General features: G+C 73.4%; 51 protein-coding genes, 1 tRNA gene and 4 pseudogenes (1 of these 56 only partly in view). 29 read left to right on the forward strand and 27 right to left on the reverse strand.

From position 1 onward, the window contains the following. Window positions 1–275 precede the first annotated feature (275 nt). The 4 genes from QK442_RS09290 to QK442_RS09305 all read left to right on the forward strand — a co-directional run bounded on the left by QK442_RS09290 (window position 276) and on the right by QK442_RS09305 (window position 4,458). Window positions 276–770, forward strand: coding sequence for a (4Fe-4S)-binding protein (locus QK442_RS09290; RefSeq protein ID WP_282693401.1), 495 nt, complete (start codon window positions 276–278; stop codon window positions 768–770). Window positions 771–921: 151 nt separating this feature from the next. Further along, complete coding sequence (locus QK442_RS09295) at window positions 922–1,338, forward strand: SsgA family sporulation/cell division regulator (protein WP_282693402.1); 417 nt, start codon at window positions 922–924, stop codon at window positions 1,336–1,338. Between the two features lie 267 nt (window positions 1,339–1,605). Further along, window positions 1,606–3,276 (forward strand): ATP-binding cassette domain-containing protein, encoded by a 1,671-nt coding sequence (locus QK442_RS09300; RefSeq protein WP_282693403.1) that lies wholly within the window; start codon window positions 1,606–1,608, stop codon window positions 3,274–3,276. 207 nt (window positions 3,277–3,483) lie between these two features. Beyond that, window positions 3,484–4,458 (forward strand): acyl-ACP desaturase, encoded by a 975-nt coding sequence (locus QK442_RS09305; RefSeq protein ID WP_282693404.1) that lies wholly within the window; start codon window positions 3,484–3,486, stop codon window positions 4,456–4,458. A 73-nt stretch (window positions 4,459–4,531) separates the two neighbouring features. Here QK442_RS09305 and QK442_RS09310 read toward each other — a convergent pair whose 3' ends face one another. Continuing rightward, complete coding sequence (locus QK442_RS09310; RefSeq protein ID WP_282693405.1) at window positions 4,532–4,807, reverse strand: WhiB family transcriptional regulator; 276 nt, start codon at window positions 4,805–4,807, stop codon at window positions 4,532–4,534. A gap of 45 nt (window positions 4,808–4,852) precedes the next feature. Then, window positions 4,853–5,617 (reverse strand): annotated as a pseudogene (locus QK442_RS09315) (DNA primase small subunit domain-containing protein); the annotation flags it as partial. Here QK442_RS09315 and QK442_RS09320 point away from each other — a divergent pair. From QK442_RS09320 to QK442_RS09335, 4 genes and pseudogenes are all read left to right on the forward strand, one after another. Beyond that, a pseudogene (locus tag QK442_RS09320) lies at window positions 5,604–5,840 on the forward strand (ATP-dependent DNA ligase); the annotation flags it as partial. The pseudogenes QK442_RS09315 and QK442_RS09320 overlap by 14 nt on opposite strands. A gap of 343 nt (window positions 5,841–6,183) precedes the next feature. Then, a complete protein-coding gene (locus QK442_RS09325) occupies window positions 6,184–6,435 on the forward strand; it encodes a hypothetical protein (protein ID WP_150235043.1) in 252 nt (83 codons plus the stop codon). A 204-nt stretch (window positions 6,436–6,639) separates the two neighbouring features. After that, window positions 6,640–8,742 carry an MDR family MFS transporter gene (locus tag QK442_RS09330; protein ID WP_282693406.1) on the forward strand — a complete coding sequence of 701 codons (2,103 nt, stop codon included), beginning with the start codon at window positions 6,640–6,642 and terminating at the stop codon, window positions 8,740–8,742. Window positions 8,743–8,808: 66 nt separating this feature from the next. Beyond that, on the forward strand, window positions 8,809–9,168 hold the full coding sequence (locus QK442_RS09335; RefSeq protein WP_282693407.1) for a hypothetical protein: 360 nt from the start codon (window positions 8,809–8,811) through the stop codon (window positions 9,166–9,168). A 6-nt stretch (window positions 9,169–9,174) separates the two neighbouring features. Here the strand turns inward: QK442_RS09335 and QK442_RS09340 are convergent, their stop codons facing one another. Next, window positions 9,175–9,615 carry a YchJ family metal-binding protein gene (locus QK442_RS09340; RefSeq protein WP_282693408.1) on the reverse strand — a complete coding sequence of 147 codons (441 nt, stop codon included), beginning with the start codon at window positions 9,613–9,615 and terminating at the stop codon, window positions 9,175–9,177. 102 nt (window positions 9,616–9,717) lie between these two features. On the opposite strand from QK442_RS09340, the gene QK442_RS09345 reads away from it, so the two are divergent. Then, window positions 9,718–11,061 (forward strand): 6-phospho-beta-glucosidase, encoded by a 1,344-nt coding sequence (locus QK442_RS09345; protein WP_282693409.1) that lies wholly within the window; start codon window positions 9,718–9,720, stop codon window positions 11,059–11,061. 58 nt (window positions 11,062–11,119) lie between these two features. On the opposite strand, the gene QK442_RS09350 is transcribed toward QK442_RS09345, so the two are convergent. The 3 genes from QK442_RS09350 to QK442_RS09360 form a co-directional block, all read right to left on the reverse strand. Then, window positions 11,120–11,938, reverse strand: coding sequence for an SAM-dependent methyltransferase (locus tag QK442_RS09350; RefSeq protein ID WP_282693410.1), 819 nt, complete (start codon window positions 11,936–11,938; stop codon window positions 11,120–11,122). A 76-nt stretch (window positions 11,939–12,014) separates the two neighbouring features. Beyond that, on the reverse strand, window positions 12,015–12,251 hold the full coding sequence (locus tag QK442_RS09355; RefSeq protein ID WP_030495614.1) for a DUF397 domain-containing protein: 237 nt from the start codon (window positions 12,249–12,251) through the stop codon (window positions 12,015–12,017). Beyond that, complete coding sequence (locus QK442_RS09360; RefSeq protein ID WP_282693411.1) at window positions 12,252–13,127, reverse strand: helix-turn-helix transcriptional regulator; 876 nt, start codon at window positions 13,125–13,127, stop codon at window positions 12,252–12,254. 215 nt (window positions 13,128–13,342) lie between these two features. On the opposite strand from QK442_RS09360, the gene QK442_RS09365 reads away from it, so the two are divergent. The 8 genes and pseudogenes from QK442_RS09365 (at window position 13,343) to QK442_RS09400 (ending at window position 25,015) form a co-directional block, all read left to right on the forward strand. Continuing rightward, window positions 13,343–13,858: an ATP-binding protein gene (locus QK442_RS09365; RefSeq protein WP_282693412.1), complete on the forward strand. Its 516-nt coding sequence runs from the start codon at window positions 13,343–13,345 to the stop codon at window positions 13,856–13,858. Then, complete coding sequence (locus tag QK442_RS09370; protein ID WP_282693413.1) at window positions 13,852–14,286, forward strand: hypothetical protein; 435 nt, start codon at window positions 13,852–13,854, stop codon at window positions 14,284–14,286. Before QK442_RS09365 ends, QK442_RS09370 begins: the two co-directional genes overlap by 7 nt. Before the next feature lie 49 nt (window positions 14,287–14,335). Continuing rightward, window positions 14,336–15,090, forward strand: a pseudogene (locus QK442_RS09375) (class I SAM-dependent methyltransferase). Between the two features lie 159 nt (window positions 15,091–15,249). Next, entirely contained in the window at window positions 15,250–16,746 is a 1,497-nt protein-coding gene (locus tag QK442_RS09380) for a hypothetical protein (RefSeq protein WP_282693414.1), read from the forward strand. Further along, window positions 16,743–17,573 (forward strand): hypothetical protein, encoded by an 831-nt coding sequence (locus tag QK442_RS09385; RefSeq protein ID WP_282693415.1) that lies wholly within the window; start codon window positions 16,743–16,745, stop codon window positions 17,571–17,573. The genes QK442_RS09380 and QK442_RS09385 overlap by 4 nt, the downstream gene beginning before the upstream one ends. Beyond that, window positions 17,566–22,032: a hypothetical protein gene (locus tag QK442_RS09390; RefSeq protein ID WP_282693416.1), complete on the forward strand. Its 4,467-nt coding sequence runs from the start codon at window positions 17,566–17,568 to the stop codon at window positions 22,030–22,032. Before QK442_RS09385 ends, QK442_RS09390 begins: the two co-directional genes overlap by 8 nt. Further along, window positions 22,025–23,167 carry a hypothetical protein gene (locus tag QK442_RS09395; RefSeq protein ID WP_282693417.1) on the forward strand — a complete coding sequence of 381 codons (1,143 nt, stop codon included), beginning with the start codon at window positions 22,025–22,027 and terminating at the stop codon, window positions 23,165–23,167. The genes QK442_RS09390 and QK442_RS09395 overlap by 8 nt, the downstream gene beginning before the upstream one ends. Before the next feature lie 87 nt (window positions 23,168–23,254). Beyond that, the gene (locus tag QK442_RS09400; RefSeq protein ID WP_282693418.1) at window positions 23,255–25,015 is read left to right on the forward strand and encodes a tetratricopeptide repeat protein; all 1,761 of its coding nucleotides are present in this window, start codon (window positions 23,255–23,257) and stop codon (window positions 25,013–25,015) included. 76 nt (window positions 25,016–25,091) lie between these two features. Here QK442_RS09400 and QK442_RS09405 read toward each other — a convergent pair. The 4 genes from QK442_RS09405 to QK442_RS09420 form a co-directional block, all read right to left on the reverse strand. Continuing rightward, window positions 25,092–25,179: transfer RNA gene (locus QK442_RS09405), tRNA-Leu, on the reverse strand. 278 nt (window positions 25,180–25,457) lie between these two features. Further along, complete coding sequence (locus QK442_RS09410) at window positions 25,458–26,090, reverse strand: class F sortase (RefSeq protein WP_282693419.1); 633 nt, start codon at window positions 26,088–26,090, stop codon at window positions 25,458–25,460. Between the two features lie 81 nt (window positions 26,091–26,171). After that, window positions 26,172–26,732, reverse strand: a complete 561-nt coding sequence (locus QK442_RS09415; protein ID WP_282693420.1) for a hypothetical protein — start codon at window positions 26,730–26,732, stop codon at window positions 26,172–26,174. Window positions 26,733–26,944: 212 nt separating this feature from the next. Continuing rightward, a complete protein-coding gene (locus tag QK442_RS09420; RefSeq protein ID WP_282693421.1) occupies window positions 26,945–27,889 on the reverse strand; it encodes a beta-ketoacyl-ACP synthase III in 945 nt (314 codons plus the stop codon). A gap of 219 nt (window positions 27,890–28,108) precedes the next feature. On the opposite strand from QK442_RS09420, the gene fdhD reads away from it, so the two are divergent. After that, on the forward strand, window positions 28,109–28,972 hold the full coding sequence (gene fdhD, locus QK442_RS09425) for a formate dehydrogenase accessory sulfurtransferase FdhD (RefSeq protein WP_282693422.1): 864 nt from the start codon (window positions 28,109–28,111) through the stop codon (window positions 28,970–28,972). A gap of 21 nt (window positions 28,973–28,993) precedes the next feature. Here the strand turns inward: fdhD and QK442_RS09430 are convergent, their stop codons facing one another. Next, window positions 28,994–29,407, reverse strand: coding sequence for a (2Fe-2S) ferredoxin domain-containing protein (locus tag QK442_RS09430; protein WP_282693423.1), 414 nt, complete (start codon window positions 29,405–29,407; stop codon window positions 28,994–28,996). A gap of 25 nt (window positions 29,408–29,432) precedes the next feature. Beyond that, window positions 29,433–30,494 carry a bile acid:sodium symporter family protein gene (locus QK442_RS09435; protein ID WP_282693424.1) on the reverse strand — a complete coding sequence of 354 codons (1,062 nt, stop codon included), beginning with the start codon at window positions 30,492–30,494 and terminating at the stop codon, window positions 29,433–29,435. A gap of 493 nt (window positions 30,495–30,987) precedes the next feature. Here QK442_RS09435 and QK442_RS09440 point away from each other — a divergent pair, with 493 nt between their 5' ends. The 3 genes from QK442_RS09440 (at window position 30,988) to QK442_RS09450 (ending at window position 35,219) form a co-directional block, all read left to right on the forward strand. Then, entirely contained in the window at window positions 30,988–31,860 is an 873-nt protein-coding gene (locus QK442_RS09440; protein WP_282693425.1) for a LysR substrate-binding domain-containing protein, read from the forward strand. Window positions 31,861–32,320: 460 nt separating this feature from the next. Continuing rightward, a complete protein-coding gene (locus QK442_RS09445) occupies window positions 32,321–34,162 on the forward strand; it encodes an AMP-dependent synthetase/ligase (protein WP_282693426.1) in 1,842 nt (613 codons plus the stop codon). 265 nt (window positions 34,163–34,427) lie between these two features. Continuing rightward, window positions 34,428–35,219, forward strand: coding sequence for an aldo/keto reductase (locus QK442_RS09450; protein WP_282693569.1), 792 nt, complete (start codon window positions 34,428–34,430; stop codon window positions 35,217–35,219). Between the two features lie 19 nt (window positions 35,220–35,238). Here the strand turns inward: QK442_RS09450 and QK442_RS09455 are convergent, their stop codons facing one another. Both QK442_RS09455 and QK442_RS09460 read right to left on the reverse strand, forming a co-directional pair. Beyond that, window positions 35,239–36,141 carry a class I SAM-dependent methyltransferase gene (locus QK442_RS09455; protein WP_282693427.1) on the reverse strand — a complete coding sequence of 301 codons (903 nt, stop codon included), beginning with the start codon at window positions 36,139–36,141 and terminating at the stop codon, window positions 35,239–35,241. Between the two features lie 65 nt (window positions 36,142–36,206). Then, entirely contained in the window at window positions 36,207–37,139 is a 933-nt protein-coding gene (locus tag QK442_RS09460; protein WP_282693428.1) for an AraC family transcriptional regulator, read from the reverse strand. Window positions 37,140–37,250: 111 nt separating this feature from the next. Between QK442_RS09460 and QK442_RS09465 the strand changes: the two genes are divergently transcribed. Then, window positions 37,251–38,102, forward strand: coding sequence for an NmrA family NAD(P)-binding protein (locus tag QK442_RS09465; protein WP_282693570.1), 852 nt, complete (start codon window positions 37,251–37,253; stop codon window positions 38,100–38,102). Here the strand turns inward: QK442_RS09465 and QK442_RS09470 are convergent. Further along, window positions 38,093–38,818 (reverse strand): annotated as a pseudogene (locus QK442_RS09470) (class I SAM-dependent methyltransferase); the annotation flags it as partial. The gene QK442_RS09465 and the pseudogene QK442_RS09470 overlap by 10 nt on opposite strands. A gap of 50 nt (window positions 38,819–38,868) precedes the next feature. Further along, the gene (locus tag QK442_RS09475) at window positions 38,869–39,174 is read right to left on the reverse strand and encodes a 4a-hydroxytetrahydrobiopterin dehydratase (protein WP_282693429.1); all 306 of its coding nucleotides are present in this window, start codon (window positions 39,172–39,174) and stop codon (window positions 38,869–38,871) included. Between the two features lie 102 nt (window positions 39,175–39,276). Here QK442_RS09475 and QK442_RS09480 point away from each other — a divergent pair, with 102 nt between their 5' ends. Continuing rightward, window positions 39,277–40,092 (forward strand): helix-turn-helix transcriptional regulator, encoded by an 816-nt coding sequence (locus QK442_RS09480; protein WP_282693430.1) that lies wholly within the window; start codon window positions 39,277–39,279, stop codon window positions 40,090–40,092. On the opposite strand, the gene QK442_RS09485 is transcribed toward QK442_RS09480, so the two are convergent. From QK442_RS09485 to QK442_RS09515, 7 genes are all read right to left on the reverse strand, one after another. Further along, complete coding sequence (locus QK442_RS09485; RefSeq protein WP_282693431.1) at window positions 40,082–40,498, reverse strand: hypothetical protein; 417 nt, start codon at window positions 40,496–40,498, stop codon at window positions 40,082–40,084. The two genes, QK442_RS09480 and QK442_RS09485, sit on opposite strands and share 11 nt — an antisense overlap. 151 nt (window positions 40,499–40,649) lie before the next feature. Beyond that, window positions 40,650–42,500 (reverse strand): alpha/beta hydrolase, encoded by a 1,851-nt coding sequence (locus QK442_RS09490; protein ID WP_282693432.1) that lies wholly within the window; start codon window positions 42,498–42,500, stop codon window positions 40,650–40,652. Window positions 42,501–42,607: 107 nt separating this feature from the next. Beyond that, the gene (locus QK442_RS09495; protein ID WP_282693433.1) at window positions 42,608–42,790 is read right to left on the reverse strand and encodes a hypothetical protein; all 183 of its coding nucleotides are present in this window, start codon (window positions 42,788–42,790) and stop codon (window positions 42,608–42,610) included. A 60-nt stretch (window positions 42,791–42,850) separates the two neighbouring features. Then, complete coding sequence (locus QK442_RS09500; RefSeq protein WP_282693434.1) at window positions 42,851–43,243, reverse strand: hypothetical protein; 393 nt, start codon at window positions 43,241–43,243, stop codon at window positions 42,851–42,853. A 66-nt stretch (window positions 43,244–43,309) separates the two neighbouring features. Next, on the reverse strand, window positions 43,310–44,740 hold the full coding sequence (locus QK442_RS09505; RefSeq protein WP_282693435.1) for an amino acid permease: 1,431 nt from the start codon (window positions 44,738–44,740) through the stop codon (window positions 43,310–43,312). Window positions 44,741–44,850: 110 nt separating this feature from the next. Beyond that, a complete protein-coding gene (locus QK442_RS09510) occupies window positions 44,851–46,893 on the reverse strand; it encodes a phage holin family protein (RefSeq protein ID WP_282693571.1) in 2,043 nt (680 codons plus the stop codon). Between the two features lie 253 nt (window positions 46,894–47,146). Continuing rightward, a complete protein-coding gene (locus QK442_RS09515; protein WP_282693436.1) occupies window positions 47,147–47,551 on the reverse strand; it encodes a hypothetical protein in 405 nt (134 codons plus the stop codon). Window positions 47,552–47,648: 97 nt separating this feature from the next. Between QK442_RS09515 and QK442_RS09520 the strand changes: the two genes are divergently transcribed. Both QK442_RS09520 and QK442_RS09525 read left to right on the forward strand, forming a co-directional pair. Next, window positions 47,649–48,422, forward strand: coding sequence for an MBL fold metallo-hydrolase (locus tag QK442_RS09520; protein WP_282693437.1), 774 nt, complete (start codon window positions 47,649–47,651; stop codon window positions 48,420–48,422). Beyond that, entirely contained in the window at window positions 48,419–49,072 is a 654-nt protein-coding gene (locus tag QK442_RS09525; protein ID WP_282693438.1) for a VTT domain-containing protein, read from the forward strand. Before QK442_RS09520 ends, QK442_RS09525 begins: the two co-directional genes overlap by 4 nt. Here the strand turns inward: QK442_RS09525 and QK442_RS09530 are convergent. Both QK442_RS09530 and QK442_RS09535 read right to left on the reverse strand, forming a co-directional pair. Further along, window positions 49,052–50,092 carry an MBL fold metallo-hydrolase gene (locus QK442_RS09530; RefSeq protein ID WP_282693439.1) on the reverse strand — a complete coding sequence of 347 codons (1,041 nt, stop codon included), beginning with the start codon at window positions 50,090–50,092 and terminating at the stop codon, window positions 49,052–49,054. The genes QK442_RS09525 and QK442_RS09530 overlap by 21 nt on opposite strands. After that, window positions 50,089–51,366 carry an aminotransferase class I/II-fold pyridoxal phosphate-dependent enzyme gene (locus QK442_RS09535; protein ID WP_282693440.1) on the reverse strand — a complete coding sequence of 426 codons (1,278 nt, stop codon included), beginning with the start codon at window positions 51,364–51,366 and terminating at the stop codon, window positions 50,089–50,091. Before QK442_RS09535 ends, QK442_RS09530 begins: the two co-directional genes overlap by 4 nt. 391 nt (window positions 51,367–51,757) lie before the next feature. On the opposite strand from QK442_RS09535, the gene QK442_RS09540 reads away from it, so the two are divergent. Both QK442_RS09540 and QK442_RS09545 read left to right on the forward strand, forming a co-directional pair. Then, window positions 51,758–52,567, forward strand: a complete 810-nt coding sequence (locus QK442_RS09540) for a class I SAM-dependent methyltransferase (protein ID WP_282693441.1) — start codon at window positions 51,758–51,760, stop codon at window positions 52,565–52,567. Window positions 52,568–52,672: 105 nt separating this feature from the next. Next, complete coding sequence (locus QK442_RS09545) at window positions 52,673–53,008, forward strand: DUF6204 family protein (protein ID WP_282693442.1); 336 nt, start codon at window positions 52,673–52,675, stop codon at window positions 53,006–53,008. 234 nt (window positions 53,009–53,242) lie between these two features. On the opposite strand, the gene QK442_RS09550 is transcribed toward QK442_RS09545, so the two are convergent. Together QK442_RS09550 and QK442_RS09555 are read right to left on the reverse strand one after the other, a co-directional pair. Continuing rightward, on the reverse strand, window positions 53,243–53,617 hold the full coding sequence (locus QK442_RS09550) for a hypothetical protein (RefSeq protein WP_282693443.1): 375 nt from the start codon (window positions 53,615–53,617) through the stop codon (window positions 53,243–53,245). Further along, complete coding sequence (locus QK442_RS09555; protein WP_282693444.1) at window positions 53,614–53,862, reverse strand: lipopolysaccharide assembly protein LapA domain-containing protein; 249 nt, start codon at window positions 53,860–53,862, stop codon at window positions 53,614–53,616. Before QK442_RS09555 ends, QK442_RS09550 begins: the two co-directional genes overlap by 4 nt. 158 nt (window positions 53,863–54,020) lie before the next feature. On the opposite strand from QK442_RS09555, the gene QK442_RS09560 reads away from it, so the two are divergent. Both QK442_RS09560 and QK442_RS09565 read left to right on the forward strand, forming a co-directional pair. Then, entirely contained in the window at window positions 54,021–54,776 is a 756-nt protein-coding gene (locus QK442_RS09560; RefSeq protein WP_282693445.1) for a GntR family transcriptional regulator, read from the forward strand. A 131-nt stretch (window positions 54,777–54,907) separates the two neighbouring features. Then, a protein-coding gene (locus tag QK442_RS09565; protein ID WP_282693446.1) for an adenosine deaminase crosses the window boundary here: on the forward strand, window positions 54,908–55,983 show its 5' portion. It continues 13 nt past the right edge of the window; the window shows 1,076 of its 1,089 coding nt (coding positions 1–1,076); the start codon lies at window positions 54,908–54,910; its stop codon lies beyond the right edge, outside the window.

Genomic DNA, 55,983 nt, shown 5'->3' on the forward strand with positions numbered 1-55,983 from the left:
GGGCCGTTCCGGAATTCGGGGAGCAGAGGCACGGCCTGGGCCGTACTGCCGCGCGATCCGTACCGGCGAGCCGGTGACGAACACGATGCGGTTGACTCCCACGGGCGCTCTTCTACGCCCACCCCGAAGGGCGCAACGACTCTAGCAGAAATCGCGGAACGTCCCTCAGCGGCGGCCTGGCCCGTCCAGAGGGCGTCCGGCGGAGGCGTTCGAAGCGACGCCGTCCGGTGCGGCGCCGGGGTGCGGGTCGGACGGAGCGTTCCTAGGCTGGGCGCATGGCCGAGGGAGCAGCGGAGACGGAGACCGGGGCGGTGGCGGAGTCCCCGATCGCCGAGAAGCCGCGGATCAAGGAGTACGAGGGTGAGGGCATCACCGTCACCTTCGAGCCGCGCCGCTGTCTGCACGCGGCCGAGTGCCTCCACGGCCTGCCCGAGGTCTTCGAGCTGTCCCGGCGTCCGTGGGTGGTGCCGGACGCCGCCTCGCCGGAGCGGGTCGCCGAGGTGATCCGGCGCTGCCCCTCGGGCGCGCTCCGGTACCACCCGCCGGAGGGCGGCACGCAGGAGCCGCCGGACGCCCCCACCACCGTGCGCCGCTCCCCCTCCGGGCAGTTGGTGGTACGCGGGGACCTGCTGGTCACCGGAGAGGAGGGGGTCCGGCACGAGACGCGGGCGGTGCTCTGCGGCTGCGGGGCCTCGGCGAACCAGCCGTACTGCGACCACTCGGGGCCCTGCGCGGAACCGGACGACGACGTGGCCGAGGAGCGTGAGTAGGACTTTCCGGCGAAGACTTTCCGGCAGGCGGTGACGCACCTCACGTGGGGGGTGAGTGCACGTTCCGGGGTTTCCTCTCGTCCTCCTTGGTGTCAGGTGCCCTGGTGTCGGGGAGACGCACAGGATCCGCAACCACACGAGAGGAGCCGCCGTGTCCGCCGTGATCGAGCAACCCGTCCAGGCCCGTCTGGTCGCTTCCGCTCCCCGGATGGAGACCGTCCCCGCCACCCTGCGCTACGACCGCGAGGACCCCTACGCCGTCAGCATGGCCTTCCCGCCGCCGGCGACCCTGGAGGGCGTCGAGGTCTCCTGGGCCTTCGCCCGCGACCTGCTCGCCCAGGGGGTCGAACGGCCCGCGGGCGACGGGGACGTGCGGCTGCGTCCGTACGGCTACGACCGTACGGTGGTCGAGTTCCACGCCCCGGAGGGCGTGGCGATGGTCCACGTCCGCACCTCGGAGCTGCGCCGTTTCCTGGAGCGCTCGCAGCACCTGGTGCCGGCCGGGCGCGAGCACCAGTACCTGGACTGGGACCGGGACCTGGCCGCGCTGCTCGGCGATCTTCCCTGAGGATCCCGTTGCCGCGAGCCGCGGTAAACCGTTTGCCTCCCCCGTCGGCGGGGTCCTACGGTCGGTGAGGTCAGATCGCCTCCCGATCGGAGAAGGAACGTTGTTCAACTGAGGTCCCGAGACACCGTGCCGTGCGTGCCCCGTGCCGTGCGTGCCGTTCTCGACCTCGGTGGACGAGCCGTTTCCCCACGCTGCCCGCGCCCCGGTGTCTCACGCGTCGCATCACGCCCACGCTCATGCCCGCGCTCGCGGCTCCCGGGAGGCTCCGTGTCACATCAGCCTGTCTTTCTCTCCGCTTCTTCCCTCTCCTTCGCCTGGCCGGACGGCACCGAGGTCTTCGACGGCCTCGACGTGACGGTCGGCCCCGGCCGTACCGGCCTTGTCGGCTCGAACGGCTCGGGGAAATCCACCCTGTTGAAGCTCCTCGCCGGGGAGCTCACGCCCACGGCCGGGGCCGTGCGGACGGCCGGCGAGGTCGGCCGTCTCCCGCAGAACCTGACCCTGGACACCGGCCGGAGGGTCGACGGGATCCTCGGGATCGCCCGGAAGCGGGCGGCGCTGCACGCCATCGAGGCCGGTGATCCGGCCGAGGAGCACTTCGCCATGGTCGGCGACGACTGGGACGTGGAGGAGCGGGCGCTCGCCGTCCTCGACCGGCTCGGTCTCGGCGCGATCGGCCTGGACCGCACGGTCGGCGAGGTGTCCGGCGGCGAGTCGGTGCTGCTGCGGCTCGCGGCGCTGCTGCTGGCCCGGCCCGAGGTGCTGCTGCTCGACGAGCCCACCAACAACCTGGACCTGCAGGCCCGTTCGCGTCTGTACGAGGCCGTGGAGAGCTGGTCGGGGGTGCTGGTGGTGGTCAGTCACGACCGGGAGCTCCTGGAGCGGGTCGACCGGATCGCCGATCTCCACGAGGGCGGGGTGAGCTGGTACGGCGGCCCCTGGTCGGCGTACGAGGAGGCGCTGGCCGCGGAACAGGAGGCGGCGGAGCGGATGGTGCGGGCCGCCGAGGCGGACGTCCAGCGGCAGAAGCGCGAACTGGCGGACGCCCACATGAAGTTGGCGCGCCGACGGCGGTACGCGCAGAAGAGCTTCGAGAACAAGGTGGTGCCGAGGATCGTGGCGAACAACCGTCGGAGCCAGGCGCAGGTGTCGGCGGGCAAGCACCGCGGCCTGCACGCCGGGCGGCTCGCGGAGGCCCGGGAGCGGCTGGACGTGGCGGTGGAGGCGGTGCGGGACGAGGACGAGATCCGGGTCGAGCTGCCGTCCACCTCGGTGCCGCCGGGGCGCGGGGTGCTGCTGCTCCGGGACGTGGAGCTGCGGTACGGGGCCCGGGTCGGCGGCTTCGAGGTGCGGGGCCCGGAGCGGATCGCGCTGGTGGGCCGGAACGGGGCGGGCAAGACGACGCTGCTCAGGACGGTCGCCGGGGAGCTGGAGCCCGTGGCGGGCACGGTGGAGGCGCAGGTGCCGCTCCGTTTCCTGCCGCAGCGCCTCGACGTCCTCGACGACTCCCTGAGCATCGTGGAGAACGTGGCCCGGTTCGCGCCCGCGGCGACGGGGAACGCGATCAGGGCCCGGCTCGCGCGGTTCCTCTTCCGGGGCGCCCGGGCGGATCAGCCGGTGGGCACCCTGTCGGGCGGGGAGCGGTTCCGGGCGACGCTGGCGGCGCTGCTGCTCGCGGAGCCGGCCCCGCAGCTGCTGTTGCTGGACGAGCCGACGAACAGCCTCGACATGGCGTCGGTGCGGAAGCTGACGGCGGCCCTCGACGCGTACGAGGGGGCGCTGGTGGTGGCCGGCCACGACCTGGCGTTCCTGGAGTCGCTGGGGATCACCCGTTGGCTGCTGCTCGACGGGGAGCCGCGGCCGACGACGCCGGAGGAGCTCCGGGGGCTGCTGTCGGCGGCCGGGGAGGGCTCCGGTACCGCCGGTCATCAGCGCTGAGTAGCCGCTCAGTCGCGGTCGGCTGGGGGCGACTGGCGTGACCTGCGTCTCTTTCGCCGGAGCCGAACTGCGTACATAACGGAACGTAACCGGACATCGCGAAGGAGGGGGTTGGTCGGCGTCTTACAGGGGCTTAACCTACGGTCTCGTAACCTACGAGGCCGTAGGTAGTTCCGTTTTCGCCCTTCTCCGCCCCCAGGAGTCCCCGTGACGCTCACCTCTCCCCCCCTCGGCAGCTCGGCAGGGTGGACCGACGCGCGTTTGCTGTACGCGCTGGAAGAGGTGGTGGAGAAGGAGCTCGACCGGCACCTCAAGGTCTACAAGGACTGGATGCCGCACGAGTACGTGCCGTGGTCGGACGGCCGGAACTTCCCGGGCTTCTTCGAGGACGGCGAGGCCTGGGACCCGGCCCAGTCCAAGGTCACGGACATAGGGAAGATCGCGCTCGTGGTGAACCTCCTGACCGAGGACAACCTGCCGAGCTACCACCACGAGATCGCCACCCTCTTCGGCCGCGACGGCGCCTGGGGCACCTGGGTGCACCGCTGGACCGCCGAGGAGGGCCGGCACAGCATCGTCATGCGCGACTACCTGCTCGCCTCCCGCGCCGTCGACCCGGACAAGCTGGAGCAGTTCCGGATGTCGCACATGAGCGAGGGCTTCGAGTCGGACAACCGCCACTCGATGCTGCACTCCGTCGCGTACGTGGCCTTCCAGGAGCTGGCCACCCGCATCTCGCACCGCAACGCCGGCCACCAGTCCGGCGATCCCGTCTGCGACCGGATGCTCGCCCGCATCGCGCTCGACGAGAACCTGCACATGATCTTCTACCGCAACCTGCTGAAGGCGGCCCTGGAGATCGCCCCCGACCTGGCGATGCGGGCCGTGCGGGACGTGGTCGTGAACTTCCGGATGCCCGGCCACGGCATCCCCGGCTTCGAGCGCGCCGCCGCCCAGATGGCGATCGGCGAGGTCTACAACATGCGCATCCACCACGACGACGTGCTCGCGCCGGTGATCCGGCACCTGAAGATCCTGGGTCTCGACGGCCTCGGCCCCGACGGGCTGCGCGCCCAGGAGGAGCTGGGCCTCTTCATGGACGGACTGGACGCGGAGGCCTCGAAGTTCGACGAGAAGCTCGCCGCCCGCAAGGCCCGGATGGCGGCGCGCGCCGCGGGCTGAGCCGTACGACGCCGATCCGTACGGCGCGTCGAGCCGTACGACCGCGGGAGACCGGGGCTGTCGGCCCCGGCCGTCAGCCCCGGGCGTCGCGCCGCCGGAGCCGGAGCCGCTCCTTCTCCGAGAGCCCGCCCCACACGCCGAACCGCTCGTCGTGCGTGAGCGCGTACTCCAGGCAGGCGAGGCGGCCCTCGCAGGCGCCGCAGAGCTGCTTGGCCTCGCGGGTCGAGGAGCCGGGGGCCGGGAAGAAGAACTCGGGACCGGCCTGGGCGCACAGCGCGGTCTCGCGCCAGGCGAGGTCGGCGGCGGGGCGGCGGGCCGGGAGGGTCAGGACGTCGGTCTCGGTCTGCATGGCTCCACCCTGGCGCGGGGCGCTAAACACACCGTCAACGTCCGATCAATGCGGCGCGGCGGGCGTCCCGGAACCGTCCTCGGGCGGCTTCCTCGCCCGGCTCGGCCGGACCCGGCTCGGCTCGCCGGGCATCTTCGGGTGGTCCGGCGGATAGGGCAGGTCCCCGAGGCCGCGCTCGGCCTCGTCGCGCCGGGCCGGTTCGAGGAGCGGTTCCAGGTCGAAGCGCTCCTCGTCCATGTCCGCGTGGACGTCGCCGGCCTCGGCGTACCGGACCGGCATGGTGCGGATGTCGAAGTCCTCCGGGACCGCGTCGTCGATCTCCTCCCAGCGCAGCGGGGCCGAGACGGGGGCGTGCGGCCGGGGTCTGACCGAGTAGGCGGAGGCGATGGTGCGGTCGCGGGCCGCCTGGTTGTAGTCGACGAAGATCCGCTCGCCGCGTTCCTCCTTCCACCACTCCACGGTGACCCGGTCCGGCATCCGCCGTTCCAGCTCCCGCCCGCAGGCGATGGCGGCCCGCCGGACCTCGACGAAGGTCCAGTCGGGGCGGATGGGGACGAGGACGTGCAGGCCGCGCCCGCCGGAGGTCTTGGGCCAGCCGCGCAGGCCGTGCTCGTCGAGGACGGCCCGCAGTTCGCGGGCGGCCCGGACCGCGTCCGCGTAGTCGGTGCCGGGCTGGGGGTCGAGGTCGAGGCGGAGCTCGTCGGGGTGGTCGGTGTCCCCGCGCCGCACCGGCCACGGGTGGAAGGCGACGGCGCCGAGGTTGGCGGCCCAGAGCACGGCGGCCGGTTCGGTGGGGCACGAGGACGCCCGGCTGCCGGGCGCGCCCAGCCGCTGGACCGGCAAGAAGGACCGGTCGTGGGTGGCGCTGCGGCCCGAGCGGGTCTGCGAGGTCGGCCACGACCACATGGAGGGCGACCGCTTCCGGCACACCGCGCGGTTCAAGCGCTGGCGCCCGGACCGCACCCCCGCCTCCTGCGGGTACGCGCAGCTCGACGAGCTCGTCGCGTACGACCTGTCGGACGTGCTGAGCTGACGATCTTCTCGGCCCTGACGCCTCCGCGCCACGTGATTTCCTTCACACCGGGGCCGCCGTCCGGGGGCTTGCGTGCCGTCCGCGCGTGCCGCCTGACGGCCGTCCGCGCGCCCGACACGCGGGGCCTCCGCACCCGGCGGGGCCGGCGCCGTGCCCCGTACCTGCGAGAACGCCGGGGCGGGTGATCACCCTCGCCGGACGGGGGTGTCCGGACCGGCTCCGGTGCCGGTCGCCTCCGGTACGGCGCCGGCGCCGGGGCCGTACCGGAACCGCTCCCGCCATCCGGTACGTATGAGAGCGAGAGCCCTTCCCGTCCGCCCCCACGAACCGCTAGGACTGACCCGTGATCGCCTCGCCCTCCCCCCTCGTCCCCGTCCCGATCCCCGACCGCGTGGCCGCCCTCATCGGCTCCTGTCTGCCCGCGCACGTCCTCCAGGCGGAGATCGAGGCGGACTGCGCTGCGCGCGAGGTCTACCGCTTCCGCGGGCCGCTGTGCGCGGAGGACCGGGCCGACCGCGAGCACGCGCTGGCCGTCCTCGCCCGGGCCAACAAGATCCTGGCCAAGCACCACCCGAGCCTGCCCGTACGCCCCTGAGCCCACAGGTCCCGGACACCCCTGAGCTCCCGGCTCGTACAGCCCTGAACCCGCGTCCCGTACGACCCTGAACCCGTATCCCGTACGGCCCTGCGCTCCGGGCTCGTACGCCCCTGAACCCCCGTCCCAGGCAGGGGCCCTCGGGGCCACCCGTCCGGCGGTGTCCCACGGGCAGCGGGACCGGGCCGGTGTGACGCTGCGAAGGTGACCACGACCAGCGACGCAGCACCCGCGCCCCCGGCCGCGCCCGCACCGCCCGTGCTCGACGGCCGCCGCCGCAACATCGTGTTCGGCACGATCATGCTCGGCGTCCTCCTGGCCGCGCTCGACCAGACCATCGTGGGCACCGCCCTGCCCACGATCGTCTCGGACCTCGGCGGCGCCGCCCACATGTCGTGGGTCGTCACCTCCTACCTCCTCGCCGAGACCGTGGCGACGGTCCTGGTCGGCAAGTTCGGCGACCTCTTCGGCCGCAAGGTGGTCTTCCAGATCTCGGCGGTCGTCTTCATCACCGGCTCGTTCCTCTGCGGCCTCGCCACCAACATGACGCTGCTGATCGTCTGGCGCGGCCTCCAGGGCGTCGGCGCCGGCGGTCTCATGGTCACCTCGATGGCGCTGATCGCCGATGTCATCCCGCTGCGCGAACGCGGCAAGTACCAGGGCGCGATCGGGGCCGTGTTCGGCGTCTCGACGGTCATCGGGCCGCTGCTCGGCGGCCTGTTCACCGACCACGCGAGCTGGCGCTGGGCGTTCTACGTCAACGTGCCGATCGCGATCCTGGTCGTCATCGCCGCCGCCCGCACGATCCCCTCGGTCCGCTCGGCGGCCCGGCCGGTCATCGACTACCTCGGCATCGCGCTCGTCGCGGTCGGCTCCAGCGCACTGATCCTGGCGACCAGTTGGGGCGGCAACGAGTACGCGTGGGGCTCCGGCGTCATCATCGGACTCTTCGTCGGCGGTCTCCTCGCCCTCGGTCTCTTCTGCTGGGCGGAGACCCGGGCCGCCGAACCGATGCTGCCCATGCGGCTCTTCCGCAATCCGGTCTTCACCGTCTGCTCGGTGCTCAGCTTCGTCGTCGGCTTCGCGATGCTCGGCGCGATGACCTTCCTGCCGACCTATCTCCAGTACGTGGACGGGGATTCGGCGACGGTCTCCGGCATCCGGACGCTGCCGATGGTGGTCGGCCTGCTCATCGCCTCCGTCTACAGCGGCACCATGGTCAGCAGGACCGGGCAGTACCGGATCTTCCCCATCCTCGGCTGTGCCGTCATGGGGCTCGGGCTCTATCTGCTCTCGCGGATGGACCCGGCCACCAGCACCTGGCTGGAGTCGCTGTACATGTTCGTGCTCGGCGTCGGCATCGGCCTGTGCATGCAGGTCCTGACGATCGTCGTGCAGAACACCGTCGACTACGCCGACCTCGGCACCGCCACCTCCGGCGTCACCTTCTTCCGCACGCTGGGCAGCTCCTTCGGCACCGCCGTCTTCGGCACGATCTACGCCAACTCCCTGAAGCCCAACCTCACCGCCGGGGTCGCCGAGGCGTCCGCCCTCGGCGCTCCGGCCGGCCTCTCCCCGGCGGAGGTCGCGGGGGCCTCGCAGAGCCCGGCCGGGGTCCACTCGCTGCCGGACGGCGTCGCCGGGCCGATCGTGCGGGCCTACGCCGACACCCTGCACACCGTCTTCCTGTGGACCGTGCCCGTCGCCGTCGTCGGCTTCGTCGTCGCCCTCTTCCTCAAGCAGGTGAAGCTGCGCGACTCGGCCCGGGAGGCCGCCCCCGACATGGGCGAGGGCTTCGCCTCACCCACGAGCAGCGGCGACTCCGCGAAGCTGCTCGAACTCGCCGTGGGACGGCTGCTGCGCCGGGTCGACCGGGACACCGCCCGCCGGATCGTCGCCGACTCCGACACCCGGCTCGACACGGCCGGCGCCTGGGCGGTGATGCAGGTGGAGCTGTACACGCGGACGGTCGGCCACGCGAGCCTCGGTCTCATCGCGGCGGGCCGGCGGGTGCCGCCGGAGGTCCTCCTCCCCGTCTTCGACCGGATGGTCGACGAGGGCTACCTCACCCGGGACGGCAACCTCCTCTCGCACACTCCGGCCGGCGCCCGCGAGGCCGAGGTCATCACCCGCGCCTGGGGCGACTGGCTCGCCGACCGCCTGGAGCGGGAACGCGGCCGCCCCAGCGGTCCCGAACTCCGCGCCGCGGCCGACGCGATCGCCAAGAAGGCGGTGGCGGAGGACCTGTCCACGGGCCTCCCGGCAGGCCGCCCGGAGGAGCGGCGGACGGTCACCGCCGGGCGCTGAGCCGACGGGCGGCCGTGCCCCGGAAACCCGCTCGCGCGAGGGGGCGCGGGACAGGAGGATCGGCCCATGAGTCTCCTCGTCCACACCTTCGTCCTCGACGCCGACGGCACCTGGGAACTCCTGGAGGACCCTCCGGGCGGCCTCACCCTGGCCGGCTTCGAGAGCACCCGCGGCAAGCTGTGGGGCTCCACGGGGATGCGCGCCCTCGGCGCCCGGTTCTTCCCCCGCCTCGACGGCGACGACCTCCACGTGCAGCCGGAGGAGGTCGAGGACTTCCTCGCCGAGTGCGAGGCGGTCCCGCCGCACCTGGCCGCCCTCGCCGAGCACAGCGGCTGCACCGAGGAGTACGTCACCGCGCGCTTCGGCAACATCGTCGCCGCGGCCCGGCGCGCCGAGGAGGTCGGCGGAGGGGTCCTCGTCCGGTGAGACCGGTCAGTCGTCGAGGAAGTCGCCGTCCACGTACACCCAGGCGCCGTCGTGGCGGGTGAAGCGGCTGCGCTCGTACAGGGAGCCGGGCTCGCCGCCGTGGACGTACCGGGCCAGGAAGGTCACCGTGCCCCGCTGGTGGAAGGCGGTGCCCTCGGTCGTCTCCCGGATCTCCAGGCCCGTCCACCGCATGGCGGGGTCGAGGTCGAGGGTCCCGGGGCGGGTCCCGGGGGCCCAGGTGCGCAGCAGGTAGGCCGTGTCGCGGACGACGAAGGCGCTGTAGCGGGAGCGCATCAGGAGTTCGGCGGTGGGCGCGGTGCCGCCCGTACCGCTGTGGAAGCGGCCGCAGCAGGCGCCGTACGCGGCGTCGAGCCCGCAGGGGCAGGGCGAGCCGGCGGTGACCGGGGCGGGCGCGGGCGTGCGGGGGCGGGTCTTGCGTCGGGACATGCGGTCATTCTCCCTCAGCGTCTGCCCGGGATGCGGACGGCCGCGTGGACGCCGGGGTCGGTCCGGGCCGTCCGGCGGGGGCGGCCGAGTAGCGTACGGGCCATGCGACTGACGATTCTCGGAGGCGGCGGGTTCCGGGTGCCGCTGGTGTACGGCGCGCTGCTCGGCGACCACGCCGAGGGGCGGATCACCCACGTCACCCTGCACGATCTCGACGGGGACCGGCTGGCGGCCGTGGGACGGGTCCTCGCCGAACAGGCCGAGGGGGTGCCGGACGCGCCGGTCGTCACGGCCACCACCGACCTCGACGAGGCGCTGCGCGGGGCGGACTTCGTCTTCTCGGCGATCCGGGTCGGCGGTCTGGAGGGCCGGGCGGCCGACGAGCGGGTGGCGCTGGCCGAGGGGGTGCTCGGTCAGGAGACGGTGGGCGCGGGCGGGATCGCGTACGGCCTGCGGACCGTGCCGGTCGCCGTCTCCCTCGCCCGCCGGATCGCCGCGCTCGCCCCGGACGCCTGGGTCATCAACTTCACCAATCCGGCGGGGCTGGTCACCGAGGCGATGTCCCGGGTGCTCGGCGACCGGGTCATCGGCATCTGCGACTCCCCCGTCGGTCTCGGCCGCCGGGTCGCGCGGGTGCTCGGCGCGGACCCGGACCGGGTGTGGATCGACTACGCGGGCCTCAACCACCTGGGGTGGCTGCGCGGGCTGCGGGTGGACGGCCGTGACGAGCTGCCCCGGCTCCTCGCGGACGAGGCGCTGCTCGGCTCCTTCGAGGAGGGGAGGCTCTTCGGCACCGAGTGGCTGCGGGCCCTTGGCGCGGTCCCCAACGAGTACCTGCACTACTACTACTTCAACCGGGAGGCGGTCGCCTCCTACCGGGGCGCGGAGCGGACCCGGGGCGCGTACCTCCTGGACCAGCAGGCCGGTTTCTACGCGGAGGCCGGCAAGCCGGGGGCGCGGGCCCTGGACGCCTGGCGTCGCACGCTGGCCGACCGGGAGGCGACGTACATGGCGCACAACCGGGAGGCGGCCGGCGCCGGGGAGCGGGCCGAGGAGGACCTGGAGCCGGGCGGCTACGAGCAGGTGGCGCTGGCGCTGATGCGGGCGATCGCGCGCGGCGAGCGGGCCACGCTGATCCTGAACGTGCGCAACGGCACGACGCTGCCGGGCCTCGACGCGGACGCGGTGGTCGAGGTGCCGTGCCTGGTGGACGCGAACGGCGCCCGGCCGGTGGCGGTGGACCCGCTGCCGTACCACGCGATGGGGCTGGTGTCGGCGGTGAAGGCGGTGGAGCGGGAGGTGCTCGCGGCGGCGGAGAGCGGTGCGCGGGCGGACGCGGTGCGGGCCTTCGCGCTGCACCCGCTGGTGGACTCGGTGACGGTGGCCCGCCGGCTGCTCGACGGCTACACGGCCGTGCACCCGGGGCTCGCGTACCTGCGCGGATAGGAGAAGGGGGAAGGCCCGCGGGCCTTCCCCCTGATACGTGGACGGGTACGGGTACGGGTCAGGGCTTGCGGGCCACGGCGGCCCAGCCCGGGATCGGGTCGTCGCCCTGGACCGGCACCGGCTCGCCCAGCTCGGGGTGCCACTCGGCGGTGAGCGACACCCCGGGCTCGACGAGCTCCAGGCCGTCGAAGAAGGCGGCGAGTTCGTCGCGGGAGCGGGGTCGCAGGGTCAGGCCGCGGGCCTTGTACATGCCGACGGCCTTCGCCGCGCCCTCGGGGTCGAAGTCCCCGGTCACCTGCGAGAGGACGAGGTAGCTGCCGGGGGCGAGCTGGTCGACGAGCTTGGCGACGATGTCGTGGGCGCCGTCCTCGTCCCCCAGGAAGTGGAGCAGGGCCAGCATCGAGAGCGCGACGGGCTGGTCGAAGTCAAGGACCTTTCCGGCCCTTTCGAGGATGCTCTCGGGGTCGCGGGCGTCCGCCTGGATGTAGTCGGTGGCCCCCTCGGGGGTGGAGCGCAGCAGGGCGGCCGCGTGCGCGAGCACGATCGGGTCGTTGTCGCAGTAGACGATCCGGGACTCCGGCGCGGCCTCCTGCGCGATCTGGTGCAGGTTGGGCTCGGTCGGGATCCCGGTGCCGACGTCCAGGTACTGGCGCACGCCCTGGGCGCTGAGCCAGCGGATGGCGCGGTGCATGAAGGCGCGGTTGACCCGGGCCATGTCACGGCCTCGGGCGTCGACGGTGAGGAGCTGGCGGGCCATCTCCTCGTCGACGGGGTAGTTGTCCTTGCCGCCCAGGAACCAGTCGTACATCCGCGCGGGATGCGGCTTGCTGGTGTCGATCCGGATCTCGCTGCGGGCGGATGCGGGGTCCTGGGTCATCGTCGGCTCTCCTGGTCGGGACGAACGGGTGGCGCTGCTACAAGAGTTACGCGACCGCGGACGCGGTGCGGAAGGGTCAGGTGAGCAGGAAGTCAGCCTGACCGGATTTGGCCCCCGCGATGAACGCGGCGATCTCCCCGTGGGTGTAGATGAGGGCGGGTCCTTCAGGGTCTGCGGACTGTCGCACGGCGACCCTGCCGTCGGCCAGTTTCATGGCCTCCACGCAGTTGCCCCCGTTCCCGCCGCTCCAGGGCTTGTGCCATCCCTCGGCACCGAGCTCCGCGGCGGGCATGCCGTTGTATATGCGATCCATTCACAGCTCCTTGCGGAGAACCCGGAGGATCTCCTTCGTGCGTTGTGCAGTCGCGGCCTGCGCCGCCATCCGGTCCATGACCTCCAGGTGGGACGCCACCTCGGGGCGCGCGTCGAGGTAGACGGCGCCGGTCAGGTACTCGCTGTAGACCATGTCCGGGAGTTCGGGCATGGCGAAGCGGAAGAGGACGAACGGACCGTACGTGCCGGGGTGGTGGCCGGACGCGAACTCCGCGATCTGCAGGGTGACGTTCGGCAGCTCGGACACTTCGAGCAGCCGGTCGAGCTGGTCGCGCATCACCTCGGGCCCGTCGCCGACCGGCCGGCGGAACACCGTCTCGTCCATGATCACCCAGAACTTGGGGGCGTCCTCCCTGGTCAGCAGGGACTGGCGCTCCATCCGCAGGGCCACATGCCGATCGATGTCCTCTTCCCGCGCGGCGTCACCGCCGCCGCCGACCGCCCCGCTGCGCAGAATGGCGCGGGCGTACTCCTCGGTCTGGAGCAGACCGGGGACGAACTGGGGTTCGTAGGCCCGGATGAGGCTCGCGGCCCCCTCCAGGCTGACGTACATGGAGAACCAGCCGGGCAGCACGTCGTGGAACCGCTGCCACCAGCCGGGCAGGTTGGCCTCCTCGGCGAGGGCGAGGAACGCCTCCGCCTCGGGCCCCGTGACGCCGTACGCCTTCAGCAGCAGCTGGACGTACGGGATCTTCAGCGCGACCTCCGCGGTCTCCATGCGGCGGACCGTGGCCGGGGCGACGTGGAGGACCTTGGCGGCCTCCTCCCGCTTGAGGCCGGCCCGCTCGCGCAGATCCTGCAGACGCTTGCCGAGGACGACCTGTCCCACTGTGGGGGCGGACCGCGGCTCGCTCACTCTCAGACCTCCCCGACGCGCTGTTTCGACGAGTGTGCCACGAAGCTCGGCCAGAGAGAACACGGCACTCTGCAATTTTCAGAGTGCCACTTGCCAAGTGTCCGAGTCAGGAGGACAGTGTTCCGGTGAACCAGTACGGACTGTTGCCGGTGCGCCCATGGAGCCCTGCGACGGCGACGTACGGCAGTCCTGCCCACTGTTGTGAGGAACCGGTCGTGGCTTCTGGTAACGCGCAGCCCTCAGGTCTCGTGAGCCCCCGCGTCATGGCCCAGCGCCCCCAGCCCCGCCACGATCCCGCCCGCCGCGAGCCCGCCCGGCACCCTCACGATCCGGTCCACCGCTTCGCCTTCGAGCTGCCCGCCCGCACCGAGTCGGTGAGCCGCGCCCGCCGCCTGACCGAGGAGCGGCTGATCCTCTGGGGCTGCGGCCCCGAGATACGCGACACGGCCGCCCTGGTCGTCTCGGAACTGGTCACCAACGCGGTGCTGCACACCGCGAGCAGCCGGATCGTCTGCGAGCTCCGCGAGGGCCTCGCCGCCCTCCGCATCGCCGTCCGCGACGAGGGCGGCGCCGCGGGCCCCCGGATACGCGACTGCGGCGCGGACGAACGGGGCCGCGGACTCCTCATCGTCGACGCGCTGTGCGCGGCCTGGGGCGCCGAGCGCACCGGCCACGGCACGGCCCAGACCGTCTGGGCGGAGCTCGCCCACGGTCTGGGGGAGCCATGCTGAGGTCCGTGGCGCACCTGCTCGCCCCCCGCGCCCGCAGGTCCCCTTCGAGCGGCCGCGCCCCCGCCGTCGCCTCCACCCGCCTCACGGTCCCCGCCGGTCTGCACACCGGCCTCGGCTGCGACGCCGTCGGCGTCCCCGCCCGCTTCGGCTTCAAGATCCTCTCCCGGCTCCCCGCCAAGGGCTGCGTGTACGCCGACACCGACTGGTGGTGGTGGCTCGTCCCCGCCGGCTCCGACCTCGACCTGGCCTGGCCGCTGCCCGCCTGCTACGCCCCCGGCGCCGAGATTCCCGACCGCGGCCCGCGCCTGATCCACCACCCGGACGGCACCTCGCCCTACACCCCGCCGATCCCCCTCTACCTGCTCGCCTGCCAGCTCACCGGCGTGGCCCCGGCATGGCCGGCCCCCCAGGTGCGCACCGCCCTGTGACCGTCCGATCTATGACCATCCGGCCCCCCGGCTGCGTAGAGTCGGCCCCATGTTCACCCCGCAGGGCCCGACCCTCCGCGAACTGACAAGGCAAGCGCTCTCCTCGGTCGAGCACGGCTACGACCTCCTCGCGCCCAAGTTCGACGCGACCCCGTTCCGCACCCCGGACCGGATCCTCACGGCGGTGGCCCGCGCGCTGGAGCAGCTGGGCCCCTTCGACACGGGCCTGGACGTCTGCTGCGGCACCGGCGCCGGCCTCCCCGTCCTCCGCTCGGTCTGCGCGGGCGGCGTCGTCGGCGTCGACTTCAGCACGAACATGCTGGCCGAGGCCCGCCGCCGCCACCCCACCACGCCCCTGGTCCGTGCCGACGCCCTGGCCCTCCCCTTCGCCCCCGCCTTCGACCTGGCCGTCAGCTTCGGCGCCTTCGGCCACTTCCTCCCGGCCGCCCAGCGCACCCTCTTCGCCCAGATCCACACCGCCCTCCGCCCCGGCGGCACCCTGGCCTTCCCCCTCCCGGCCCCACCCCCCGTCGGCTCCCGCCCCTACTGGACCCTCTGGGCCTTCGACACGGCCATGCACCTCCGCAACCTCCTCTGGCGCCCCCGTTCGTCATGTACTACCGCACCTTCCGCCTCGCGGACGTCCGCGCCCGTCTGGAGGAAACCGGCTTCACCGTCACCCACCACCCCCTCCCCGGCTTCGGCACCCGCCCGGACGGCAGCCCGAACTGCCGGCTGGTGGTGGCGCGGAAGGCTGGTCGAGATCCTTCCCTCATCGCTCCTCGCGACGGCTACCCCCTGTAGTACCGTCCTCCCTCCGGCCACCCTTCAATGGGAATGGACGTTTGATTTGCTGTTCGCGTGGAGCGAATTCTCCCGCCTTCTGGCCAAAGAGGGGGCAGGGTGACGGCTATGCCAAGCGGACACGAAACGGGGGCGCCGAGGACGCCGGACGAAAGCCTGGTGCGTCGCATCAAAGCTCTCGCCTGCACCGCCCCGCTCCAGTCCCTTGACGTGGTCAAACGACAGCTTGAGTGGGATGCGGCCGAATATCACATGGCGGAGCTGGGTCTCCACATCATCGACCTGGTGACCATCGCCATGGATTTCGACTCGGGGGCCGACCCCGACAAGGTGATTCTCCAGGCAGCGCGGTTCGCGGCAGCGCAACGTCCAGGTCGGGGCGAGGAGGAGTACCGTCGCGTCGCTGAATGGGTGTTGCACAAGCTCATCAACGTCGGCACCGTGGACCGGGGATTCAGCTGGCAATACGGCCGCTTCGACGAAGAGGGGGAAACGTACAGCCGGTTCGACTTCGACTTCAAACTGATCATCGAACGGGCCGACCAAGGGCGCATCCGGCTCCGCACCACAGACGAAGCCATCAACGTCCTCGTCGGAGCACTTGACACAGATGTCGAGTCGGCCCAGGTGGCCGCCGAACACAAATTGCGCCATCTCATCGAACACGGACGGCTGGACGACGCCAAGGTGGCCGCCGAACAGGCCCGCCACCGGACGGTGCAGTACGGCGAATCCCTGCGCCGACGGCTTGACGCGACGAAACGGGATGTTCGGACGGTCGACTGGGAGCATCAGATGCCCGGACTTCTGAACGCCGCGCTCGATCACATCGAACGCCGCTACGAGATGGAGAACGCGATCCTCGCGCACATCACGGAGCGACGCGACACCACCTCCCACCCCCGTCACAAGCAGCGCGCCGCCGAGCTGGTGCTCATCGTCCGGGACTGCATCAGCCGCCACATGCAATTGCAGCAGCGCATCCAGACCGCCGGCGACCTGTTCCGGTCCGAACAGGATCGCCAGCAGTTCTCGACACCCCCTCAGCGCTCAGCCGTCGACATCTTCGGCCAGCTGCTCGTGCCCGCCTTGTCACTTCCTGTCGGTGACGCGCTGCCCGCGCTCACCCAATACTTCCGGAACGCCAATGTCCCCGCCGTGCCGGACGCCGTGTGGATGCCGTCGATCGTCTCCCGGCTCTTCGCCTCGGGCCCCACACCGGCCATGGAGGGAGCCGAAGTACCCGAACCCGAGCTCGACGTCCCGGACGACGACGGCGCGTTCACCGAGACCGAGTTCCAGGCAGCCGAGGAACTACTCGACCTGCGAGGGGCACCCGAGCCCCTCAGCTCCTTGCTGCGGCGAGCACGAGCCGTCTCACCCGAGATCGCCCGCCTCGTCCTCCATCGAGCGGGCCAGGCATTCAGCCCTCCCGCAGGCGACGCGGTCCGGGAGGGCGCTGATCGGCTGCTGATCGCCGTGCCCACCGGAGAAGTGCTGCAGGATGACGAGTTCGGCGGCGACGAGCTCCTCCTCGCCGCTGTTCCCCTCGATCCGTCCGGCAAGCAGGGCGCCTTGGTGTCCGATGCCCCCCGCAATGTTCCGCAGCCACGCCCTGCCACCCTCAACGCACGACAGGAGTCACCCGCGATATGACCAACCACAGCTCCACCGATGCCGAGGAAGCAGCGCGCCTCCTCGCTTTCGGGCTGCGGCCGCGCGTGACGCCCACCCGGGACGACACCTACAAGGACCTCGCCCAACGCTACCGCCATGACGAAAACTTCCGGCTGCTCACCGACCGGATCGGCAAAGGCCTGGGGTTGAAGGTACTGGGCAGTGAACACGGCACGGATTCCATCGCTCTGGCGGCGCTGGAAGGGTCTGTCTTCGAGACGAAGCTGGACGACTACGCGAAGCGCGCCCGGTACCGCGGCGAGCGCGGCGACACGGAACGCGTACTCCACGGCCTCATCCACCTCGCCGTCGCCGCACTCGCCTACCCCCGGCCGGAGGACCTGGCCCGGGACGGATACATCGGCCGGGTCGACACCGACCTCATCGACGCCACCGTCCGGGACGCCTGCCGGCGGCTGAAGGAGAAGGCCGATCAGAGCGACTCCGAAACCGACACACCGTCCGACACACCAGAACTCGAAGCGGTCTGGCACGCGTACAGCAGACGCCCGGAGGCGTCACGCACGAAGGACAAGCGAGCGGCGATGAACTCGACCCGCGCCATGGTCGGACGCGCACTGAACTTCCTCGCGGAGAGCGGATTCCTGACGGCCGTCGGCGACCCCAAGGAGGGCGCCTTCCGCACGACCCCCCGCTATCAGCTGCAGGTACGAGAACTCGCCACGACCCCAGCGTTCCAGGAGCTGCTGAAACTCAACGTGGTGCCGATGACCGAGGGCTCGGGTTCCCTGCGCTCCGGTGCGGCCACCACTCCGCCGGTTACCGGGGAGTACAGCGATGTATGAGCTCTCCCGAGTGCTCCTGCGAGCGATCGGGCCCGAAGCCGCCCGCTACGAGGACGTCCTCCTGGACTTCGGAGGTGCCGGCAACGCGTTCCGTGCCCTCCCCGACACCCTTTTCGACGAAGCGTCTACAGTGCGGCGCCCGTCTCCCGCCAGCGTCCTGCAACTTCAGAACGGTGGCGGCAAATCCGTTCTCATCAAACTGATCTTCTCCGTCGTCCTGCCAGGACGGCGCAAGACCATCGGCACCACCAACACGCACACGCTCGACAGCTTCGTCCTGGAAGGCGACGTGTCACACGTCGCCCTCGAGTGGGTGCACGCCCGCAGTGGCAGGAGGCTCGTCACGGGCAAGGTGGCCTCGTGGCGCAATGGCCGCCCCTCCGCCGACAGCGACCAGCTCGTCCAGCGCTGGTACCACTTCCGCCCGACGGAGAACCACGGTCTGCGCGATCTGCCGATCGTTCACGAGGGCCGCTACCGTCCCCTGTCCGAGTTCTGCGAGTTGATGCAAGCCGCGTCCGACGCCGATCCCGAGATGGAGTACGCCCTCTTCCGCCGCCATGGCGAGTGGACAGACCGGCTCGCCGACCTCGGACTGGATCCGGTGCTGTTCGATTATCAGCGTGCCATGAACGCTGACGAGGGCGACGCTGCCGATGCCTTCTCTTTCGGCACCGACAGCGCGTTCGTCAACTTCTTGCTGCGTGTCGTCGTTCCTCCGAAACCCCCTGAGGACCTCGCTGCTCTTGTCAACACCTACGCGGACAAGTTGTCGGACCGCTCCGACCTGGAGCGTGAGCGAGAGTTCGTCGAAGGCTGTCTCACCTCCCTCGAACCGCTGGCTCAGGCCCGGAGCGAGTGGCTCCAGGCAGCGGAACAGCGTGAGGAGGAGGCGGGCCGACTCAACGACGTGCTCCGCCGCATCCATGTCCGAGCGGTGCGCGAGGACGAGAGACTCGCACTCCTCAAAGAGGAGGCGAACCGGCTCCGTGACGACTGCCGGCGGGCAGCGGACCACCATCTCCGGCTGAAGGCCGTCGTCACCGAACTGCGCAGGATCACCGCCCAGATGCGCTTGGCCGAGGCCGAGGCGGAAGAAGCCGCCCAGAGGGACATCGCGGAGACGGCGGAGCTGGTCGACCTCGCCTGGCAGGCTGTTCCCAAGGTCCTCACCTACCAGGACGCCGTCGTCGAGGACCGCCGGCTCTCGCTGACCATCGCTGCCGCGCACGAGGCGGCCCGCCCTGCCCTCATCGCACGGGACACAGCCGCCCGCCGGCTCCTCGGTGCCCTCACAGCCCTGCGCGAGCAGGCTCTCCGCACCGCGGCGGACAAGGAGGCCGAGGCTGAGGAACGGGTCCGGCTGGCCGAGGAGTCACAGTCCGCACGGGATAGTTCCTTCGTCGCCGCGGCGGCTCACACGGCCGAGGCCGGGCTGAAGCGCCGAGAGATCGAAGCCATCGAGGAAGAGGTCCGCACAGCCGTCCGCGAAGGACACCTGCCCGACGGGCTGCCCGTACACCAGGCCGTTGAAGAGGCACGCGAAAGTCTGGCCGAGGCGAAGTCCCGAACCGTCGAACTGGAAGCGCTCCTCGACCAGGCGCAGACCGACCTCGGCGAGGCCACCACCGAGCGCATTCGCCGCGCGAAGGAAACCGCGGAGGCCAAGGAGCTCCTGCGCGCAGCGCGGAACGAGTACGAGAAGGCACAAGGGCGCACCACGGCTCTGGCCTCGGATCCAGGGTTCATCGGCCTGTTGGGCCCTGATCCCGTGGACCTCGAGTCGGACGCGGGCGCGCTGCTGGTCCGGCTCGCCGAGGTACGGCAGGAGGCCGACAGCAGGCGAGCCGAGATCAATGTCTTGATGGCAGGCGACGAGCGCGCCAGAACAGCACTGGAGACGACGGAGCTCCTTCCGCCCTCTGTCGAGGCCACCCGGGCCAGACAGGCGCTGGAGGACGCGGGTATCCCGGCCTGGACCGGCTGGGACTACCTCGCGGCGGTCAGTGACGTCACCCGGAGGAAGGAGCTGGTCGACGCCGCTCCGGGCATCGCCTCGGGCGTCGTCATCAACAGCTCGGAGCAGTTCGAGGAGGCTCGCCGCGTTCTGGTGGGCAAGAAGCTGTGGCCGCTGAGCTACGTCGCTGTGGGCACCAAGGCCCACCTCATGTCGCCCCCGCCGGACAACACCGACATGCCGTTCGCCATCCCGGCCCACCCAGCCTTGTACGACGAGAGGGCCGCCGCGGAGGAGCTCGCTCGGCTCAAGCACCGCCACGACCTCCACCGACAACAGCTACGGGATGCCACCGATCACCTGGACTCTGCCTCGCGGCTCGAATCCCGTCTGAAGCAGTGGCGGGAGGACTGTCCGCCGGGGCACCTCGCCCGTCTGCATGCTCGCGTCGACGAACAGCTGGCTGCCCTGGAGGAGGCCGAGGAACGCCTCGCCTCGGTGGTGGAGACCTGTGAACGTCACGAGTTGGAACGCGCCCGAATCAAGGCCGCCGTTCCCCAGCAGCGCGCCGAGGAGGAACGCCGTGCCAAGGTGCTGGGCGTTCTCGAACGGCTTGCGGTGCGCGCGAACCTGCTCCCCAGCCTCCAGGCGGAGGAGGGAACCGCGCTGCGGGAGGCCACAGAGGAACGCGCGGCAGCGGCATGCCACGGCGATCTGAGCAAGGCGCGACGCGACGAGGCCGCAGCGCTCTTTCGGACCGCAGACGCCATGAAGAACACAGTCGAGCGACTCCGCAGCGAAATCACCGAGCTGCCGCCCCTCGAACCTCTGGCCGGGGTCGGCCCCGCCGACGCAGGCGTCTCCCTGCCCGCCCTCCGACGCGCCTACGAGGCAGCGGCCGACGAATACCGTCGCGTGTCCGTGGGCGAGGACCTCAAGGCCAAGGCCGCCCTCGCCCGGGATCGGCTCAAGGCGGCCGAGAAGGAAGTCACGGAGCTGCCTCCCACCGTGCACGAGGTCGCCGAGCGACTGCTCGCGAGTCCGGAAGGCGCGGACGGGGCATCTCGGTCCCTGGCCCGGGAGGCCGCGCGCCGCGCGCTGGTCGCCTCCCGCGAGCTGCTGGCCGAGTTGAGCTCCACGGCCCAAGCCCGCCGCGTGGACCTGGAGCCCTTCTCCGATCCCTCCGAGCCTGTGGACCTGACACCGTATGCGCCTCCGGCGCACCTGGGAGCCGCGCTCCGGGTCCTCTCCGAAGCCGAGCAGGACCGGCAGGGTGCCGAGCGGGCTTGGCAGGAACTGACACATCACGTCGAGCGTGCGGAGCAAAAGTGCGAGAGCGCCCGGCACAGCAGCACCGCCTTCCGGCACCTCACCCAGGTCCTCGGGCCCGGCACGGGTCCCGAACCCGCCTCCGATGAAGCCGGCTTCGATGGGGACGTGGAAGCGGCGCGCCGACGACACGACGTGATCCATGCCGCACACGAACAAGCCAAGGACGTTGCGGAGAAGGCGCGTCGGAAGGAACGGACCCAGGCGGACAAGCTGGCGAGTCACGCCGCCCATCAGCGGTTTGCCCATCTGAAGCTGCCCAGCAGGGAAATCATCCTCGGCACACCGCGCAGCGAACTGCCCGACAAGGCCGCGCAATGGGAGAAGGCTCTCCGTCAGCGTCTGTCGTCGCTGGAAGTCGATCTCAACGCGATCGACCGTCACCGTCGTTCGATCGTCCGCCAGTTGGCTCAACAGGTGGAGGAAGCCCTCAAGACGTTGCGCCGCGCCGAGCGCCTTTCCCGACTGCCCGAGGGCCTCGGTGACTGGTCGGGGGAGACCTTCCTGCAGATCGGCTTCACCGCCCCCAAGGGCGACACCCTGATCGACCGACTCGCGGTGGTGCTGGACGAAGTCTCCGCCGAGGTGGTCGCGGGCCGTGCCCTACAGCGTGACGGAATCGCTTTGCTCCTCCGTGGTGTGGCCGCGGCAGTGGGGACTCGGGGCTTCCGCGTCCGTATCCTCAAGCCGGAGGCCGTGCTACGCAAGACGCGGGTGCCGGTGTCACAGCTGAAGGACGTGTTCTCCGGAGGGCAGGTACTCACGACGGCCATCGTCCTGTATTGCACCATGGCGGCGCTGCGGGCCAACGAGAAGGGGCGGTCCACCGACCGTCTCTCCGGCGTCCTCTTCCTGGACAACCCGATCGGCCGGGCCTCCGCCACGTATCTGCTGCGCCTCCAGCAAGCGGTGGCAAAAGCTCTCGGAGTGCAGCTCATCTTCACTACCGGTCTGGAGGACCTCACCGTCCTGGAGAACTTCCCGCTGGTCGTCCGCATGCGGAACGAGGCGGACCTGAGGGCCCATCGTCACTACCTGAGGGTGCACGAGACCATGCGGGGGCTGCTGGACTCCTCCCTGTCCGTGGAGGACGAGAATCGCGCCCACTCCACTGTCTCTACGGCCCGCTACTACCGCCGTCCGCTCCCGGAATCAGAGAACGTTCATGAGTGACAGAGATGGTCTCTCCCCTATCGAGCGAGAGTTCGCGACGGCTCTCTGGACCCGATCGGCAGAAGGCAAGAGCAAGAAGCCGAACAGCCATCGGCTCGACATCAGCGCGGTGAAGGAGGTGTACCGATCCGTCTACCGGCCCCGCGGGGAGCAGGAGTACGAGCCGCAGGCACTGCTCGACTGCCTGCGCCGGCTGCAGAGGCATCACGTTCTGCGGGTCACCAGACGCAACGACGGCGAGAGGATCCCCCTACCGATCGCGATTCAGGTGTTCCGGCAACCGGAGCCAAAGGAAGATCCTCTCCCTCTGCCGCCGCTCGTGGAACAGTTGAGCTGGCTGGTGACTCGGTGGCACCGGCTCAAACCGCTGCACCAGGCCGTCTACACCGCGGTCAACGAATGGCTGCTGAACAACCCGAATCCGGTCCTCGCACCGGAGTGCGAGCGCGCGCTGGAAATCTTCGGTAAGCGCAAGTACACCCGATGGTTCCCGGAACCCGAGAAGGCGCTGAACGGCAGATCGTTTAGCTTCCAACCCTATTTCCACGACCGGGAGGAGACCAGAAGGCTGCTTTTTATCTGCGAATCCCGCCCACCTCTCCTCACTGAAAGATACTTCGGGAAGTCTGAAGAATCCGGCTTTGCCCGCATGGGGGCAGGAAACATCCTGATGGTAGTGGAGAATCACACGACGTGCTGGTCGTTGGCCGAATCCATGGGAGACCTCGACCACGGGCTGAAACACCTCGCTTGGGGGATCGGAAATTCTTTCGTCCGGTCCGTAGGGAGCATTCGCCCAGATCACGAGGTGGACACCATTCGATACTTCGGCGACGTCGACGCAACCGGACTTTCCATACCCTGGCGAGCTAATTCCACTGCCAACGAGGGCAAACTTCCCGAAGTCGAGCCTGCCGTCGAGTTGTACGACGCCCTGTTCAGGATGGGAACTCCGCTCCCCGGGAAAGAGGAGCCGGTAAGCAGAGAAAAGGCCGAGAGGTTGGCGGCGTGGCTTCCCCAGCAGTATCACGAACAAACGATCGAGCTGCTGATGCGCGGGGAACGGCTGGCGCAGGAGTGGGTCAACCTGCAATATTTGCGCTCTGCCGAAGACTGGCACACCAGCGTGCGCTGACCGCACCCCGGGATCGTCGGGGGTCAGTGTCCGTCACGACTGGCACAGGGCACGGTTCACCGGATCACTGATAGACGGGGAGAGTACGTGACCAGGGTGGGAGTTCCAGCCCGGCCTTCCGATTTCATCGGGCAGGATCACCTGCTGGAGGAGGAGATCCCCCACCGCCTCCGCTCCGTGGACGGGCGACAGGCGCTGGTTCTGCAGGGTGTGCGGGGTTCGGGAGCCACGACAGTCGCCCTGGAGTACCTTCACCGAACCCACCCGCGCCATTACGCCGCCGCCGCGTGGATCGCCCCCGGCCGACGTGACGAGGTTCGGCGGGAAATCCGCCTGGCGCTCGACCGCTTCCGCGAGATCGGCGGGCCGGCGCTGATCGTCCTCGACGGCGTTCCCCACCCGGAGTGGCTGTCCGGACTGCTGAGGCCCAGCGGCCCTCACGTCCTCGTCACGACCTCGGAGGACGCAACGGTCTGGGCGGAGGTGGAACACGTACGGAACGTAGAGGCCCTGACATCACGAGAGGCGGTCCACCTGCTGCGCCGCTTTGCGCCAGGACTTGCGGCGCCTGTCGCGGAGGAGCTCGCCGAGCGACTGGACCACTGGCCGGAGGCGTTGTCCCACATCGGACAGCAGTTGTCCCGAACCCTTTCGGCGGATCAGGTCCTGGACATGTCTCGTCAAGAGTTCTGTGAGCTGCTCCGACGTGGGGGCACCCCCAACCCCGTCGGCCGGGTCGAGAACGCCATCGCCGCGCTCTCCGGACAGTGGCCCCTCGCGCAGGACCTGCTGAGGGCCCTCGCGCTCATCGGCGCACCGGCCTTCCCGACCCGAAGGCTTGGCCCCGTCGTCCACCGCCCCCATTCGTTGACCGGACGGGACTCGCTTTCCATCACGCTCGTCATCGACGCCCTGGTGGCCCTGTCGCGACGGGGGCTCGTGCGGTATGAGGACAACGGCGTGGTCGTCCCCCTCAACCTGCCCCGGCTCGTCGCGCTCCTCACCATGGACGCGTCGGCGCGCACCCGCGCGGAGCGCCTCGCGGAGGGCCTGATCGTGGCCTTCTCTCGCGAGGACGACGCACTCTCCCCGGGCCCGTCGGAAGACCGGACGACGGAACACATCCTGGCGCTCGCACCCCACCGGGTGATCACTCCGGAGGGCCGCTCGGCGATGGTGAAACTGGTCGGGGTCCATCTCGCGGCCTGCCGCTACGAGGACGCCATCGAGCAGCTGTCCCGGTTTCGTGCCGTCTGGGGTGATCAGGGAGGCGAGCCGTGGCAGGCGCAGATCGACAGACTCCTGGCCTGCGCCTTCGAGGGCACAGGTGATCTGTACCGGGCGCTCGACCATGCGGAACGGGCGAGAGCGCAAGAGACGAAACGGCACCAAGGACCCAACCGGATCGCTCTGACCGACGCCTTCGAGGTGTCGCGCATCACGGGCATGAAGGATCCGCGGGCGGCTTTGCTGCTGGCAGAAGGGCTGAGCGATCAGCAGGCGGCCCTGCTCGGAGAGAACGACCGGGACACGCTTCGCACCCACGGATTCGTCGCGGACCTGCTGTTGCGTACCCAACGGCCTCAGGCCGCGGCCGAACAGGCCAGGGCTGTCTGGCATGCTCAGCACCTGGCTCTGGGCGAAGAGGACCGCGAGACCTTGGCCACTCTGCACCTGCTCGGCATGGCGCTGGAAGCAACGGGGCACTCGGCTCGGGAAGCCCTCCGGTGCTACCGCGAAGCGAGAAGGCTTCGCAGCAGAGCGCTTGGTAGGGATCACCGGGACACGAAGGTCTCCGCAGACGCCTGTCGCCGTGTGCAGAACAGCCTCAAGCCCCGCGCGGTGTGAGGTGCACGGGTGTGGACAGTGCGGCTCCTCATCTACGCGGAAAACAGAAAGGCCCCAGATGAACTGGGGCCTTTACTGGTGTCCGAGGGGGGACTTGAACCCCCACGCCCGATAAAGGGCACTAGCACCTCAAGCTAGCGCGTCTGCCATTCCGCCACCCGGACAGGGTGCGTGTCGTTCGGGGGTTTTCCCCGCGGCGACATGGATAACTCTACCAGGGGTTCGGGATCGCTTTCACCGGCGTTTCCCGTGGTCAGTCGTGGGGAGGGGGCGGTCCCGTGCGCCGGTGGACCCCCCGATCGTGACCGGGCGCACGGGGACCGCCCGTCCCCGGGGACGCCGCCTCGGCGGCCGGGAGCCAGGCGCCCCCCGACGCCTGCTCCGGGACCAGGGTGGACCCGGGGGGTTGGTCCAGGCCAGTTCGTGTCCGGAATACGTCAGGTCAGCGGACGGCGGTGAGGCGGGCGGAGACGATGATGTTGCCGGTGTAGCCGGTGGCGGGGGTGTAGGGGCCGCCGCAGGTGATCACGCGGAGTTCGGGGGCGCCCGTGGAGGCGTAGACGCGGGCGGCGGGGAAGGCGTCCTTGGGGACGAGTTCGACGCCGTGGACGGTGAAGACGGCGGTGCGGCCGTCGGCGCGGTGGACCTCGACGGTGCGGCCCCGGGTGAGGGCGCCGAGGGAGTGGAAGACGGCCGGGCCCGCCGGGGTGTCGACGTGGCCGACGACGACGGCGGTGCCGGGTTCGCCGGGGGTGACCGCCCCCGCGTACCAGCCGGCCCGGCCGGGGTGCTCGGGCGGCGGGGCCTCCAGCCAGCCCTCCGCGTCCAGGCCGACCCGGGTGAGGGGGGCGTCGACGCCGAGCGCGGGGATCGTGACGGCGAGCGGGGGCGAGGCGGGGAGGCCCGGCGGGGCCGGGAGCGGGGTCGCCGCCGGGGCCGGGGCCTCGGCCGCGAGGGGCTGGGGCGGGCCGGGGGCGGTGAGCTGCTGCGTACCACCGCGGACGAGGTGGACGCCGACGAGGAGGAGCACCACGACGGTGCCCCAGGCGCCGCGCCGGCCGTACGCGCTGTCCACCGCCGCGGATCCTCCTCGTCTCGGTGCGTGCTGGTCGCCCCTCCGCCCCGGACCTCGTCACACCGGGGCGGAGGGGCCGTCTCAGGGGCGGCGGCGGGTGAGGACGACGGCGGCGCCCGCGGCCGCGACGATCAGCACGGCGCCGGCGGCCAGTTCGGCGGCACCCAGCACCTCCGAGCCGGTGGAGCTGCCGAAGCCCGCCTTGACGCCCTTGGGCGGGGTAACCGGGGTGACCGGGGTGACCGGGGTGACGGGGGCGGGCGGGGTGGTGCCCTGGGTGACGGTCAGGGTGGTGGTGCCGCGCTCGCCCTTGCAGTCGAAGGCGATCTCGTACTCGGCGCCGGCCTTGGCGTCGAGGTCGACGGTCGCGGTGCCGGGGCGGCCCTCGGTGAGGGTCACCGTGTCGAAGATCCCCGAGGTGACGGTCACGGACGGCACCTCGCAGCCGTCGGTGGTCAGGGTGACGGTGCCGCCGGGGGCGACGGTGCGGGGCGTGACGGAGAAGCCGAAGGAGGTGATGTCCCGGCCGGTGCCGGTGCCGGTACCGCTGTCGGCGAAGGCCGCGGGGGTGGACAGCGCCGCGACCGTGGCCGTGACCGCGGTGGCGAGCAGGGCGGCGGAAGCGGTACGTATCGCGCGCATGCGGTCCTCCGGTTCGCGGCGGGGCGCGGGCACGGAGCCGCTCCGCACCCGGGTCCGGCGGCGTCGGCGCCGGTGTCCCACCGCGATCGAAGCTAGGTGCGCCCGAGGGGCGCCGCCACCGGGCCTCCCCGGCGCTCCGCCGAACGGAGCACGCGGCCCCGGCATTCAGGGGACGCGGTGCTCGGGGCCCGGTGCCCAGGGGATCCCCGTGTTCAGGGGACCCGGATGATCTGGCCCGCGTAGGAGAGGTTTCCGCCGAAGCCGAAGAGCAGGACGGGGGCGCCGGAGGGGAGCTCGCCGCGCTCGACGAGCTTGGCGAGGGCCAGCGGGACGGAGGCGGCGGAGGTGTTGCCGGAGTCGACGACGTCGCGGGCGACGACCGCGTTGACGGCGCCGATCTTCGCGGCGAGGGGCTCGATGATCCGCAGATTGGCCTGGTGGAGGACGACACCTGCGAGGTCCTCGGGGGCGACGCCGGAGCGGGCGCAGACCTCGCGGGCGAGGGCGGGGAGCTTCTGGGTGGCCCAGCGGTAGACGCTCTGGCCCTCCTGGGCGAAGCGCGGCGGGGTGCCCTCGATACGGACGGCGTGGCCCATCTCGGGGACCGAGCCCCACAGGACGGGGCCGATGGCGCCGGTGTCGGTCTCGGTGGCCTCGACGATCGCGGCGCCGGCGCCGTCGCCGGTGAGGACGCAGGTGCTGCGGTCGGTCCAGTCGGTGATCCCGGTCATCTTGTCGGCGCCGATGACGAGGGCCCGGCGGGCGGCCCCGGCCCGGACCGCGTGGTCGGCGGTGGCGAGCGCGTGGGTGAAGCCGGCGCAGACCACGTTGAGGTCGAGGGTGGCGGGCGCGTCCATGCCGAGGCGGGCGGCGACCCGGGCGGCGGTGTTGGGCGAGCGGTCGATCGCGGTGGAGGTGGCGACGATGACGTAGTCGATGTCGCCGGGGGCGAGCCCGGCGGCGGCGAGCGCCTTGCCCGCGGCGTGCGCGGCGAGCTCGTCGACGGGCTCCTCGGGGCCGGCGACGTGGCGGGTGCGGATGCCGACCCGGCTGAGGATCCACTCGTCGCTCGTGTCGACCAGCTCGGCCAGGTCGTGGTTGGTCAGCACCTTGGCGGGCTGGTAGTGCCCGAGTGCGGCGATGCGAGTGCCCGTCATCCCGGGACCCCCTCGATGGTTCGTTCAGCGGCAGGAACCACCCAGTCTTGCCAGCGACTGATGGGTAACAGGTGACGTAAACCACCAAGATTCGCCCGGGTCGCTTGGTCGACCGTGACAAGGGGTCAGGCGGCGCACCGGGGCCCGCAGGGGTTCCCGGGGTGGCGGAGAATGGCACGGTCAGGGGCGGCACCACGGACGGAAGCGAAGGCGGCGGCGATGGGACGGGTCACCGAGCGACGGCGAGTCACGCGGATCCGCGGCGGCGCGGTGAGCACGCGGCCGGACACGCTGGTGGCGGAGGAGCCGATGGAGATCCGGCTGAACGGGCGGCCGATCGCGATCACCATGCGGACGCCGGGCGACGACTTCGCGCTGGCCACCGGGTTCCTGGTGAGCGAGGGGGTGCTCGCGCGCGCGGAGGACGTGCGGACCGTCGTGTACTGCGCGGGCGCCACCGGTGGGGGCACCTCCCGCTCGAGCGGAGCCGAGAGCGGGGGAGGCTCGAACACGTACAACGTGGTGGACGTGAAGCTCGCCCCCGGGGTCGCCGTCCCCGACATCACGCTGGAGCGGAACGTCTACACGACCTCCTCGTGCGGGCTTTGCGGCAAGGCGAGCCTGGACGCGGTGCGGACGACGGCCCGCTTCCCGATCGCCGACGCTCCCCCCGTACGGGTCTCCCCCGCGCTCCTCGCGGAGCTGCCGGACCGGCTGCGGGCGGCGCAGAAGGTCTTCGACACGACGGGCGGACTGCACGCGGCGGCGCTCTTCTCGGAGGACGGCGAGCTGCTCGACGTACGGGAGGACGTCGGCCGGCACAACGCGGTGGACAAGCTGGTCGGGCGGGCCCTGCGGGAGGACCTGCTGCCGCTGGACCGGGCGGTGCTGCTGGTGTCGGGGCGGGCCTCCTTCGAGCTGGCGCAGAAGGCGGTGATGGCGGGGATCCCGGTGCTCGCGGCGGTCTCCGCGCCGTCCTCGCTGGCGGTCGACCTGGCGGCGGAGGCGGGGCTGACGCTGGTGGGCTTCCTGCGGGGGCGGGACATGAACGTGTACGCGGGCGAGCACCGGATCGTGTTCTGAGGGACGGCCCCCGGGCGGGCCTCAGTTCTTCGGCGGGTCGATCATCTGGAGGGCCAGGGTCGCCGGGGGCGGGGCGAGACCGGGGCCGCCGGCCTCGGCCCAGGCGAGGATGTCGTCGAGACAGTCGTCGTCGAGGGTGAAGCCGATCCAGGCGGCCCGGCCGCCGCGTCTGCGGCCCTCGGTGGAGGGCTGGACGACGACGATGTTGGCCTGGGCGCAGGGGCCGAGGCAGTCGCTGGTGCGGACGGCGAGCCGGCCGCCGGAGGCCGCGGCGGCGGCACGGAGCCGGTCGAGCTGGGCGGCGTGATCGGTGCCGGGGTTCTTGCGGGGATCGCCGCAGCAGCAGCCTCGGCAGACGACGAGGGAACAGGGGCGGGACCCGTACCGTATGGGGACGCGGTTCACGCCGGTGCGGCCGGGATCGAGTGAGGGCATGGGAGCACCGTAACGGCCCGGGTGATCACCTCGGGGAGACGGTGGGGGCGGCGGCGGGGGCGGGTGCCTCCGGAGCGGTGGCTTCCGGGGCGGTGGCTTCCGGGGCGGTGGCTTCCGGGTCGCGGGCGCGGCGCTTCGCGAGGACCGCGCAGACCATGAGCTGCATCTGGTGGAAGAGCATCAGGGGCAGCACCGCGAGGGAGGCGTGGGCGCCGAAGAGGACGCTCGCCATGGGCAGCCCCGCGGCGAGGCTCTTCTTGGAGCCGGCGAACTGGATGGCGATCCGGTCGGCCCTGTCGAAGCCGAGCTTTCCGGCCCCGTACCAGGTCAGGGCCAGCATCAGGGCGAGGAGCACGGCCTCGGCGGCGAGCAGCAGGGCGAGCCGGCCGGGGGTCACCAGGTGCCAGATCCCGGCGACCATGCCCTGGCTGAAGGCGGTGTAGACGACGAGGAGGATCGAGCCGCGGTCGACGTACCCGAGGGCCTTCCGGTGGCGGAGCAGGAAGCCCCCCACCCAGCGGCGCAGCACCTGGCCGGCGAGGAAGGGCACCAGGAGCTGGAGCACGATCCTGAGGAGGGAGTCGGCGGAGAGGCCGCCGGTGCCGCCGCCGAGCAGGGCGGCGGCGAGCAGCGGGGTCAGCACGATGCCCGCGAGCGAGGAGAAGGAGCCCGCGCAGATCGCGGCGGGGACGTTGCCCCGGGCGATCGAGGTGAAGGCGATCGACGACTGGATGGTGGACGGGACCAGGCAGAGGAAGAGGAAGCCGCCGTACAGCTGCGGGGTGAGCACGGCCGGGACGAGCCCGCGCGCGGCGAGGCCGAGGAGCGGGAAGAGCAGGAAGGTGCAGGCGAGGACGGTGAGGTGGAGCCGCCAGTGCCGCAGGCCGTCGAGCGCCTCGCGGGTGGAGAGCCGGGCGCCGTAGAGGAAGAAGAGGAGCGCGACGGCGCCCGTGGCGGTGGCCTCGGCGCCGGTGGCGGCCGCGCCGGAGGCCGGCAGCAGCGCGGCGAGGCCGACGGTGCCGAGCAGGGCCAGGACGTAGCCGTCGACCGGCAGCCAGGACGGCAGGAGGGGACGTCGTCGGTTCATGGCTCCGCTCAGGTCAGGGATCTTGGGGTCGGGGGTCGGGGGTCGGGGGTCGGGGGTCGGGGGGCCGGGTCGGGGGTCGGGGGTCGGGGGTCGGGGGGCCGGGTCGGGTCGGCTCGGGGGCCCACGCTCGGGTCGTCAGGGCCCGGGGTCGGGCCGGGGCCCGGGGTCGGGTCTCAGGGCCGGCCTGGGTCCGGCGCCCGGGTCGGGGTGCCGGGGTCGGGTGCCGGGGTCGGGCCGGGGCCCGGGGTCGGGTCTCAGGGCCGGCCTGGGTCCGGCGCCCGGGTCGGGGTGCCGGGGTCGGGTGCCGGGGTCGGGCCGGGCCTGGGGCGAACTTGGGTCAGGGCTCAAATCCAGGTCTGGCGCCGGGGCCGGGGTCGGGGCCCGGCGTCGAGGCACGGGGTCGGTGCGCGCTCCCATCCTGGCCCACGGCGCGGCCATCGGGAATCCCGTACAGCGCACTGACTGTCATCACGATCCGCGATAACGTCGGGTCGTGTACGAGCCCGTCCAGCTGCGCACCTTCCTCGCCGTCGCCCAGACGCTGAGCTTCACCCGGGCCGCCCGGCGGCTGGGGCTGCGGCAGTCGACCGTCAGTCAGCACGTGCGGCGGCTGGAGGAGGCGACCGGGCGGCCGTTGTTCGTCCGGGACACCCATGGGGTGGAGCTGACGGGGGACGGGCAGGCGATGCTCGGGTTCGCGCGGGCCATTCTCCAGGCGCACGAGCGGGCGGCGGCCTTCTTCGCCGGGACGCGGTTGCGGGGACGGCTGCGGTTCGGGGCCTCGGAGGACTTCGTGGCGACCCGGCTGCCGGAGATCCTGGAGTCCTTCCGGCGCGCCCATCCCGAGGTGGACCTGGAGCTGACGGTCGAGCTGTCGGGGACGCTCCAGGCGCGGCTCGCGGCGGGTCGGCTCGATCTGATCCTGGCCAAGCGGGGCGGCGAGGCCGGCGACGACGGCGGGGTGCTGGTGTGGAGCGACGCTCTGGTGTGGATCGGGGCGCCGGGACTGCGGCTCGATCCGGACCGGCCGGTGCCGTTGATCGTCTACCCGCCGCCGGGGATCACCCGCGCGCGGGCGCTGGCGGCCCTGGAGGCGGAGGGCCGGGCGTGGCGGATCGCGTGTACGAGTTCCAGTCTGAGCGCCAATGTGGCGGCGGCCCGCGCGGGGCTCGGCGTGATGGCCCACACGCGCGGTCTGGTGCCGCCCGGGCTCGTCCCCGTACCGGCCAGGCAAGGGCTGCCGGAGCTGGGCGAGGTCGACTTCGTTCTGCGCAAAGGGCGGCGGGGCGGAGCGACCCAGGAGGCGGCGGACGCACTGGCGGAGGCGATCCTGGAGGGCGGCGACCGGCTGCGGCGGCCTGGCTGAGGAGCGGCGGGCCCGGCGGACCGGGTCGCCGGGCTGAGGGGGAGGTGGTGGGACCCAGCCCCCGGGCCAAGAAGGGCCCCGGGACCAAGCCGCCGAGCCCAGAAGGGCCGCAGGACCGGGGCGCCCGGCTGAAAGGACGGCGGGACACCAGCCCGCCGGGCCGAGGGGCGGCGCGGTCGGCTCGGCGCGGCCCTCTGCCGGGCGTCCGCCGGGCGCCGTGGGGTGCGGGCGCGGTACAGATTCCGTGGAGACTTCGCGCGTGCCGGACCTACCGGACGGTACGCTGCGGGCCCCGTCCGGCCGCCGCGCCTCCCCTCCCCCGCCTGACCTGTGCGAACGGGGAATGTCGCGGCTTGGTGAAGGTCCTGCCGTCGTCGCTCCGGGTGGGGTACCGTCACGGCGCCGCAGCCGTCACAGCGGCCCCTTTCCGCCACCGAGCCGTCGAGGGAGGAGCAGGTCCGTGCGCGAGTTCACCGTGCCGCCCGTGGAGGCGGCTCCCCTCGGCGGCGGGCTGGCGGACGCCGTCTTCAGCCGGGCCGCCGAGACCCCCGACGCGGTGGCCTTCGGGCGGCGGACGGCGGACGGCTCCTGGGAGGACGTGAGCTGCGCGCGGTTCCGGGACGAGGTGCTGGCGCTGGCGAAGGGGCTGGTGGCGCACGGGGTCCGGTTCGGCGACCGGGTCGCGATCATGTCCCGTACCCGCTACGAGTGGACGCTCTTCGACTTCGCGCTGTGGACGATCGGCGCCCAGCCCGTACCGGTCTACCCGACCTCCTCCGCCGACCAGGTCCACTGGATGCTGCACGACGCCGGGGTGACCGCCGTCGTGGTGGAGCACGAGGACCACGCCATGACGATCGGCTCCGTGGTGGACCGGCTGCCGCGGCTGACGCGGCTGTGGCAGCTCGACCCCGGCGAGGACGCCGGTCCCGGCGCGGTCGCCGAGCTGACCGCGGCCGGGGAGGGCATCGGTGAGGAGGTCGTGCAGCGGCACCGGCGGGCGGTGACCCCCGAGTCGGTGGCGACGGTCATCTACACCTCGGGCACCACCGGCCGCCCCAAGGGCTGCGTGATCACCCACGGCCACTTCACGGTCGAGACCGACGCCGTCCTCGCCGGCTGGGAGCCGCTCTTCCGACCCCGCGCCGGCGACCCGGCCTCCACCCTCCTCTTCCTGCCGCTCGCGCACGTCTTCGGCCGGATGGTGGAGGTGGCGGCGGTCCGGGGCGGGGTGAAGCTGGGGCACCAGCCGTCGATGACCGTCTCCGCGCTCCTGCCCGACCTTGCCGCCTTCCGGCCGAGCTTCGTCCTCGCCGTGCCGTACGTCTTCGAGAAGATCTTCCACGCGGCGCGCCGCAGGGCGGAGCGGGAGGGCCGGGCCGCCGTCTTCGACAAGGCCGTGGACGTGGCCGTGAAGTACGCCGAGGCGGTCGAGCACAAGTCCTTCGGCCTGGGCCCCGGCCCGTCGGCGGCGCTGCGGGTGCAGCACCAGTTCTTCGACCGGACGGTGTACGCGAAGCTGCGCGAGGTGCTCGGCGGGCGGATCCGGTACGCGATGTCGGGCGGCTCGGCGATGGACCGCAGGACGGGGCTGTTCTTCGCGGGCGCCGGCATCACCGTCTTCGAGGGGTACGGCCTGACGGAGTCGACGGCCGCGGCGACCGCGAACCCGCCCGGGCGGGTCAAGTACGGCACGGTGGGCCGGCCGGTGCCGGGCACGACCGTGCACATCGCGGAGGACGGCGAGGTGTGGCTCCACGGCGGCCAGGTCTTCTCCGGGTACCTGGGCGATCCGGCGGCCACGGCGGCCGTGCTCAACGACGGCTGGCTCGCCACCGGCGACCTGGGCGCGCTCGACGCCGACGGCTATCTGACGATCACCGGACGGAAGAAGGAGATCCTGGTGACGTCCGGCGGCAAGAGCGTGGCGCCGGGCGGCCTGGAGGAGCGGGTGCGGGCGCATCCGCTGATCGCCCAGTGTCTCGTCGTCGGCAACGACCGCCCGTACATCGCGGCCCTGGTCACCCTCGACCAGGAGGCGGTGGAGCACTGGCTCGCCATCCAGGGCCGGCCGCCGCTCTCCCCCGCCGAGCTGGTCCGCGACCCGGACCTGGAGACGGAGATCCGGCGCGGGGTGGTGGCCGCGAACACGCTGGTGTCGCAGGCGGAGTCGATCCGTACCTTCCGGATACTCGCCCACCCCTTCAGCGAGGAGCACGGGCTGCTCACCCCGTCCCTGAAGCTGAAGCGGAAGGCGATCGAGCGGGCGTACGCGGCGGAGGTCGAGGCACTGTACGGCTGACGGCGCCGGTCCGGTCGGCGGTGCGTGCCGTCGTACGGCTGACGGCTGACGGCTGACGGCTGACGGCTGACGGCTGACGGCTGACGGCTGACGGCTGACGGCACCACTGGTCCGTGGCCGGAATGATGCGGGGCGGGTGATCGTTGGAGACGGGGGGAGGGTGCGTGCGCGCCCCTCCCGCGTACGACCACGACGACGTAAGGATCCATCCCACGTGAGCACGGACAGCAAGGTCCCCTCGGTCATCCTGAACAACGACGTGGCGATGCCGCAGCTCGGCTTCGGCGTCTGGCAGGTGCCGGACGACGAGGCGGTGAAGGTCGTGACCACCGCGCTTGAGGCCGGGTACCGCTCCATCGACACGGCGGCGATCTACGGGAACGAGCGGGGCACCGGCCAGGCCCTGGCCGCCTCCGGGATCCCCCGCGAGGAGCTCTTCGTCACCACCAAGCTGTGGAACAGCGAGCAGGGCCACGAGTCCGCCCTGCGCGCCTTCGACGCCTCCCTGGAGCGGCTCGGTCTCGACTACGTCGACCTGTACCTGATCCACTGGCCGGTGCCGGCGAAGGACGCGTACGTCGACACCTACCGGGCCTTCGAGAAGATCCTCTCCGAGGGCCGCGCCCGGGCGATCGGCGTCTCCAACTTCCTTCCCGGGCACCTGGAGCGGCTGACGGCCGAGACCTCGGTGGTGCCGGCCGTGAACCAGATCGAGCTGCACCCGCAGCTGGCGCAGGCGGAGTCCCGCGCGCTGCACGAGCGTCTCGGGATCGCGACCGAGGCGTGGTCGCCGCTGGGCCAGGGCCGCGGGCTGCTCGACGTGCCGGCGCTCGTCGCCGTCGCCCGCAAGCACGGGCGGACCCCCGCCCAGGTGGTGCTCCGCTGGCACCTCCAGCTGGGCAACGTGGTGATCCCGAAGTCGGTGACCCCGTCCCGTATCCGGGAGAACATCGAGGTCTTCGACTTCGAGCTGGACGCGGAGGACATGGCGGCGATCGCCGCGCTCGACGAGGGCCGCCGCCTCGGCCCGGACCCGGCGGAGTTCAACGGCGCCTGAGCGGCGGCGCCCGCCCCGGTCAGCCCTTGCGGGCGGTGTGGACGGTGTGGGCCGTCAGGTGGAAGAGGTCCGCGCGGTGGTGCAGGGACTGCTCGTCGGCCGGGTCGAGGAGCCGGTCGAGGGTCGCGCGGTCCTCGGCGCCGAGCCGGTCGCCGAAGTTCTCGCGGAGCCGCCCGAAGTGGGCGACGGCCAGCTCCCGGACCACCGGCGGGACGGGCGCCGGCACGTCCACGAGGAAGGTGCGGGTGCCGGCCGGGGTGAGGCCCGCGGAGCGGAACATGGCCCGCCAGTCGTCCGGTTCGCGGGTGGCGCCGGGCAGCTCGGACCGCATCCGGGCGAAGGACTCGGCGTGCTCGGCGTCGAAGCGGGCCTCCAGGCCCGGGCGGCCGATGCCGATGTCCCGGGGCAGGTGACGGGGGGTCAGCCCGCCTTCCACGAGGGCGACCAGGCCGCCGGGGCGCAGCAGCTTCGCGAACTCGGCGAGCGCGGCCCGCTGGTCGCCGATGTGGTGCAGCGAGTTGCCCGCCCACAGCAGGTCGGTCTCGCCCAAGGAGGCTGTCTCACCGGGGAGTTCGGCGCGCAGGGTGGAGACCCGCCCGCCGAGCCCCTGGGCCTCGGCGCGGGCGCGGGCCCGTTCCAGGAGCTCCGGGGAGCCGTCGACGGCGACGGCCTCGGCGTACGGGAACGCCTCGGCGAGCAGGGCGGTGACGACGCCGGGGCCGCTGCCGACGTCGAGGAGGCGGCGCACGCCGATCACCGGGACGAGGGTGCCGATCCAGGCGGCGGCCTCGCGGTAGGCGGCGCCGGCGACCTCGGCCTGCCGCTCCAGGAGCGGCGCGAGCCGGGCCCAGTCGGGCTCGGTGCCGTCGCCGTGGGCATGTCCGTGGTCGTGCGGGGCGTGGGGTTCGCGGTGCTGAGTCATGGGATCAGCCTGCTCCGCACCTCGCCGAAAACGCGAGAGAACTTGCCGTTACGGCAAACGTGTCGTCAGTCTCCGGAGCGGTGGTCGCGGGGGCTGAGGCCCCGTACCCGCTTGAAGGCGGCGCTGAGCGCGAAGGCGCTGCCGTAGCCGACCCGGCGGGCGACGGACTCCAGGGTGGCGTCGTCCTCCCGCAGCAGGTCGGCGGCGAGGGCGAGCCGCCAGCCGGTCAGGTACGTCATCGGGGGCTCGCCCACCAGCTCGGTGAAGCGGCGGGCCAGCGCGGCCCGGGACACCCCGGTCTTCGCGGCGAGCGAGGCGACGGTCCAGGGGTGGGCGGGGTCGTTCTGGAGGAGGCGCAGGGCGCGGCCGACGACCGGGTCGCCCATCGCCCGGTACCAGGCGGGCGCCTCGGCCCCGGGGCGGGCGAACCAGGCGCGGACGGCGGCGATGAGGAGCAGGTCGAGGATCCGGTCGAGGACCACGCTCTGGCCCGGTTCGTCGCGGGCGATCTCCTCGTCGAGGTAGGGCATCAGCGGGCAGCGCCACAGCTCGGCCGGGAGGTGCAGCAGGGACGGCAGGGCGTCCAGGAGCCGCCGCCCGACCTCGCCGTCCATCAGGTAGGTGCCGACGAGCACGGTCGTGCCGCCGTCGAGGGCGTTGCCCCAGGTCCGCAGGCCGAGGTGCAGGGCCTCGGCGAGCGGCTCGCCGGAGAGGGTGGCGCACTCCCCGCCGGGGCCGATGCGGGCGTTCGGCGGCCGGTCGGCGGTGTCGGCGACGGTGTACGGCTCCGGGCCGCGCGCGATCGCGATGTCCCCGGGCCGCAGGAGCACCGGCTCGCCCGAGGAGGGCACGATCCACGCCTCGCCCTCGGTGACACACATCAGGCAGAGCGGCGCGCGGTCCTCGATCCGCACCGACCACGGCGGCTCCATCACCATCCGCAGCAGGAAGGCGCCCCTGGCGCGGGGCCCGTCGAGGAGTCCGGCGAGTGCGTCCATACCCCCGGAGCCTAGACGCACGCGTATGCGGACGAGTCCCTGGAGCATGGGCGCGGGGGCCGCCGGACGGAAGTCTGGATCCGTACCGAGGACAGGACGAGGGAGACGGTGATGGAGACGGGAACGGTGCTGGTGACGGGCGCGACGGGCAAGACCGGGCGCCGGGTCGCGGAGCGGCTCGCGGAGCGCGGCGTGACGGTCCGGGCGGGTTCGCGGGCGGCGGCGGGCGCGGGCGCGGTGCGCTTCGACTGGGAGGACGAGGGGAGCTGGGCCCCGGCGCTGCGGGGCGCGGACGCGGCGTACGTGAACTACTACCCGGACCTGGCGGCGCCGGGTGCCGTGGCGGCGATGACCGCGTTCGGGGCCGCCGCCGCGGCGGCCGGGGTGCGGCGCCTCACGCTCCTGTCGGGGCGGGGCGAGCCGCAGGCGGTGGAGGCGGAGGAGGCCCTGCGGGTCGCCTCGGGGGCCGAACCGGCCGTCGTCCGGGCGGCGTTCTTCGCGCAGAACTTCACGGAGGGCCTGCTCGCGGAGGGGGTCGCGGCGGGCGAGCTGGTCTTCCCCGCCGGGTCGACCCCGGAGCCGTTCATCGACGCGGCGGACGTCGCGGACGTGGTGGTGGAGACGCTGCTCTCGGACGCCCACGCGGGGCTCGTCCACGAACTGACGGGCCCCCGGGCGCTGACCTTCGCCGAGGCGGCGGCGGAGCTCTCCCGTGCCTCGGGGCGCCCGGTGACGTACACGCCGGTCTCCGGGGAGGAGTACGCGGAGCTGCTGACGGGCTTCGGTATCCCCCGGCCGGACGCGGAGTGGGTCGCGGAGCTCTTCGCGAACCTGCTCGACGGCCACAACGCCGAGCCGACGGACGGCGTGAAGCGGGTCCTGGGCCGCGAACCGCGCTCCTTCTCCCGCTTCGCGGCGGAGGGGGCGGAAGGCTGGGCGACGCCCCCGCCGGGCTTCGCGTAGGCCGTGAGGCGGTACTCGGGGACGGGCCGGGGGCGGTCCTGGCCGGGGAGGGCCGCGAGGGCGGCGGCGAGGGTGTCGGTGGTGGCCCGGTCGCCCCGGAACCAGGAGGCGTAGTAGCCGGCGCGCAGCTTGCGTGCGGTGGACTCCGGGGTGGCGCCCTGGCCGTGGCCGGTGAAGGTGGTGGCGGCGGCCGGGGCGAGGCCGTGGGCGGCGGCGAGGGCGGCGACCCGGTCGGCGCGGTCGTGGGCGGCGGTGGGCGCCCGGTGGGGGCGCAGCAGGGCGTCGATGTCGCTGCCGACGTCGTGAGCGGCGTCCTTGTCGACGGTGACGGCGAGGACGCCGCCGGGGCGCAGCACCCGGGCGGCCTCGGCGACGATCTCGCCGGTGAACGGCACCAGGTGGAGCAGCCACACCGCGCAGACGGCGTCGAGGCTCGCGTCGGGGAACGGCAGCCGGCGGGCGTCGGCGCGGACGGTCCGGCCGGGGAGCCTCCGGGCGGCGGTGCGCAGCATGGCGTGGGCGGCGTCGGCGCCGAGGACGCGCAGCCCGGGCCGGGTGATCCGCTCGGTGACGAGGCCGGTGCCGCAGGCGAGGTCGAGGAGGGTACGGGTGCCGGGCTGCAGGAGCCGCAGCACGGCGGCGGCCGCCGCCTCGGCCCTGGGCACACCGCCACGCGTCTCGTCGTAGTGGGCCGCCTCGGTCTCGTAGTCGAGCAGGGTGTCCGCCATGACGGGGATCGTACGCGGCGGCCCGGGGTGACGGGGGGTCAGCGGGCGCCGTGGCCGGGGGCGATCCGCTCGACGCGCTCGGCCAGGGCGAAGTCCTTCTCGGTGAGGGCGCCCCCTGCGGAGTGGGTGTGGACGGAGAGGGCGACCGAGTCGTAGCCGAGCGTCAGATCGGAGTGGTGGTTCAACTCCTGCTGGATCTGGGCGACATGCACGACGAGGGCGGTCGCGGCGAAGTGGTCGGCGAGCCGGTAGGAGCGGACCAGGCGCGCGTCCTCGACGGACCAGCCGGGGAGCTCCCGCAGCCGGTCCTCGATCTCCTTCTGCGACAGCGGCTCTGTGGGCACGGTGGGCTCCCTCCGGTCGGTGGTGCGCGGGGTGGGGTGGGTGGTGCGGGCGTCGGTCCCCGGGAACGTACCCGGGTCACCCCTCTGGGATACCGTCTGCGCATGACAACAGTCGTGAGCGACACGGGTGTGGGGCCGCTGCTGCGCGGCTGGCGCGAGCGGCGGCGGCTCAGTCAGCTGGAGCTCGCGCTGCGCGCCGACTCCTCGGCGCGGCACATCTCCTTCGTGGAGACGGGCCGGTCGCGGCCGAGCGAGGAGATGGTCCTGAGGCTCGCCGAGCACCTGGAGGTGCCGGTGCGGGAGCGCAACGCGCTGCTCCTCGCGGCGGGTTACGCGCCCCGGTACGCGGAGTCGCCGCTCGACGCGCCGGAGCTGGAGACGCTGCGGGAGGGCATCGGCCGGCTGCTCCAGGGGTACGAGCCGTACCCGGCGCTCGTGGTGGACGGCTCGTACACGGTGGTGGCGGCCAACGGGGCGATCGGGATGCTGCTCGGCGGACTGCCGGACCACCTGCTGGCGCCGCCGATGAACGCGATGCGGATCACCCTGCACCCGGAGGGCCTGGCGCCCCGGATCCGGAACCTCCGGGAGTGGCGGGGGCACCTGCTGGCCCAGATGGAGCGTCAGATCGCCTTCGCCCGCTCGGACGCGCTGCGCGCGCTGTACGAGGAGGTGTCGGCGTATCCGCTGCCGGAGTCTCCGAGGTCGTCGGAGTCGTCGGAGGAAGAAGCGGCCGAGCCGTACCCGTACTTCGCGCTGCCGCTGCGGATCGAGCACGACGGGCGGGTGCTGTCCTTCGTGTCGTCGATCTCGACCTTCAACACGCCGATGGACGTGACCGTCGCCGAGCTGGCCATCGAGACGCTGCTCCCGGCCGACCCGGCGACGGTGGAGTACCTGCGGTCCCTCAGCGGGTAGCGGCCCGCAGGGCGGTCCACTGGAGGACGGCGAAACCGGCGACGGTCGCGGCCTGCGCGGGGATCCACAGCAGTCCGGCGGTGGTCGGCTCCAGCCAGGCGACGAGGGCGACGACGCTGAGGGCGGTCCACAGGAGGTTGACGTCGACGACCAGCTTCACGCCCGTGGCCGGAGGCTGCGGCCGGCTCGCCAGCAGGCCGACGCCGACGGCGTAGACGGTGAGGAACAGGCCGAGTTCGAGCAGGAGGCCGGAGTCGACGCCCAGGAACTCGCCGAGCGGGCCGGAAGCGGCGGCGTAGGCGAGGCCGTTGGCCCCGGTGACGACGGCGTCGAGGGCGAGGAACCGGCGGACCATGGACTGCGGCTGGGCGGTGCGGGCGAGACCGGCGAGCAGGGCCTGGGACATGGCGGATCACCCTCCAGAGGGGGTCGTGCGTACGGTTTGCCCGGCGCCCGGGCGGAGTACGCCGCCCGGGTTCCGGTGCTTCAGAGCTTGCCGCCGGGGGCCGGTGCGGGTCGATTACCTCGGAGGTCATGCGGGGGTCATGCCGGGGACCTCAGTAAGGGGCCTTGCGGTGGGCGAGGTGAGCGCGCAGCCGGGCCGTGTCGGCGTCGGTCCAGTCCGGGGGCGGGGCGACGGCGGCCCAGCCGTCGACGGCTCCGGCGCCGTAGCGGTGGCCGTGCGGGGCGTCGACGCCGTACGAGACCGCCATGTCGACCGAGGTCTGCCAGAAGGTGACGAAGGGGAACCAGCGGATCTCGGGGGTGATGTCCGGGCCGAGCGGCCGGGAGAGCCAGGCGGGCCGGTGGAGCAGCAGCTCGGGCGACCACCAGACGACGGGGTCGGAGGCGTTCTGGAGGCAGACCACGCGGGGGTGTTCCCAGGCGGCGGCCGGGCGGGCGAGGTCGGCCGCCGGGAACTGGGCGAAGCGGACGTGGCGGCCGTCCTCGTACGCGGGGCGCCAGACGGGGCTGCCGGCGTCGCGGTCGCGGCGGAGTCCGCGGGAGACCGGCGAGAAGTCCGGCGGGCCGACGAGGAGCGCGCCGTCGGTCTCGGCGAGGAGGCGTTCCACGCTGCCGAAGGAGGCCTCGACGGCGTAGGCGCCGAGGCTCTCGCCGGTGACGACGAGCTTCGGCCGGCGGTCGGCGGGCAGGGCGGCGAGGCGGGCCCGGACGGCGTCGAGGAGGGCGCGGGTGGCCTGTCCGGCCTTCTCCTTGTCGACGAGGAAGGAGACCCAGCTCGGCAGGTACGAGTACTGGACGGCGACGATCGCGGTGTCGCCCCGGTGCATGTGCTCCAGGGCCTCGGCGACGTTCGGGTCGACCCAGCCGGTGCCGGTGGTGCCGGCGACGGCGAGCACGGCCCGGTCGAAGGCGCCGGTGCGGTCGAGTTCGCGGACGGCGAGTTCGGCCTGGGCGGCGAAGGGGCGGTCGGTGGCGAAGGCGACGGGCGGGGTGGAGGGCACGTAGACGCGGACCGGGTCCCGTGAGGGGCGGCCGCTCCAGGCGGTGAGCGCGGCCCGGGTGGGGGTGGAGCCGGTGAAGTTGCGGCCCTCGTAGCCGAGGGAGTCCCAGCCGAGGAGGGAGCCCGGGCCGCCGGAGACGTAGCGGGAGAGGGGGCGTTCGACGCCCGCCTTGGTGCCGCCGTTGGTGGCGGCGGCGATGCGGTCGGCGACGTCGACGATCCCCCGGTCGTAGACGATGTCGCGGACGCCGACGAGGACGGCGAGGGCGGTGAGCAGCGCGCCGGTGGCGTAGGCGACGGGCCGGGGGAGGAGCCGGCCGAGCAGCCGTATCAGGGTGACGGCGCCGAGCCGGACGAGCCGGGCCAGGAGCAGGGCGAGGGCCAGGAGCACGAGGGCGATCAGGGCGATCATCGGCGTGTGCCAGGTCAGCGAGGGCGGCAGGTCCTGGAGGACCCGCAGCCGGCGCTGCATCCGGGCGGACTCGGAGATGAGCCAGACGCTCGCGACCGGGGCGAGCAGCCAGTACGCCTGCCAGCAGCGGGTGCGGAACCACTCGCCGGGCGGCCGGGGGGCGACGGCCCGGCAGAGCCAGGCGAGGGTGGAGCCGAGGGCGTAGCCGATGGCGGCGGTGATCCCGCCGACGATGCCCTGGAGGTACCAGGGGCGGGGCACCAGGGAGGGGCTGAGGCTCGCCCAGAAGAAGACGGTGGCGAGGCAGAGCGCGGTGAGGTCGGGCCAGCGCCGGACCCGGTACGCGGGGCTGCGCCGGTCCCGGTAGGGCCGCCGCGCGAAGCCGCGGAGCCGGCCGGCGGCCCACTGGAACCGGACGAGGGCGGCGGAGGGGCGAGGGGTCGGGAGCCCGGGTTCGGGGCCGGGCGTACGGGGGACGGTGGCGGGTCCCGGGGACCGATCGGGGCGGGGGGTCCGGTCGGTCGAGGTCATCCGGTCAGCCTCGTACGCGGCCGGAGGCGGGCGCAATCGGATTCTCCGGCGACCGGAGGGATCCGGCCGCCCGGCGCGGTGGCCGGGCGGCCGGATCCCCGGGCGGCTCAGCGGACCGGGGGCTCGCGGTGCGAGGGTTCGCGGTGCGGGCGGGTGGCGGCCGGGGTGCGGTCCGGGGCCGGCCGCGCGGGCTTCGGGGCCGGGGCGGGCGGGGTGTCGGCGGTGCGGCGGGCGCGGGCGGCCTCGGCGCGCAGCAGGGCCTGGAGGACGGCGTAGGGGTCTGCGGGCATGACGGTGCTCCTCGTGGGTGCGGAGGTGGGTGGTTGAGGGCTGCTGGGGGCGAGGGCCTGTCAGCAGCGCATCACCACCTGCCGGTGCGGGGCGGGGAGCGGAGCGGGTACGGGGGCGGCGGCGCCGAACGGCGGGGGGCGGCGGTCCCGGCGGGGGCGCGGGGGTGCCGGAACGGGGCGGACGCGGGTCCGGTGGTGCCGGGTGCGGCCGGGGAGGCCCGCCCCCGCGGGGGCGGGCTCGTACGTCTCGCCGGTGGGGTCCGGGGCGGCGGGCGCGCCGGCCGGCCGGGGTTCGGCGGCAGGGAAGGCGCTCGCCGCACCGGTGCCGGCGAGGGCGGCGAGGACGAGCAGCAGGACGAGGAGGAGCCGCCGGAGGCGTGCCGGTGCCCCCGCCGGGGCGGCGGGGGCACGGTGCGGCCGGAGGGGAAGGTCCGGCCGTGATGCGGGGCTCACGGTGATCCGTACTGCCCCGCCGGGCCGGGAGGTGCTCCGTTCGGCCGGGAGATCCGCTCTCCTGGACTACGCCACCGGCGCCGGATTCACCGCCTCGGCGGGCTCCACCGTCTCGGCGGCCTTCTCCACGCCGGGCGCGGGGGCCTCGGCTCGCTTGCGGGCGGCGGTCATCCACGCGTACACGAGGACGCCGGCGAAGAGGAAGAGAACGCCCTGGTAGACGGCGGCGTAGCCGGAACCGGCGACGAGCCAGAGGGAGAAGCCGAAGGCGGTGAGGGCGAGGAGGAGGTCGCGGGCGAGCCGGGAGCGCTGGACCCGGTCCGCCTGCCCGGAGAGCAGGAAGTGGATCTGGGCGGCGGCGGAGAGCAGATAGGGGACGGTGGCGGTGAAGGTGGTGACGAGGACGAGGATCTCGAAGACGCCGCCGGACCCGGCCGTGTAGTTGTACACGGTCAGCAGCGAGGCGAGGGCGACGGTCACCACGACGCCGGCGGTGGGCACCCCGCGCCGCTTCACGGTGAAGACCTGCGGGAAGAGGCCGTCGCGGGCGGCGGCGTACGGGGTCTGGGCGCTGAGCAGGGTCCAGCCGTTGAGGGCGCCGAGCATGGAGACCAGGGCCGTGCAGGCGACGGCGGTGCCGCCCCAGGTGCCGCCGAACATCAGGTTGACGGAGTCGGCGAAGGGGGCGCTGGAGCCGACGAGTCGGTCGTGCGGGACGGTGCCGAGGACGGAGACCATGGTGAGCAGGTAGAGCGCGGCGGCGGCGAGGGTGCCGAGGACGGTGGCGCGGCCGACGTTGCGGCGCGGGTCGCGGACCTCGCCGGCGCTGACGGCGGCGGACTCGACGCCGAGGTAGCTGAAGAGCAGGATCGCGGCGGAGGCGGAGACCGCGCCGAGGGCGCTCCCGCCGTCGGCGCGGAAGGGGCCGAGGTTGGCGCTGTCGAAGAAGAAGAACCCGCCGGCGGCGACGAGCAGCAGCGGGACGAACTTGAGCACGGTGGCGACGACCTGGACGGCGCCGACGTACCGGGTGCCCGCGAGGTTGGCGGCGGCCGGCAGCCACTGGAGGGCCAGGGCGGCGGCGATGGTGGCGGCCTTCGACTCGTGGACGGGCACGAGGACGTCGAGGTAGCCGACGGCGGCGACGGCGAGGGCGGCGTTGGAGACCCAGGCGGTGGCCCAGTACGACCAGGCGGAGAGGAAGCCGGCGAAGTCGCCGAAGGCGGCGCGGGCGTAGACGTACGGGCCGCCGGTGACCGGGTGGCGGCGGGCGAGCCGGCCGAAGACCAGGGCGAGGGCGAGGGCGCCGAGGGTGAGGACGCCGAAGGCGACCAGGCTGATGGTGCCGTAGGGGGCGACGGAGGCGGGCAGGAGGAAGATGCCTCCGCCGATGATGTTGCCCATGACCAGGGCGGTCGCGATCGGCAGTCCGAAGCGGCGGACGTGCCGTCGGCCGGTGTCGCTGTCGCTCCGGGTGGGGGTGGGGGCCGTGCTCATGGGGTGGTGCGCCTTCCGTCGTACAGAACCGGCCCATCGTGAGGGAATGCCGAACACCCGTACAAATCAGCGGTTTTCGTCCGCGCGACCGGCCCATCGACCGGAAGAATTCATTCCACCTCGGTGGTGGACGAGGGAATCTCCGGTGTGTCCGTGGGCGGTTCCAGCGGCACCTGCGGGCCGTCGGCCTCGCGCAGCCAGCGCCGCAGCACCCGGTGCACCCGCTCGGCGCCCACCAGCTCCTCCCCCTCCGCGACCGGCGGCGACAGCTCCGGCGGCGACAGCAGGAAGGGGTGCGCCTGCTCGCCGCCCAGGCCGCCGTGCGAGCCGATCTGCTCCTCGAAGGCGTGCACGGTGCCGGTCACCGGGTCGTACATGGAGTTGACCATCACGTCGGCGACGTGCGGGAAGCCGTCGGTGCGCCGGACCGCGCCGGCCGCGCCCCGGCCGAAGACCGCCAGCGGCCCGTCGTCGGCCAGCTCCGCCACCGGCACCTCCACCCCGTCGCCCGCCAGCACCACCGAACCGTGCTCGGCGCTCGCCACCAGCAGGAAACCGATCCCCGGGTGCTGGGCGAGGGTCCGCAGCAGCGCCGGGTGGCGCCGGTCGATCTCCTCCTTCGTCATCCGGTGCGGCACGTCGGGGAAGGAGACCAGGGCCAGGTTCCCCGAGGCGAGGACGACCGGCTCGGAGGGCCGGGCGGGCAGCTCGCGCTCCGTCTCCTCCTCGCCCGTCTCCACCGGCCGGTGCAGGGCGCTGCGCAGCGCGTCCCTGGCGGCGTCCCTGGCCTCCGCGCCGCTGGGCGTCCGGCCGACCCGGCGCGGCACCGGCAGCCCGCACCCCGCCCGCACCAGGTCCTTCAGCGTCAGCCCGTACGCCCCCGCGAAGGTCTCCCCCGGGCTCTGCCCGTGGTCGGAGAGGAGCACGATCCGGTACGGCCGCGGGGCGTGCTCGGCGACCCGGGCGATCAGGCCGACGGCACGGTCGAGGCGGCGCAGCACCTGGTCCGTGTCGCGGCCCCGCGGCCCGGAGTGGTGAGCGACCTCGTCGTACGCCACCAGGTCCGCGTAGACGGCGGTACGGCCCGCGAGCATGTCGCCCATCACCGCCGCGACCACCACGTCCCGTTCGACGACCGTCGCGAAGGCGCGCACGAAGGGGTACGTGCCGCCGCGCCGGATCCGGGGCGTCTCGCGGCGCAGCCGGGCCCGGGTCGCCTGGGCCACCTCGCGGACGACCTCGCCGGCGAAGGAGCCCGCGGTACGGACCGCGTTGGCCGGGTCGGAGAAGTACGCGAAGTAGCCGGCCCGCGAGCGGTTCCGCCGGCCGCGCCGGGCCGCCGCCGTCAGCACCAGCGCCACCTGGTCGGCGCCGCCGCTGAACAGGTTGCCCCGGGAGGCGCCGTCGAGGCTGAGGAGCCCGCCGTCGCCGGTGCGGCGCACCGCCCTGCGCTGGAGCTCGACCGCGCTCGCCGGCCGGTTCGACACCATGACGCGGCCGGTGTCCTTCTCGTACCAGCGGAAGGCCGGCACGTCCTCGTTGCTGCCGTGCAGGATGCCGAGCTGGCTGGCGCCGGTCTGGCTCGACCAGTCCGTGCGCCACGGGGTGAGCCGGTGGCCGGCGTCGAGCCAGCCCGCCACCGTCGGCATCAGGCCGTCGGCGACGGCCGCCCGCAGCACCTCGTGGCCGACGCCGTCGAGCTGGAGGAAGACCGTGCCGGGCGCGGGCGCGGACCGCGGGTCGCGGGGGCGGGTGCGGCCGGTCAGCCGGTAGAGCCGGCGGCGGTACGCGTCGTCGTCCCGCACGGCGAGCGCGGTGGAGGTCGCGGAGGCCACCGCGGACATCACGGCCGCGACCACGACCGCCGTCTCCGGCTCTGCCGCCCCGCGCCCGTCCGGGACCAGCCGGAGCGCGACCAGCAGCAGCGAACCGTTGAGGAAGAACACGAGCAGGCCGAGCACGAGCGCCGGGACGAGCAGCAGCGCGCGGACGACGAGCGGCCAGACGAGGGCGGTCAGCAGACCGAAGGCACCGGCGGCCCAGGCGGCGGTCAGAGCCGTACGGGTGAGGCTGTCGCCGTCGGCGGACTGCAGCTGGAAGTCCGGGAGCAGGCCGGCGAGGGCGAGCAGGGTGACGGTCGACACGGCCCACACGGTGAGGACGCGTACGGCGGTGCGGCCGGTGCTGCGCCAGCGCCCGTCGCGCCTTGCCTTGTCGCGCCCTGACCCCTCGCCCACGCCACCTCCACCCGAACGTCCCCTCACCCTGACATACCTCCCCACGCGGGACGTACCGCACCCGTGTGGGCAGGCGTTCCGCTGGGGCTGGGGGTCCCCCCTGGACGTAGTCCTTGGGGGAGGGTGGGCGCAGCCCGCAGCGGGGGGCGGGGACGTGGCCCCGGGGGGGTTACGTCCCGTCGTAGCCCGCGGTGGGCATGGAGAGGCGGCGGTGGACCGCCGCTTTCGCGGCGGAGTCGTACGCCGGGTCCGCCGCCTCCGCCGTCTCCACCCGCACCCCCCTCCGCTCGCACTCCGCCCGGAAGCCCGGGACCGACGTCAGCGCGCGGGCGAGGACGTGTTCGTTCGCGGCGACGAAGAGGTCGACCTCGCCGGCCTCGACGTCCGCCCAGAGTTCGGCGTGGTCGGGGCGGACGCCGTAGAAGAGGAGTTCGCGGGCGACGACGTAACCCCGTTCGACGGCCCAGCGGGCGCACGCCGCGTGCTGGCCGCGGGTGTCGACGAGGAAGGGGGTGGAGTCGAGTTCTTCGAGCGGGGTGAGGCTGGCGATCGCCGCGACCCGGACGTCGTTCATGGGCCGACCCTACTGCCCGGCGGAGCCGCACGGGAGGCCCGCCGGGCCTCTACTCTCGTGAGGGAGAGCGGGCGGACGGCGGAAGGGCGGCGGGCCGGTGGAGGTCACCTGGTGGGGGCACGCGACCTGCACGGTCGAGGACTCCGGGGTGCGGTTCCTCACGGACCCCCTGTTCGCCCGGCGCCTCGCGCATCTGCGCCGCCGACGTGGCGCCCCGCCACCGCCGGAGGCGGCCGTCGCGGAGGCGGTCCTCGTCTCGCACCTGCACTCCGACCACCTGCACCTGCCGTCGCTCGCGCGGCTGGCGCCGGGGACCCTGGTCCTCGTGCCGCGCGGCGCGCCCGACGCCGTGCCGGGGCTGCGCCGGCTCGCGGCGCGGGGGCTGCGGCTCACGGAGGTGGCGGCCGGTGACGAGGTGTCGGTGGAGGGCGTGACGGTACGGGCCGTACCGGCGCTCCACGACGGCCGGCGGCTGCCGTTCGGGCCGCACCGCTCCCCCGCGCTCGGGTACGTCGTCGAGGGCGGGGCGCGGACGTACTTCGCCGGGGACACCGGGCTGTTCGCGGAGATGGCGGAGGAGGTCGGGCCCGTGGACGTGGCGCTGCTGCCGGTGGGCGGCTGGGGTCCGTACCTGGGGCAGGGACATCTGGACGCGGCGCGGGCGGCCGAGGCGCTGGCCGCGCTGTCCCCGGCGGCGGCGGTGCCGGTGCACTACGGGACGTACTGGCCGATCGGTCTGGACGGGGTGCGGCCGCACGAGTTCCACGCGCCGGGGGACGAGTTCGTCCGGCAGGCGGCCCGGCTGGCGCCGAAGGTGGCGGTCCACCGGCTCGGGCACGGCGAGCGGGTGCGCCCGGAGGTCGCCCGGTGACAAGTGGACTGCTCGCCGTCGTGCAGGAGCTTCCGCCGGAGTCGACGCAGCAGGCGGTCGGCTATCCGTCGCTCTTCCTCCTGGTGGCGCTGGGCGCGCTGGTGCCGGTGGTGCCGACGGGGGCGATCGTCAGCTCGGCGTCCGTGGTCGCCTTCCACCAATCGTCTCCCTTCCCGCTCCTCGTCGTCTTCCTGCTGGCCTCGGCCGCCGCCTTCGTCGGCGACCTGGCGCTGTACTGGCTGGGGCAGCGCGGGGTCCGTTCCCGCAACGGCTCCCGCTGGCTGGCCGCGCTGCGCGGCCGGGTGACGCCGGAGCGGCTCGCCCACGCGCAGGAGCGCCTCGACAGCCACCAGGTGCCGGTGCTCGTGCTGTCCCGGCTCGTGCCGGCCGGGCGGATCCCGGTGATGCTGGCGTGCCTGCTGGCCCGGATGCCGCTGCGCCGGTTCGCGCGGGGCGACGCGGCGGCCTGTCTGGCGTGGGCGGCGACGTACCAGCTGATCGGCGTCCTGGGCGGTTCGCTCTTCCCCGAGCCCTGGCAGGGCGTGGTGGCGGCGGTGGGTCTGACGCTGCTGATCGGCGCGGTCCCCGCGGTGTGGCGGCGGCTCCGGGGCGGCGGCGACCGGGAGGCGCTACGGCACGAGGACGCGTGAGCCGCCGACGGGGAGGTCCCACAGGTCCTCGCGGGGCAGCCCGGCGCGTTCCCAGGCGGCGCGGACGCGGGTGAGGGGTTCGAGGACGGGTTCGGTGGAGAGGACGAAGGTGGCCCAGTGCATGGGGGCCATCCGGCGGGCGCCCAGGTCCTGGTGGGCGCGGACCGCCTCCTCCGGGTCGGTGTGGACGTCGCGGAGCCACCAGCGCGGCTCGTAGGCGCCGATGGGGAGGAGCGCCAGGTCGATGCCGGGGTGGCGGCGGCCGATCTCGGCGAACCAGTGGCCGTAACCCGTGTCCCCGGCGAAGTACAGCCGCCGTCCGGTGGGGTCGGTGAGCACCCAGCCGCCCCACAGGGAGCGGCAGGTGTCCAGGAGGGTCCGCTTGGACCAGTGGTGGGCGGGGACGAAGTCGAAGCGGACGCCGCCGAGTTCGGCCGCCTCCCACCAGTCGAGCTCGGTGACGCGGGTGAAGCCGCGGCGGAGGAACCAGCGGCCGAGGCCGGCGGGGACGAGGACGGGGGTGGTGCGCGGGAGCCGCCGGAGGGTGGGGGCGTCGAGGTGGTCGAAGTGGTTGTGGCTGATGACGACCGCGTCGACCGGCGGCAGGTCCTCCCAGCGGACGCCGACCGGGGTGAGCCTGGCCGGGGTGCCGAGGATGCGGCGGGACCAGACGGGGTCGGTGAGGACGGTGAGGCCGCCGAGGCGCAGGATCCAGCTGGCGTGCCCGGCCCAGGTGACGGCGACGGTGCCGGGCCCGGCGGGCGGCAGCGGGCCGGGCTCGAAGGGCAGCAGCGGGATGTCCCGCAGGCCCTCGGGCCGGGGGCGTACGGCGCCTTCGCGGGCGAGCCGGGCGAGGGCGCGGACGCCGGGCAGGGGCGCGGTGAGCCGGTCGGCGAAGCTGCGGGGCCAGTCCGGGCGCAGCCGGCCGAGCGGCTGGAGCACGGAGGTGGGGACCGCGTCGGAGGCGGCGCGGGGCGGGGCCTCGGCGGCCGGGGCGGGGCGGGCCGTCCGTTCGGTCATCTGCGGGCTCCGTTCTGTGCGGCGGGGTCGGCCGGTGGCCGGGCCAGGTCCTCCAGGGCGGCGGCCAGTCCGGCCAGGGCCCGTAGCGCCTGGGGCAGTCGCTCGGGTTCGCGGGCGGCGAGGGTCTCGGCGCGTTCGGGCGGGGTGGTGCCGAGCAGCGGCCCGGTGTCGAGGCGGACGCGGAGCGCGCCGAGTTCGTCGCCGAAGCGGTGACCGCCGGGGACGGGCCGGCCGAGGCGGGCGGTGAGGTGCTGCTCCAGTTCCAGGGAGTCGGTGACGCCGTGGGCGGCGAGTCCGGGGCGGAGCGGCCCGAGGTCGGCGTAGAGGTGCCGGCCGGCCTGCGGGGGCCGGGCGAGGGCGCCGGCGGCGAGGACGGTGCGGTGCGCGGCGGCGGCGAGCCTGCCGTGGACGACGGCGGCGCGCCGGGCCGGTACGGAGACGTCCTCGGGTTCGTCGAGGGCGTGGGCGACGGCGGGGGCGACCGGGGCGGGCAGTACGGCTCCGAGGGCGGTGAGCACGTCGAGGGCGCGGGCGCGGGGGTCGCCGTAGCGGTCGGCGCGGTCCGGTCCTGTGGGCGGGAAGCGGGCGACGGCGCAGGGCCAGGAGGCGGGGACGAGTCCGCCGCCGGCGAGGTCGGCGAGGACGGTGACGTCGTCGGGGCACATCTCGGCGGGGCTGAGGAGGACGGCGTCCTGGGGGTGGTGGAGAGTGTCGCGCCAGGTCTCGTCGCTGATGACGTGGAGCCCTTCGGCGACAGCGGCCTCGCAGGCCTCGCGGACGAGTTCGGGCGGGGCGACGGTGGCGGTGGGGTCGTCGGCGACGGAGAGGAGCAGGACGCGCGGGTCGCCGCCCTCGGCGCGGACCCGGCGGACGGTCTCCAGGAGGGCGTACGGGTCGGGGACGCCACCGGCCTCGGCGGTGGTGGGCACGTGGTAGGCGGGCCGGCCGAGGAGCCGGATCTGCGGGGTCCACCAGGCGGGGCAGGGCCGGGGCAGTAGCACGTCGCCGCCGTGGGCGGCGAGGAGGGCGAGGAGCAGGGCGGGGGCGCCGGGGGCGGCGAGGGCGTCCTCGGCGTGGCCGCGCAGGCCGCGGCGCCACCAGTAGCCGGCGGCCGCCTCGCGCAGGACGGGGCCGCCGCCGGGCGGCTCGGGGTCGGTCCGTCCGGCGGCGCTCGCGAGGAGGGCGGCGAGCGCCGGGGGGACGGGCCGGCCGCTCGCGGGCGCGGGAGGTCCGTAGCGCACCGGGCCGCGGCCTTCCGGAGCCGTCTCCCGCATGTCCCGTACCTCCTGAGCGCGCGGGGCGCCGGGCACGGCGTCCCCGTGCCCTTTATACGAAGGTTCACCCGTTTCCGCCCGTTCAGGCGGCGGTGATCGGGTGACGAGAAGGCGGCGGGGGCGGCCCGGTTCCCCCACAGTCCGGGCCGCCCCCGCGATGCGCGTCCCCCGTCACGCGCCTCCCCCGCACGGAAAGATATAGAAGTCACTTCTAGAAACCAACTCCAATCCCTGCCCACTCGGTACGACCCGACCGGATCCCCCACCCAACTCCCCTGTATCCCCGGGGAGTCGGCGAACCCCTCTCGTCCATATCCCAAGACGCCCGTCTCATTATTCAGCGCTTGGCCCTACCGTGGAGCCACACACCCACACCGAGGGAGTCGATTCCATGACGCACGCCGCCGTCTACACCCATGGCCACCACGAGTCGGTCCTCCGCTCCCACCGCTGGCGCACCGCCGCCAACTCGGCGGCCTACCTGCTGGGCGAACTGCGCTCGGGGCTCGACGTGCTGGACGTCGGCTGCGGTCCCGGCACCATCACCGCCGACCTGGCCGCGCTGGTCGCCCCGGGCCGGGTCACCGCCGTCGACACGGCCGAGGACGTCCTGGACAAGGCGCGCGCGACGGTCGCCGAACGGGGCCTGGAGAACGTCGATCTCGCGGTCGCCGACGTCCACGCCCTGGACTTCCCCGACGCCTCCTTCGACATCGTCCACGCCCACCAGGTGCTCCAGCACGTGGGCGACCCGGTGCGGGCCCTGCGCGAGATGCGCCGGGTGTGCCGGCCGGGCGGGATCGTCGCCGCCCGCGACAGCGACTACGGCGCCTTCGTCTGGTACCCCGAGCGGCCCGCCCTGGACGGCTGGCTGGACCTCTACCACCGGGTGGCGCGCGCCAACGGCGGCGAGCCGGACGCCGGACGGCGGCTGGTCTCCTGGGCCCGTCAGGCCGGCTTCACCGACGTCACCGCCACCGCGTCCGCCTGGTGCTTCTCCACGCCGGAGGAGCGGGCCTGGTGGAGCGGCCTGTGGGCGGACCGCACGACGGCCTCGACCTACGCCGGCCTGGCGGTCGACGGCGGCCACGCCACCCGCGCCGGACTGGAGGCGATCGGCGCGGCCTGGCGCGAGTGGGGCGCCCAGGAGGACGCCTCCTTCGTGGTCCCGCACGGCGAGATCCTGTGCCGCGTCCCATGACCCCGGCGGGCCGAAATGGGCGCGCGCCGGATCCCGCCCCCGGCCTACGGTGGAGGGTCGTCCGCCGCCGGGGCGGGCACCGGGACCACCACGGGAGTACGAGAGATGGGCACGCCACACACCTACCGGGTCATCGTGCGGGGCACCTTCGACGGGCTGTCGCCCGAGAGCCGGGAACGGCTGCTCGCCGAGGTGGAGGAGCACGGCCTGGCGGCGATGCGGTTCACCGAGGAGGGCTCGCTCACCTACGACCGGGCGCTCAAGCACTTCTCGTACCGGCTGGTCGTCGAGTCGGACGCCGAGGACGGCGACGAGATGGCCGGCGCGCTCGCCGAGGAACGGGTGGAGGCGGCGCTCGCGGCGCTCGGGCACGGCCACCGGGGCCTCAAGTCCACGGTGACCGACCTCGACACGATGAAGATCAACCGCAAGGGGCGGTGATCGCCCGGCGCTCGTGGCCCCGCCGGGCCCCGTCGCCGAAGAGCATCGCGGGCGAGAAGCCCTCCGGCGGAAGCCGGCCCGGCGGGCCAGGGCGTGGGAAGGGGGACGCGGGACGGTGCACGACACCGAGGATGTACGGCTCCGAGGGCGCGGGCCCCTGTCGGCTCCCGCGACTCCGGCGGGGCGCGCCGGCTCCGGAGGCCCTCGGGACACACGGCGGCCGGGGCGGCACGCTCAGCGGCGGGCCGTCGTCACGCGGACGGGGCAGGGTTCGCCCTTGCGGAGGACGCCGATCACGACCGTCGTCCGGCGGTCGAGGCCCGTGCCCGCGGCCGGGTACTGGGTGCAGACCTCCCAGTGCGGGGGCCACAGCACCCGCCGGTCCCGGCCGCTCGCGTCGTGGACGTCGAGCCGGGTGCGGGGATCCAGGCGGGTGAAGACCCGCCACAGGCCCCGACCGCGGAAGTCCGGCATCGGCGGCCTCGCACCGGCCGCCGCCTCCCGGACCCGCCGGGCGTCCGCCGTGTCCCCGGAGGCCCCGGCCGCGCTCGCCGCCACCGCGGCGACGGCGAGGGCCGCGCCCGCCCCGATCAGGGCCCCGCGCCTCACCTGTTCCTCCTGAAGCCCCTCCGGGCCACGTACCAGCCGCAGAGCGCGCCCAGCAGGGCGGTGGCGAGCAGGGCGAGGTAGAGCGGCATCGTCACCTCCGGGATCAGCAGCCGGATCCTGACGTCGCCGGTGTTCTCGAAGATGAAGACGAGCAGGAGGACCGCGACGAGCGCGATCGCGATCCGTCCGGGGGTGATGGTTCCGGCCCTCTCCCGCTTCCTGCCTGCCGTGTCCTTGGGACTCATGCCCGGCCCTCTCCTCCGTCGTCCGTCTCGGGCGTACCCGTGGAACCAGAATGGGGGGATCGGCACGCCGGCGGGGCGGTGGACGGCACCGTCCGGGTGACTTGTCAGACAGCTCGGGACGGTTACGGTGGTGGCCGGACGACGGACGAGGAGGAGCCTTGGCGGTCAGCGGGCACCGGCGGCGACCGGTGGTGGCGCTCTACGAGCGGATCGCGGACGCCGTCCACGACGGCACCTACCCGCCCGGTTCGACCCTCCCCTCCGAGCCGAAGCTCGCCGCCGAACTGGGCGTGAGCCGGCCCGCGCTGCGCGAGGCGCTGCTGCTGCTCCAGGAGGACGGGCTGCTCACGGTGCGGCGCGGGGTGGGACGGACGGTGAACGCGCGGCCGCCGCGCCGCGGCTTCGAGCAGATCCAGCCGCTGGAGGAGCTGATCGGCGGCGGCACGGGCCCCCGGGTCCGTGCCCTGCTGCGCACCGTGGAGGAGCCCACCGACTTCACCACCCAGCACCTGCTGGCCCCGGCCCGCGCCGAGCTGCGGTTCTGGGAGTCGGTCCTCGGCGGCGAGGCGGGCCCCGCGGCGCTGTGCCACGAGTGGGCGGCGGCGGACGAGGTCCTGGACCGCGTCCACCCTCCCTTCGCCCGCGCGCTGAGGGAGCGCGAGGAGGAGGCGGGCGGCGCGGCGTCGATGCTCTCGGTCCTGCTCGGGGCCTCACGGGAGGTGGCGCTGCACGCCCACAGCGGGATCACGGCCACCCTGCTCGGGCGGCGGCGCGGCGAGCAGCTGGGCCGTCCCGCGGACACCCCGGCGGTCCTCGTCACCCAGGTGGTGCGGGTCGGGGACACCCCCGTCCTGGCCGCCAAGCACATGCTCCCGACGGGCGCGCCCGCGCTGCCGGTCCTCCAGTCCCACTGAGCCCGGGCCCGCCGGGCCCCGCGCCCCGGACCGCCGACCGGAGCCTTGCGCGGGGGTCCCGCCTTCGGAGCCGTACGGGAGAAATCCCGCGGACGCCCTTCCCGGCGCGCGATGACGTACACTTCCCCGCCATGCACTTGTCTGACAACTCTGCCACGCCTGCCCGGGCCGCCGTCTCCGACTGGATCCGCCGCGCCCCGAAGGCCGTCCTCCACGACCACCTCGACGGCGGGCTCCGCCCGGCCACCATCGTCGAGCTGGCCCGGGAGTGCGGCTACACCGCGCTGCCGACCGAGGACCCGGCCGAGCTCGCGGTCTGGTTCCGGGACGCCGCCGACTCCGGCTCCCTGGAGCGCTACCTGGAGACCTTCGCCCACACCTGCGCCGTGATGCAGACCCGCGAGGCGCTGGTCAGGATCGCGGCCGAGTGCGCCGAGGACCTGGCGGCGGACGGGGTCGTCTACGCGGAGGTGCGGTACGCCCCCGAGCAGCACCTGGAGGCGGGGCTGACCCTCGACGAGGTCGTCGAGGCGGTCAACGAGGGCTTCCGCGAGGGCGAGCGCCGGACCGGCGGCCGGATCACCGTCCGGGCGCTGCTCACCGGCATGCGGCACACCGACCGCTCCCTTGAGATCGCCCGGCTCACCGTCGCCCACCGCGACAACGGCGTGGCCGGCTTCGACATCGCCGGCGGCGAGATAGGCAACCCGCCCGCCCGCCACCTGCCCGCCTTCCAGCACCTGAAGCGGGAGAACTGCCACTTCACCATCCACGCGGGCGAGGCCGTCGGCGCCGAGTCGATCCACGAGGCGGTGCAGATCTGCGGCACCGAGCGGATCGGGCACGGGGTGCGGATCACGGACGACATCGCCGAGGACGGCACACTGGGCCGGCTGGCCGCGTACGTCCGCGACAACCGGATCGCCCTGGAGGTCTGCCCGACCTCCAACCTGCAGACCGGCGCGGCCAAGGACTACGGCTCGCACCCGATCGACGAGCTGCGGCGGCTCGGCTTCCGCATCACCCTCAACACCGACAACCGCCTGGTCTCCGGCACCACCATGAGCGAGGAGTTCCAGCACATGGCGGACGCCTTCGGGTACGGCCCCGAGGTCTTCGAGGAGTTCACGGTCGCCGCCCTGGAGGCCGCGTTCCTGCCGCTGCCGGAGCGCCGCCGCCTCATCGAGGAGGTCGTGCGCCCGGGATA

Origin of the sequence: Streptomyces sp. CC208A, assembly GCF_030010625.1 — a bacterium.
Taxonomy (GTDB): Bacteria; Actinomycetota; Actinomycetes; order Streptomycetales; family Streptomycetaceae; genus Streptomyces.

Bases quoted from the DNA above. Each gene is read 5' to 3' on its own strand.
- QK442_RS09385 (WP_282693415.1), top strand. From the start codon at position 16,743: ATGACCAACCACAGCTCCACCGATGCCGAGGAAGCAGCGCGCCTCCTC.
- QK442_RS09460 (WP_282693428.1), bottom strand. From the start codon at position 37,139: ATGGACGCACTCGCCGGACTCCTCGACGGGCCCCGCGCCAGGGGCGCC.
- QK442_RS09430 (WP_282693423.1), bottom strand. From the start codon at position 29,407: ATGCCCTCACTCGATCCCGGCCGCACCGGCGTGAACCGCGTCCCCATA.
- QK442_RS09535 (WP_282693440.1), bottom strand. From the start codon at position 51,366: ATGCGGGAGACGGCTCCGGAAGGCCGCGGCCCGGTGCGCTACGGACCT.
- QK442_RS09485 (WP_282693431.1), bottom strand. From the start codon at position 40,498: ATGTCCCAGGCCCTGCTCGCCGGTCTCGCCCGCACCGCCCAGCCGCAG.
- QK442_RS09340 (WP_282693408.1), bottom strand. From the start codon at position 9,615: ATGTCCCGACGCAAGACCCGCCCCCGCACGCCCGCGCCCGCCCCGGTC.
- QK442_RS09505 (WP_282693435.1), bottom strand. From the start codon at position 44,740: ATGAGCACGGCCCCCACCCCCACCCGGAGCGACAGCGACACCGGCCGA.
- QK442_RS09540 (WP_282693441.1), top strand. From the start codon at position 51,758: ATGACGCACGCCGCCGTCTACACCCATGGCCACCACGAGTCGGTCCTC.
- QK442_RS09480 (WP_282693430.1), top strand. From the start codon at position 39,277: ATGACAACAGTCGTGAGCGACACGGGTGTGGGGCCGCTGCTGCGCGGC.
- QK442_RS09350 (WP_282693410.1), bottom strand. From the start codon at position 11,938: ATGACCCAGGACCCCGCATCCGCCCGCAGCGAGATCCGGATCGACACC.
- QK442_RS09415 (WP_282693420.1), bottom strand. From the start codon at position 26,732: ATGCGCGCGATACGTACCGCTTCCGCCGCCCTGCTCGCCACCGCGGTC.
- QK442_RS09465 (WP_282693570.1), top strand. From the start codon at position 37,251: ATGGAGACGGGAACGGTGCTGGTGACGGGCGCGACGGGCAAGACCGGG.
- QK442_RS09515 (WP_282693436.1), bottom strand. From the start codon at position 47,551: ATGAACGACGTCCGGGTCGCGGCGATCGCCAGCCTCACCCCGCTCGAA.
- QK442_RS09555 (WP_282693444.1), bottom strand. From the start codon at position 53,862: ATGAGTCCCAAGGACACGGCAGGCAGGAAGCGGGAGAGGGCCGGAACC.
- QK442_RS09335 (WP_282693407.1), top strand. From the start codon at position 8,809: ATGAGTCTCCTCGTCCACACCTTCGTCCTCGACGCCGACGGCACCTGG.
- QK442_RS09310 (WP_282693405.1), bottom strand. From the start codon at position 4,807: ATGCAGACCGAGACCGACGTCCTGACCCTCCCGGCCCGCCGCCCCGCC.
- QK442_RS09545 (WP_282693442.1), top strand. From the start codon at position 52,673: ATGGGCACGCCACACACCTACCGGGTCATCGTGCGGGGCACCTTCGAC.
- QK442_RS09530 (WP_282693439.1), bottom strand. From the start codon at position 50,092: ATGACCGAACGGACGGCCCGCCCCGCCCCGGCCGCCGAGGCCCCGCCC.
- QK442_RS09435 (WP_282693424.1), bottom strand. From the start codon at position 30,494: ATGAACCGACGACGTCCCCTCCTGCCGTCCTGGCTGCCGGTCGACGGC.
- fdhD (WP_282693422.1), top strand. From the start codon at position 28,109: ATGGGACGGGTCACCGAGCGACGGCGAGTCACGCGGATCCGCGGCGGC.
- QK442_RS09355 (WP_030495614.1), bottom strand. From the start codon at position 12,251: ATGGATCGCATATACAACGGCATGCCCGCCGCGGAGCTCGGTGCCGAG.
- QK442_RS09420 (WP_282693421.1), bottom strand. From the start codon at position 27,889: ATGACGGGCACTCGCATCGCCGCACTCGGGCACTACCAGCCCGCCAAG.
- QK442_RS09345 (WP_282693409.1), top strand. From the start codon at position 9,718: ATGCGACTGACGATTCTCGGAGGCGGCGGGTTCCGGGTGCCGCTGGTG.
- QK442_RS09370 (WP_282693413.1), top strand. From the start codon at position 13,852: ATGCTGAGGTCCGTGGCGCACCTGCTCGCCCCCCGCGCCCGCAGGTCC.
- QK442_RS09490 (WP_282693432.1), bottom strand. From the start codon at position 42,500: ATGACCTCGACCGACCGGACCCCCCGCCCCGATCGGTCCCCGGGACCC.
- QK442_RS09455 (WP_282693427.1), bottom strand. From the start codon at position 36,141: ATGACTCAGCACCGCGAACCCCACGCCCCGCACGACCACGGACATGCC.
- QK442_RS09495 (WP_282693433.1), bottom strand. From the start codon at position 42,790: ATGCCCGCAGACCCCTACGCCGTCCTCCAGGCCCTGCTGCGCGCCGAG.
- QK442_RS09390 (WP_282693416.1), top strand. From the start codon at position 17,566: ATGTATGAGCTCTCCCGAGTGCTCCTGCGAGCGATCGGGCCCGAAGCC.
- QK442_RS09395 (WP_282693417.1), top strand. From the start codon at position 22,025: ATGAGTGACAGAGATGGTCTCTCCCCTATCGAGCGAGAGTTCGCGACG.
- QK442_RS09450 (WP_282693569.1), top strand. From the start codon at position 34,428: ATGCCGCAGCTCGGCTTCGGCGTCTGGCAGGTGCCGGACGACGAGGCG.
- QK442_RS09290 (WP_282693401.1), top strand. From the start codon at position 276: ATGGCCGAGGGAGCAGCGGAGACGGAGACCGGGGCGGTGGCGGAGTCC.